Raw genomic sequence first — 43453 nt, forward strand, 5'->3', positions numbered from 1 at the left:
GGGCCGGCATGTACCGTCCTCGCCGTCGGGACGGCACCGCAGCCGGCATGGAAGGACCGAGTGTGATGCGTGCGACCTGGACGAGCTGGCCCTCCCGGGAGGCGCTCTCGGAGGCGAACCGCACCCGTCCGCGGAAGGTGATCACCTGGTCGGTCCGAGGGGTACTGATCGCCGCCATGCTGTGGGGGACGTTCGGCGGCGGGCGGTTCGGCCCCTGGGCGATCGTGGCCGGACTGGTGGGAGTCCTGGGCTGCGTGGTCGTCGCGTGGGCGTTCTTCCGGACCAGCCTGGAACACCGGCTCTGGCCGTCACTCGGTCTGATGACGTTGTTGCTGCTGGCAGCCTTCGGAGCGCGAGAGGCCGACGCCATTCTGCTGGCGACGCTCCTGTGGTGCGGTTGTGCGGTCACCGCGCTGGAGCGGTTGCCTCTCGCGGCGGCTCTTCCCGTGACGGCCCTCACGCTCGGCGTGTACGCCGTCGTCAACACCGACGGCTGGTTCTCCACGGCTACGACCACCGTCGGTCTCTCGCTGGCCGGTTATGTGCTCAGGCTGGACGCCGAGGCCCGCGGCAACGCCCAGAGACTGCTCGTGCAGGAGCGGGCGGCCCGCGCGGCGGAAGCCGAAACGGCGGCACTGGGGGAGCGGGCCAGGATCGCCAGGGAGATCCACGACGTGCTCGCACACAGTCTCTCGGCGCAGCTGGTGCATCTGGAGGCGGCGCGGCTGCTGATCGAGCGGGAACCCGCAGGAGAGTTCCGGGACGGGGTGCTGGAGCGGGTCGTGGCGGCACGTTCCATGGCGCGTGAGGGGCTCGCGGAGACCAGGCAGGCGCTCTCCGCGCTCAGAGGGGAGGTGTCTCCTGTTGAGGACTTCCTGAGACAACTGGTGGCCGCCGATCCCGCGGAGGTCAGTGTGGAGGGGGAGCGACGGGCGCTGACGGCCGAGACGTCGCAGACGGTCCGGAGAGTGGCGCAGGAGGCCCTGACCAATGTGCGCAAGCACGCACCGGGGGCCAGGGTCCTCGTCCGGCTGGAGTACCTCCCGGACGAAGTCGCCCTGGAGGTCAGGGACTCGGGCGGCGTCCCCGGGAGTGAACTCGCGGGCAGTGGATCCGGATACGGTCTGCTGGGAATGAGGGAACGGGCCGAGTTGATGGGCGGGACGCTGGAGGCGGGACCCGCCGAGGAGGGATTCGTGGTGAGTCTGCGGGTGCCCGTGTGAACGCGCGGGTCGTGGTCGCCGACGACCAGTCGGTGGTGCGCGAAGGAATCGTGATGCTGCTGGGGCTGCTGCCCGGCATCGAGGTGGTCGGATCGGCGAAGGACGGCGAGGAGGCTGTCGCACTCGTGGCCGAACTGGCCCCCGACGTGGTCCTGATGGACTTGCGGATGCCCCGGTGCGACGGGGTCGAGGCGACGCGGCGGATCCGCAAGGACCACCCCGGGACCCAGGTGGTGGTGCTCACGACGTTCGCGGACGACGACTCGCTCTTCCCCGCGCTGCGGGCAGGGGCACGCGGCTACCTCACCAAGGACGCCGGGGGCGACGAGATCGTGCGGGCGGTCCAGGCCGTGCTGTCGGGCGAGGCCGGGCTCTCCCCGAGTGTGCAGCGCCGTCTGCTGGAGCGGGTCACCACGAGTCCCCTGCCGCCGGTCCCGCCGCCCGAGCCGGAGCTGCCCGACGGTCTGACGCCGCGTGAGCTGGAGGTGCTGGTCCTGATCGCGGAAGGGTTGTCCAATACGGAGATCGCCCGGCAGCTGCACATTTCGCAGGCCACGGTGAAAAGCCACATCAACAACCTCTTCGCCAAGGCCGGGGTACGAGACCGGGCCCAGGCCGTTCGCTATGCGTACGTTCGGGGCCTCGCACAGCCGCCCGGATCGGTCTTCACCTGAAGAGGTGAAGACCGGCGAATGGCACGCCCGGGGTCTTCCTGATCTGCCCATTCTTGGGTACACGGCCGAAGTGGTCCGTGGACAAGGGGAGTTGTTCCGTGGAGAAGGAAGCAGGGCGTGAGGCCGCAACGGTGCGGCTCGACGACCCGTGGCACGACGAGCCGACCTCCGGGCCGGGTGGGCCGGGCGGCACGGGAGACTTCGTCCCCGCCGGGCGATCCGCGCCCGCGGAGCCGCGACGCGGTTGCAGCGCGGCCGACATCTACCTGGAGGTGCAGCGCAGCGGGGCCTTCCAGGAGGTGCGCCGCAGGTACCGGCGGTTCGTCATTCCCGCCACCCTCGCCTTCCTCGTCTGGTACCTGGTCTATGTCGTCGCGGCGATCACCGCTCCCGGACTGATGGCCAGGCCGGTGGCCGGAGCGGTCAACGTCGCGATGGTCGCGGGAATCGGGCAGTTCCTCACGACCTTCCTGCTCACCGGGGTGTACGCGCGGCACGCGCGCCTGCGCCGGGACCGGGCCGCGCTCGAACTGCGGTGGGAGACCCAGGAGATGACACGGGGAGTCGGGCGTTGAACGGGAACCATCAGACGCTGGCGCTCCTGCTGTTCAGCACCTTCATCGCGGTGACGCTCGCCATCACCGCCTGGGTGAGCCGCAACCGCCACGGCTCGGCCGAGGAGTTCTACGCGGGCGGCAGGCTGTTCTCCCCGATGGAGAACGGGTTCGCCATCGCGGGCGACTACATGTCGGCCGCGTCCTTCCTCGGCATCTCCGGCCTCATCGCCCTCTTCGGCTACGACGGCATGCTCTACTCGGTCGGCTTCCTCGTCGCCTGGCTCGTCGTCCTGTTCCTGGTCGCCGAACTGGTCCGCAACTGCGGCCGGTTCACGCTCGCCGACGTGGTGGCCGCGCGGATGGCGGAACGCCCGGTCCGGATCGCGGCGGGCACCTCCTCCGTCACCGTATCCGTGCTCTACCTCGTGGCGCAGATGGTGGGCGCGGGCAGCCTGGTGGCCCTGCTGCTCGGCGGTACGAGCGGTGCGGCCCGTTCCTGGACCGTCATCGGCGTCGGCGCGCTCATGATCGTCTATGTGTCGCTCGGCGGGATGCGCGCCACCACCTGGATCCAGATCGTCAAGGCCGTGCTGCTGATGGCGGGGGCGGTCGCGCTGACCGTGCTCGTCCTGATCCACTTCCACGGCAACTTCAACGCCCTGCTCAACTCCGCCGCCGACCGGAGCGGGCACGGCAGCAGGTTCCTCCTGCCCGGCCTCAAGTACGGCGGGAGCTGGACCGCGCGCATCGACTTCATCAGCCTGGGCCTGGCCCTGGTGCTCGGCACGGCGGGGCTGCCGCACATCCTGTCGCGGTTCTACACCGTGCCCACCGCCCGTGCGGCCCGCCGTTCCGTCGTCTGGTCGATCGGGCTCATCGGCGGCTTCTACCTGATGACGATCGTGCTCGGATTCGGGGCGGCCGCCCTGGTCGGCTCGGCCGAGGTACGGGCGTCCAACGCCGCGGGCAACACGGCGATCCCGCTGCTGGCCATGGAGCTCGGCGGCGGTGAGGGATCCACCGGGGGCGCGATTCTGTTCGCCGTGGTCGGTGCCGTCGCCTTCGCGACCATCCTCGCGGTCGTCGCGGGCATCACCCTCGCCTCGTCCGCCTCCGTGGCCCACGACCTCTACGCCTCGCTCAGGCGGCCGGGCGCCAAGCAGTACAGCGAGGTCGCCGTCGCCAGGGTGGCGGCGGCCGGGATCGGGGTCGCCGCCATCGGGCTCGGCCTGATCGCCCAGAACCTGAACGTGGCGTTCCTGGTGGGGCTCGCCTTCGCCGTCGCCGCCTCGGCCAACCTCCCCGTGCTCCTGTACTCCCTGTTCTGGCGGAACTTCACCACCCGGGGCGCGGTCTGGTCCGTCTACGGCGGGCTGATTCCCGCCGTGCTGCTCGTACTGCTCTCACCGGTCGTCTCCGGCAGCCCCGCCTCGCTGTTCCCCGGCGTGGACTTCCAGCTCTTCCCGTTGGAGAACCCCGGACTGGTCTCCATCCCGCTGGGCTTCCTGGCCGGCTGGATCGGGACGGTCACGTCCCCCGAGCCGCCCGACGAGGCCAAGCACGCGGAGACCGAGGTCCGCGCGCTGACCGGAGCGGGAGCGGTGTAGGCATGGGACGGGCAGTCGGGCGCACATCGGGGCCGGGACGGTCAGGTCCGTCCGCCGGGGGACCAGGTGTAGCGGTGCTCCGGGCGGCCCGTCTCGCCGTACCGCAGGGTCAGTCGCACCCTGCCGGACTTCTCCAGCAGCTTCAGATAGCGCTGGGCGGTCTGACGGCTCATACCGGCACTCTCCGCGATCTCCTGCGCGGAGAGCGGCCCGTCGGCGCTGCGGAGCGCCTGTCTGACCAGCTCGGCCGTGGTCGGCGAGTGCCCCTTGGGCAGGTCGGTCTCGCCCGCGGCCCACAGCGCGCCGAAGAGCCGATCCACCTCGCCCTGTTCGGCCTCGCCGCCGCGTTCGAGGGTGTGGCGCAGCGCCGCGTAACCCTCCAGCTTGGTGCGCAGTCCCGTGTACGTGAACGGCTTCACCAGGTACTGCAGCGCGCCGTGCCGCATGGCCTCCTGCACGGTGGCGACATCGCGTGCGGCCGTTACCATGATCACGTCGGTGTGGTGACCACGCCTGCGCAGTTCGCGCACCATGGCGAGGCCGTTGCCGCCGGGCATGTAGTGGTCCAGCAGGACCAGGTCCACGCGTCGGCTCTCGATCGCGGCAAGAGCCTCGGCGGCGGAGTGGACCTCATCGACCACCCGGAATCCCGGCACCCTGGAGACATAGGCCGCGTTGACCTTCGCGACGCGGACGTCGTCGTCCACGACCAGGACCTCGATCACTGAGTTTCTCCCACGGTTCCAGTTGTCGGTGCGCCCGTCCCAGGTGAGGTCGTTCCCGGCCCGGGCGTCCCAGAACCGGGCGTCCCAGAACCGGGCGTCCCGGAACCGGGTGCTCCAGAGCAGGTCACCTCAGGTCCGGGCGCCCCTGGGGCGGTTCTGCCCGGTTCCGTCATGTCCGCGTCGGTCAGGGCCTCCGGCAGTACGACGGTGAACTCGGCGCCGCCGTCCACGGCTTCGTCGACGGTCACACCGCCACCCTGCCGTTCCGCCAGCCGTCGCACCAGAGCGAGGCCGAGGCCGCGCTTGCCGTGCGCCGGGACCTCCTTGGTCGACCAGCCCTCCGTGAAGATCGCTTCGCGCTGTACGGGAGGAATGCCGGGGCCGTTGTCACGGACCCGCAGCACCACGGTACGGCCCTCGGTGCGCAACCCCACCTCGACCAGGGCGTCGTCCGTGCCGGTCGTCGCGTCCAGCGCGTTGTCGACGAGGTTGCCGACGACGGTGACCAGCCCGCGCGGGTCCACCAGCCGGTCCGGGAGCAGGGTTCCGGGCGCCATGCGCAGCGCGACGCCGCGCTCCGCCGCGACCGTGGCCTTGCCGACCAGGAGCGCGGCCAGCAAGGGATCGCGCACCTTCTCGGTGACCTGCTCGGCCGTCGCCCGATGGACCCCGACGACCTCGGTGACGTACTCCATGGCGTCCTCGTGCATGTCCAGTTCCAGCAGCCCCAGGAGCGTGTGCATCCGGTTGGCGTGCTCGTGGTCCTGCGCCCGCAGTGCGTCGATCAGGCCACGGGTGGAGTCGAGTTCACGGCCGAGATGTTCCAGCTCGGTGCGGTCGCGGAGGGTGGCGACGGCGCCGCCGTCGTCGGTCGGCATCCGGTTGACCAGCAGGACCCGGTTGCCCCGCACCGTCAGCAGATCGTCGCCCAGCACCCGTCCGGCCAGCACGTCGGCCGTCCGTCCCGCGTCGAGCACGGAGTCCAGCGGGCGGCCGGCGGCATCGGGGCCGAGTCCGAGCAGGCGCTGCGCCTCGTCGTTCAGGAGCCGCACCCGCCCGGCACGGTCCAGCGCGACGACGCCCTCCCTGATGCCGTGCAGCATCGCCTCGCGCTCCGTCAGCAGCGCGGAGATGTCGGAGAACGCGAGGTCGTGGGTCTGCCGCTGGAGCCGCCGGGAGATCAGATACGCGGCCAGCGCCCCCACGGCGAGCGCGCCGCCCGCGTAGGCGATCAGTCCCGGGATCGCCGCGAGCAGCCGGGCGCGGACACTGTCGTACGCGATGCCGACGGAGACAGCGCCCACGACGCGGCCCGATCCGTCGCGGAGCGGTACCTTCCCCCGGGCCGACCGGCCGAGCGTCCCGCTGTCGATCTCCATGACGTCCCGGCCCGCGAGCGCGTCGCTCGGGTCGGTGGAGACGACCTTGCCGATCTTGCCGGTGTCGGGGTGCGACCAGCGCACCCCGCGCCGGTCCATGACGACGACGTACTCGGCGCCGGTGGCCCGCCGTACCCGTTCGGCCGCCGACTGCACGGGCCCGGCGGGGGACGGGGCCGTGGCGAGCAGCGACTCGGTGGTCCGCGGCTGGGCCGCCGTGCTCTGCGCGATGGCCAGGGCGCGGCGCATCGCCTGGTCGTCGAGCTGGGCGCTGAGCGGCGCCAGGAAGAGCCCGGTGGCCAGCGCGGTCACACCGGTGACGATGGCCAGCTGCATCAGCAGGACCTGGGAGAAGACCCGCTGCGGCCAGCCGAAACGGCGTGCTCTTCTGGAAACGGGCGGTGGGGCGCTCATCGTATGAACGGTAAGCGGCGTTATGGCCCTTTCCGAAATACTTCCCGTTTCTTCCCGTGCCGCCGCCCCGAGGCCACCGCGTTCACGGCGCGGACAGCCGTGACGGGGCGTCCGCGGCGGCGGGCAGCGGCTGAGGGGGACGGGGGCCGCAGTACTGGCCGCTGGGGCGCATGCGCAGGGGGCGCTCCCCGTACTCCTCCAGCGCGTGCGCGATCCATCCGGCCGTGCGGGACACCGCGAACACCGTCTCGCCGGCCTCCGCGGCCATGCCGGAGGAGACCGAGAGCACGGCGAGCGCCAGGTCCACATTGGCGGGCAGAGGCGTGTGCCGGGCGGTCGTGGCGACCACGTCGTGCGCCGCAGCGAGCGCCCCGGCGGCCTGCGGAACCTTCGCGAGCAGGGCGAACAGCGCCTGTGCCCGGGGATCCTCGGTCCTGTAGAGCCGGTGGCCGAGCCCCGGAACCCTGCGCCCGGCACGGAGGTGGTCGGCGACCACCGGAACCGCGCTGCCCCGCTCCAGGACCTCGGCCAGCATCCGGTGGGCCAGCCCGCTCGCCGCCCCGTGCAGCGGTCCCTCCAGCACTCCGAGCCCCGCGGAGACCACCGCGTACGGATGGGCGTGGGCGGACGCGGCGACCCGGGCGGCCAATGTCGACGCCGCGAGGTCGTGGTCGATCAGCAGCGCGAGGGCACCGTCCAGCGCGGTGACGAACGGCTCGTCGGCGGGCCGGGCGGTGAGCTTCGACCACAGCTGCCGGGCCAGCCCGGCCTCCCTTTCCTCCGGCCGTTCCCGTGCCCCCTGTCCCTCCGGCTGCTCCCCGGTCCCTCCGGTCGCCTGGGGCAGCGCGCCGACCAGGGTCGGCACGAGGCTGCGCGCACCGGCGAGCACGGCCTCGCGCGAGAGGTCGAAGCGGAACGGATCGGCGCTCGCCGCGGCGATCACCGCGACCCGCAGCCGGTCCGTCGGACTGCTGTGCGCGGGCAGCGCGTCGACCGCCCCGCGCGCCGCGGTCAGCGCCTCGTCGGGCGCCGCGAAGCGGATGCCGGGGCGCAGTTCACCGGTCCAGAGCCACTCGGCGACCTCCTCGTAGGCGTACTCCCGGGCCAGTTCGGTCGCGTCGACGCCGCGGAAGTAGTAGCGGTCGTCCTCGATCAGGGTGACACCGGTGCGGAAGACCAGGTCGCCGGGGGCGGGCGGGGGCTCCCGACGGCCCGTGCGCCGGGCCAGCGCGTCGACCTCCGCCGCGTCGAACGTGCTGCCGCGCCCGCCGGGGGCGCGGGTGCTGCTCAGCTGGCCCCGACTGACGTAGGCGTACACCGTCTCCGGCTTCACCCCGAGACGCTCGGCCGTCTCCCGGGTGCTGAGCCGTCGTTGCGTCGTCGCCCCGGAACCGTCGTCGGGTGCTGCTCGATCCGTCATGTCGCCAACCGTATACACATTGATTCAATCAATATTGACAGAGATTGAGTCAATCTTAGATGGTCGAATCAATATTGATGAGCCCCGGATCCCACGGAGGAAACGATGCCGACCACGACCAGCGGCACCCCGCTCGACGTACCCCGAGGACTGGCGGGCGTCGTCGTCACCGACACGGCCCTCGGCGACGTCCGCGGACGCGAGGGCTTCTACCACTACCGGCAGTACTCGGCGATCGAGCTGGCGCGGACCCGCAGCTTCGAGGACGTCTGGTACCTGATGTTCGAGGGCACGCTGCCCGACGCCGGGGCCCGTGCCGAGTTCGCCGCCCGCACCGCCGCCCTGCGCCGGCTCCCCGCCGAGGTGCGCGAGGCACTGCCCGCCATAGCGCGCGCGGGAGCCGCCTTTGGCCCCCTGGCCGGGCTGCGCACCGCCCTCTCGCTCCTCGGCGCATCGGCCGGATTCCGACCGGTGTACGACATCGACGCCGGCCGGCGCCGCGACGACGCCCTGGCCGCCTGCGCGGCCGTCCCCACCGTGCTCACCGCCCTGCACCGGCTCGGCCGGGGCCTCGAACCGGTCGAGCCGCGCGACGACCTGCCCCACGCCGCCAACTACCTCTACATGCTGACCGGCTCCGTACCGGACGCCGCACGCGTCAGGGCCGTCGAGCAGTACCTGATCTCCACCATCGACCACGGCTTCAACGCCTCGACCTTCACCGGTCGCGTGGTCGCCTCCACCGGCGCCGATGTCGCGGCCTGTCTGGTGGCCGCCGTCGGCGCGCTCTCCGGACCGCTGCACGGCGGGGCGCCCAGCCGCGCGCTCGACACCCTGGACGCCATCGGCACCCCCGACCGCATCGACGGCTGGATCCGCGAGCAGGTGCTCGCGGGCGGGCGGATCATGGGCTTCGGACACCCCGTCTACCGCACCGAGGACCCCCGCTCACGCATGCTGCGAGACATCGCCCGGGGCTTCGGCGGCCCGCTCGTCGACTTCGCCGTCGAGGTGGAACGACAGGTCGAGGCGATCCTCGCCGAACTCAAGCCGGGCCGTGAGCTGCACACCAACGTGGAGTTCTACGCCGGGGTCGTCATGGAGCTGTGCGGACTGCCGCGCGAGATGTTCACGCCGACCTTCTGCGCGGCGAGGGTGGTCGGCTGGAGCGCCAATATCCTGGAGCAGGCGGAGGACTCGAAGATCATCCGTCCGGCGGCCCGCTACGTGGGCACGCCCCCGCCGCAGCCGGTCCCGGCGCCCTGAGGCCATCGAGGAAGGTTTCCGTTGAACCCGTCGTCCCCGCCCCGCAAGCAGCAGATTCCGGTCATCGTCCTCGCGGGGTTCCTGGGATCGGGCAAGACGACACTGCTCAACCACCTCCTCGCCAACCGCGCGGGAAACCGGATCGGCGTGATCGTCAACGATTTCGGCTCCATCGAGATCGACGCCATGACCGTCTCGGGACAGGTCGGCTCCACCGTCTCGCTGGGCAACGGATGCCTGTGCTGCGCGGTCGACGCGAGCGAACTCGACACCTTCCTCGACATGCTGACCCGGCCCTCCGCCCGCCTCGACGTGATCGTCATCGAGGCCAGCGGACTGGCCGAGCCGCAGGAACTCGTACGGATGCTGCTGGCCAGCGACAACCCGGACATCGTCTACGGGGGACTGGTGGAGGTCGTCGACGCCGCCGGGTTCGACGCCACCCGGGAGCGCCACCCGGAGATCGACCGCCACCTCGCCGTCGCCGATCTCGTCGTGCTGAACAAGACCGATCTGGTCGGGAGCGAGGAGCTGGCCCGGGTCGGGAAGGCCGTCGCCGAGGCCGGTGCCCCGGTCTCCGACGGCCGGCCGGCCGGTGGCGGACCCGCGGTCATCCGCGCCACGTACGGACGCATCGATCCGGAACTCCTCTTCGACCCGGCGCTGCGACCGGACGGCGCGGAGAAGGCGCGCCAGCTCACCTTCGAGGACCTGCTCCTGGCGGAGCGGGCCGAGGAGGAGGGCCACGACGGGCACGGGCACCACCTCCACGCCGCCTACGAGAGCGTGTCCTTCACCGCGGACGTGCCCATGAACCCCCGCCGCCTGATGGACTTCCTCGACTCCCGCCCGCGGGGCCTCTACCGGATCAAGGGATTCGTCGACTTCGGCGTGGGCGACCGGGCCAACAGGTACGCCCTGCACACGGTCGGCAGGTTCCTGCGGTTCGACCCGCGGCCGTGGACGCGCGACGAGCCGCGCCTCACCCAGCTGGTGCTGATCGGCTCCGGCATCGACCCGGAGGCCCTGGCCGAGGAGCTGGACGGCTGCCGCGAGAGCGCCGCACCGGGCCCGGACGCGACGCAGGACGCCGCACACGAACGGAGCATGTGGGGCGTCCTGCGGTACGTGCGGCGGCCCGACGACGCGTAGGCCGTGCCCGGCCCCGCGCCGTCGGACCGGTCGGTTACACCGGGCCCGCGACCACCGCGACCGGCTTGACCAGGGGAATCCCCGAACCGTCGCGCCGCGGGTCCGGCTCCGGCAGCTCGGCCGGCGCGCCGTTGGACTGCGCGGCACGGGCGGGCACCGCACCCGCCCAGGCGAACACCAGGACGTCCTCGCCCTTGAGGAACCGCTGACAGCGCACCCCGCCGGTGGCCCGGCCCTTGCGCGGGTACTGGTCGAACGGGGTGAACTTGCACGTCTGCGCCGAGTCGTCCAGCGTGCCGTGCGAGCCCGCGACGGTGAACACCATCGCGTCCGCCGCCGGATCCACCGCGGCGAAGGAGATCACCTCGGCGTCCGCCGCCAGCTTGACCCCCGCCATGCCCCCGGCGGGCCGGCCCTGCGGCCGCACCTGCGCCGCCGGGTAGCGCAGCAGCTGCGCGTCGGAGGTGATGAACACCAGGTCCTCCTCGCCGGTCCGCAGCTCGGCGGCGCCGACGATCCGGTCACCGGACTTGAGGGTGATGACCTCCAGCTCGTCCTTGTTGGCCGGATAGTCCGGCACCACCCGCTTGACGACGCCCTGAAGGGTGCCGATCGCCAGGCCGGGGGACGACTCGTCGAGCGTCGTCAGACAGATGACCGCCTCGTCGTTCTCCAGCGTGAGGAACTCGGAGACCATCGCCCCGCCCGACAGGTTGGGCGCCGCGTGGGTGTCCGGCAGCTGGGGCAGGTCGATCACCGGGAGCCGCAGCAGCCGGCCCGTCGACGTCACCACGCCCACATCGCCCCGTGCCGTCGCGGGCACGGCCGACACGATCACGTCGTGCTTGGCGCGCCTGGCGTCCTCGGCGAGGACGATCGGCTCGTCATTGGCGGTACGGGCCAGCAGACCGGTCGAGGAGAGCAGCACCCGGCACGGGTCGTCCGCGACCTCCAGCGGCACCGCGGCGACCTGCGTACCGGCCGACTCCAGCAGCACCGTGCGCCGGGCGGTGCCGAACTTCTTGGCGACCGCGGCCAGTTCCGTGGAGACGAGCTTGCGCAGCTCGGTGTCCGATTCGAGGATGGCCGTCAGCTTGGCGATCTCGTCGTTGAGCCGGTCCCGCTCGCTCTCCAGCTCGATCCGGTCGAACCGGGTCAGCCGACGCAGCGGGGTGTCCAGGATGTACTGCGTCTGGACCTCGCTCAGCGAGAACCGCTCGATGAGTCGCTCCTTGGCCTGCGCCGAGTTGTCGCTGGAACGGATGAGCCGGATGACCTCGTCGATGTCGACCAGCGCGACGAGCAGGCCCTCGACCAGGTGCAGCCGGTCGCGGCGCTTGCCCCGGCGGAACTCGCTGCGCCGGCGCACCACCTCGAAGCGGTGGTCGAGGTAGACCTCCAGCAGCTCCTTGAGGCCCAGCGTGAGCGGCTGCCCGTCGACCAGCGCCACGTTGTTGATGCCGAAGGAGTCCTCCATCGGCGTCAGCTTGTAGAGCTGCTCCAGCACGGCCTCCGGCACGAAGCCGTTCTTCACCTCGATGACCAGGCGCAGGCCGTGCTCGCGGTCGGTCAGGTCCTTCACGTCCGCGATGCCCTGGAGCTTCTTCGCCGAGACCAGGTCCTTGATCTTGGCGATCACCTTCTCCGGGCCGACGGTGAAGGGGAGTTCCGTGACGACCAGGCCCTTGCGACGGGCCGTCACGTTCTCCACGGAAGCGGTCGCGCGGATCTTGAACGTGCCGCGTCCCCGGGCGTACGCGTCCTTGATGCCGCCCAGGCCCACGATCCGGCCGCCCGTGGGCAGGTCGGGACCGGGCACGAACCGCATCAGGGTCTCCAGGTCCGCGCCCGGGTGCTTGATCAGGTGCCGGGCGGCGGCGACGACCTCGCCCAGATTGTGCGGCGGCATGTTGGTCGCCATGCCGACCGCGATCCCGGACGAGCCGTTGACCAGCAGGTTCGGGTACGCGGCGGGGAGAACGGTCGGCTCCGTCTCCTGACCGTCGTAGTTCGACTGGAACGCGACGGTGTCCTCGTCGATCGACTCCGTCATCAGCGACGTCGCGTCGGCCATCCGGCACTCGGTGTACCGCATGGCGGCCGGCGGGTCGTCGTTCCCGAGCGAGCCGAAGTTTCCGTGGCCGTCGACCAGGGGGAGCCGCATGGAGAACGGCTGCGCCAGACGGACCAGCGCGTCGTAGATCGACGCGTCGCCGTGCGGGTGCAGCTTGCCCATGACCTCGCCGACCACGCGGGCGCACTTCACGAAGCCGCGGTCGGGGCGCAGGCCCATCTCGTTCATCTGGTAGACGATGCGGCGGTGCACCGGCTTCATGCCGTCCCGGGCGTCGGGCAGGGCCCGGGAGTAGATCACCGAGTACGCGTACTCGAGGAAGGAGCCCTGCATTTCGTCGACGACGTCGATGTCGAGGATCTTCTCCTCGAAGTCGTCCGGCGGCGGGGTCTTCGTGCTGCGGCGGGCCATCGCTGCTGCGACTCCTTCACGGATTCTGTTCGGGCAACCTCAGGTTCTGACGCGGACCATTGTGGACCGCCGCACTGACATCCCCGACCTCGACCCGGCCCAAAGGGCGTTCGGGGCGCCCGCCGACGGGGTTTCCCGCCCCCTCGCGCGGGGGTGCGCCCCCCTTTCACGCGAACTTCCGCGGGACGGGAACTTCGCCAGGCGCGTGTGCGCTTGCTTACAGTGGCAGGTCTCGCAGGAAATCCAGTATCGCGATCGAAGGGACGTACATGCCCATGGGTCACACGGCCACAGCTCAGGCCGGCTCCGGCGGCTTGACAGCGACCGAGCACCGCCTGGCCAACGGCCTGCGCGTGGTGCTCTCCGAGGACCATCTGACCCCGGTCGCCGCAGTCTGCCTCTGGTACGACGTCGGCTCGCGCCACGAGGTCAAGGGACGCACCGGCCTGGCTCACCTCTTCGAGCACCTGATGTTCCAGGGCTCCGGCCAGGTCAAGGGGAACGGCCACTTCGAGCTGGTGCAGGGGGCCGGCGGCTCGCTCAACGGGACCACCAGCTTCGAGCGCACCAACTACTTCGAGACCATGCCCGCCCACCAGCTGGAGCTGGCCCTCTGGCTCGAGGCCGACCGCATGGGCTCGCTGCTCGCCGCGCTCGACGAGGAGTCCATGGAGAACCAGCGGGACGTCGTCAAGAACGAGCGCCGCCAGCGCTACGACAACGTCCCCTACGGCACGGCGTTCGAGAGGCTGACCGCCCTGGCCTACCCCGAGGGCCACCCGTACCACCACACGCCGATCGGCTCGATGGCCGATCTGGACGCCGCGACCCTGGAGGACGCGCGCACCTTCTTCCGTACGTACTACGCGCCCAACAACGCGGTGCTCTCGGTCGTCGGCGACATCGACCCCGAGCAGACCCTCGCCTGGATCGAGAAGTACTTCGGCTCCATCCCGTCCCACGACGGCAAGCAGCCGCCGCGCGACGGCACGCTCCCCGAGATCATCGGTGAGCAGCTGCGCGAGGAGGTGCGCGAGGAGGTTCCGGCGCGCGCCCTGATGGCCGCCTACCGGCTGCCGCACGACGGCACCCGGGAGTGCGACGCGGCGGACCTCGCGCTGACCGTGCTCGGCGGCGGCGAGTCGTCGCGGCTGCACAATCGCCTCGTCCGCCGCGACCGCACGGCCGTGGCGGCCGGGTTCGGACTGCTGCGGCTGGCCGGAGCGCCCTCACTCGGCTGGCTGGACGTCAAGATGTCCGGCGGGGTCGAGGTGCCGGAGGTCGAGACCGCGGTCGACGAGGAGCTCGCCCGGTTCGCCGCCGAGGGCCCCACGCCCGAGGAAATGGAGCGGGCGCAGGCCCAGTTGGAGCGCGAGTGGCTGGACCGGCTCGGCACGGTCGCGGGCCGCGCGGACGAACTGTGCCGCTTCGCCGTGCTGTTCGGCGACCCGCAGCTCGCCCTGACCGCCGTGCAGCGGGTGCTCGACGTGACCGCGGAGGAGGTTCGGGCCGCGGCCAGGGCCCAGCTGCGCCCCGACAACCGGGCGGTGCTGGTCTACGAGCCGGTCGAGTCGGCCGAGCCCGCCGACGAGACCGACGCCGACGACACCGACGCGCACGAAGGAGCGGGCAAGTGACCGACGCCGCGACTGGAGTTTCGATGCAGTACCACCCGCAGCCGACCCCCGGCGTGGCCCGGCCCTGGGCCTTTCCCGCCCCGGAGCGGGGTTCCCTGCCCAACGGCCTGACGGTGCTGCGCTGCCACCGCCCCGGCCAGCAGGTCGTTGCGGTGGAGATCTTCCTCGACGCCCCGCTGGACGCCGAGCCCGAGGGCTTCGACGGCGTGGCCACGATCATGTCGCGGGCGCTCTCGGAGGGCACGGACAAGCACACGGCGGAGGAGTTCGCCGCCGAGCTGGAGCGCTGCGGCGCCACTCTCGACACCCACGCCGACCACCCCGGTGTCCGGGTCTCCCTGGAGGTCCCGGCCTCCCGGCTCGCCAAGGCCCTGGCCCTGGTCGCCGAGGCCCTCCGGGCGCCCGCCTTCCCGGACGGCGAGATCGAGCGACTGGTGCGCAACCGGCTCGACGAGATCCCGCACGAGCAGGCCAATCCGGCCAGGCGCGCCGCCAAGCAGCTCTCCAAGGAACTGTTCCCGGCCGCGGCGCGGATGTCGCGCCCGCGTCAGGGCACCGAGGAGACGGTGGAGCGGATCGACTCGGCGGCGGTGCGCGCGTTCTTCGACGCCCACGTCAGGCCGTCCGCCGCGACCGCCGTGGTTGTCGGCGACCTCACCGGCATCGACCTGGACGCCCTGCTCGCCGACACGCTCGGCGACTGGTCGGGCGAGCCCGCCGCGCCCCGGCCCGCCCCGCCGATCACCGCCGACGACACCGGCCGGGTGGTGATCGTCGACCGTCCGGGCGCGGTGCAGACGCAGCTGCTGATCGGCCGGATCGGCGCCGACCGGCACGACAGCGTGTGGCCGGCCCAGATGCTCGGCACGTACTGCCTGGGCGGCACGCTCACCTCCCGGCTGGACCGGGTGCTGCGCGAGGAGAAGGGCTACACCTACGGTGTGCGGGCCTTCGCCCAGGTGCTGCGGTCGTCGGCCCCGGACTCCGAGTCGGGTGCGACCGGTGCCTCGATGATCGCCATCAGCGGGTCGGTGGACACGGAGTCCACCGAGCCGGCCCTCAAGGACCTGTGGACGGTCCTGCGGACCCTGGCGGCGGAGGGCCTGACCGACGAGGAGCGCGAGACGGCCGTGCAGAACCTCGTGGGCGTGGCGCCCCTGAAGTTCGAGACCGCGGCCTCCGTCGCGAGCACTCTCGCCGACCAGGTCGAGCAGCACCTCCCCGACGACTACCAGGCGCAGCTGTACGCCAGGCTCGCGGAGACCGGCACGGTCGAGGCGACCGCGGCGGTCGTCAACGCGTTCCCGGAGGACCGGCTGGTCACGATCCTCGTCGGTGACGCGGCCCGGATCGCGGAGCCGATCCGCGCCCTGGGCATCGGAGAGGTCTCGGTGGTCTCCGGCTGATGAACGGCCCCGCCAAAAGACGGAAGGCCGGGTAGTCGCACAGAGCAGGACAAAGGGAGAGTCGCGGCAAGGGGGATTTTGCTGCAACTCTCCCTTTTGTCCGCTCTTGTGGGGGAGGTTGCCTGTCTGCCCTGTGGGATGCGCTACAAAACGGCCTGTCCGTTTGGCGAACGAAAGCGGCCCCGCTTAGCGTCGGCTCGGCTGTCCGCCACTCGTATGCCGCAACCGCGACGTACCGGGCAGTCATCGCCGAGTCCCCGTCCGGCGCGAGCCAGGGGAGCCGGGGACCCATGAAGTCCCTGGGGTGAATCGGACGCCCGAGCCGCGACGGCCGGGGCGTCCGTAGGAGACCTTCCTGCTCCGAACCCGTCAGCTAACCCGGTAGGCGAGAAGGAAGGAAAGGACCAGCCACTTCATGGCGTTCACCCGTGCCACCGGGAAGCACCGTGCCCCGAGCCGTCTGACGCGCGGGAGCGCGAAGGCCGTCGGCGTCGCGACCCTGGCCACCACCGGAGTCATCGGCGGCCTGGCCTCCCCGGCCCTCGCGGCGGGCTCCGACGCCCCCTCCGTCGGCGGGGCCGGTCTGAACCAGGTCATCGCCATCGACGCGGCCCTCGCCGACCAGATCGAGGCCCAGGCCGACGCGCAGCAGCACCGGGCCGACGTCGTGGCGAAGGCGAAGGCGCAGGCCAAGAAGAAGGCGGAGGCCGAGAAGAAGGCCGAAGCCAGGAAGAAGGCCGAGGCGAAGGCCATGGCCGAGGCGAAGCGCGCGGCCGAGGAGCGTGCCGAGGAGGCACGTGCCGCCCGGTCCGCCGAGCGTGCCCGGCTGGGCGCCTTCCGGCTGCCGGTCGCCGGTTCGTACGTCAGCACCGGCTACAAGTCCGGCGGCTCGCTCTGGTCCTCCGGCAGCCACTCGGGCGTCGACTTCCACGCCGCGTCCGGCAGCTCCGTCGTCGCCGTCGGCGCCGGTACGGTCGTCGAGGCCGGCTGGGGCGGCGCGTACGGCAACAACATCGTGCTCCGGATGACGGACGGGACGTACACGCAGTACGGACACCTCTCCTCGATCGGCGTCTCCGTCGGCCAGAGTGTCGGCGCGGGTCAGCAGATCGGCCTCTCCGGCTCGACCGGCAACTCCACCGGGCCCCACCTCCACTTCGAGGCCCGCACGACCCCGGAGTACGGCTCCGACGTGGACCCCGTCGCGTACCTGCGCGCCCACGGCGTCAACGTCTGACCCCGTGCACCCCGCGGTGCTCCTCCACGCCCTTCGACGGCCCCGGCAGCCCGCCGGGGCCGTCGGCGTATCCACCGAGGGGCGCCCCGCTGAGGGGCCCCGTCCGCCGAACCGCCCCGCGGCCAAAAGATATTCATGAATTTCCGTCCGGCATCGGAAATACGGCCGCATTGCAATAGAGTCACGGGGCAGGTGTCGGCCGGCCGCGGTGTGCGGGGATTGAGGCGGAGGTTCGGACATGCGCATTCCGGCGCATTCGGTATGCACGGCAATTCGTGACGACATCGTCTCGGGCGTCTTCGAGCGGGGCAGCCGGCTCACCGAGGAGTTGCTGGCACGCAGGTACGGAGTTTCCCGGGTGCCGGTGAGGGAGGCGTTGCGGACCCTGGAGTCGGAGGGGTTCGTGGTCACCCGCCGCCACGCGGGTGCCTGCGTCGCCGAGCCCACCGAGCTGGAGGCCGCGGATCTCCTGGAGGTCCGGACGCTGCTGGAGCCGCTGGGTGCCGCGCGCGCCGCCCGGCGCCGCACCGAGGCGCACCTCAAGGTGCTGCGCGGTCTGGTCAGGCTCGGCCGGGACCGGGCCGGGCGGGGCGAGGCGGAGGACCTGCGCCCGCTGGACGGCTGGTTCCACGAGACGCTGGTGCAGGCGTCGGGCAGTCCCGGTCTGACCGCCCTGCTCACTCAGCTCCGGCACAAGATCGCCTGGATGTACACGGTCGAGCCGCCCGCCCGGCCGATGGACTCCTGGGCCGAGCGCGGGGCCATCGTGGACGCGGTGGCGCGCCGTGACGCGGACCGGGCCAGGGCACTGGCCGCCCAGCACGTCGAACGGGCCGCGGCCGCGCACCGGCTGCGCCGGACCGACCGGCCGGGGGATCGCGCGGCCCGTCGGCCCGCCGTCCCGCGCACCGACCGGGTGAGGACCTCGCAACATCCCGTAAACACCACGGGCGCCCTGTATTAACAATCGGGCCGTATACAAAGAGGTGAAGTGCGATTCCGGAGGGAAGCGGGTCCCGCCCGCGATAATTCCACCGGTCTGAATTCCCCTGCCCTGACTCCGTGGGCCGCAATTCCGTGAGCCGGGTCCACTCGGGCCGCCTCGCGCGATTTCGGCAGGAGGAAACAGAGGGAACGCAGGAGGAAGCAGGGGAAACAAAAGAGCCGCGGCTCCGGTTCAGGGTGCCGCGGCTCTCTCGCAGAAAATGTTTCAGACGGTCTCCGGAAGCTCTTCGAGCCCCTCGGCGACCAGCTTCGCCAGACGGTCCAGAGCGACCTCGGCGTTGTCGGCCTCGGACGCGAGCACGATCTCCTCGCCCCCCTGTGCGCCGAGACCGAGCACCGCGAGCATGGAGGCAGCGTTCACCGGGTTGCCCTCGGCCCTGGCGATCGTCACGGGGACGCCGGAGGCCGTGGCTGCACGGACGAAGATGGAAGCGGGGCGGGCGTGCAGGCCCTCGGCCCAACCGACGTTGACGCGGCGCTCAGCCATGGTTCTGCCCTTCATGAATCAACGGTTGTCTAGACCATTCTCTCACGCGGTGCGCGGTGCTCCGACCGAGTCGGAGCGTGCCCGCGACGCCCGCGGCGGCGCCGATCGGCCCTCTCAGCCTGCCCCGGCCCCGAGCCCCACGCGACCGCTGGCGGCGCCGTAGTCTTTGCCCATGCAGCCCGCGCCGGAGCAGAGTCCGCATCACGCCTATCCCGACCACTGGGAAGCCGACGTGGTGCTCCGCGACGGGGGAACCGCACGGATCAGGCCCATCACCACGGACGACGCCGAACGGCTGGTCAGTTTCTACGAGCACGTCTCCGACGAGTCGAAGTACTACCGGTTCTTCGCCCCGTACCCCCGCCTGTCCGACCGGGACGTGCACCGCTTCACCCATCACGACTACGTCGACCGGGTGGGACTCGCCGTCACGGTCGGCGGCGAGTTCATCGCGACCGTCCGCTACGACCGGATCGACGAGCGGGGCAGGCCCGCCTCCGCCCCCGCCGACGAGGCCGAGGTCGCCTTCCTCGTCCAGGACGCGCACCAGGGCCGGGGGGTGGCCTCGGCCCTCCTCGAACACATCGCGGCCGTCGCCCGCGAGCGCGGCATCCGGCGCTTCGCCGCCGAGGTGCTGCCCGCCAACACCAAGATGATCAAGGTGTTCCGGGACGCCGGATACACCCAGCAGCGCAGTTTCGAGGACGGCTCCGTCCACCTCACCCTGGACCTCGAACCGACCGCCGAGTCCCTCGCCGTCCAGCGCGGCCGCGAGCACCGCGCCGAGGCGCGGTCCGTGCAACGCCTGCTGGCCCCGGGATCCGTCGCCGTCATCGGCGTCGGCCGGACCCCCGGCGGGGTCGGCCGCACGGTGCTGCGCAATCTCCTCGGGGCCGGCTTCACCGGCCGCACGTACGCCGTGAACCACGCCTTCGCCGAGGGCCTGGAAACGGTCGACGGCGTCCCGGCCCACCGCTCGATCGGCGAGATCGGGGAACCGGTCGACCTCGCGGTCGTGGCCGTGCCCGCCGACCGGGTCCCCGAAGCCGTCGAGGACTGCGGAGAGCACGGCGTCCAGGGCCTGGTCGTCCTCTCCGCCGGATACGCCGAATGGGGCGCCGAGGGCAGGGAACGGCAGCGGGAACTGGTCCGCCAGGCCCGCTCGTACGGCATGCGGATCATCGGCCCGAACGCCTTCGGCCTCATCAACAACGCCGAAACCGTCCGGCTGAACGCCTCCTTGGCCCCCGAGCCGCCCGCCCCCGGACGCATCGGGCTCTTCACCCAGTCCGGGGCGATCGGCATCGCCCTGCTCTCCGGGCTGTACCGGCGCGGCGCGGGCCTGTCCACCTTCATCTCCGCGGGCAACCGCGCCGACATCTCGGGCAACGACTTCCTGCAGTACTGGTACGAGGACCCGAACACCGACGTCGCCCTGCTGTACCTCGAATCGATCGGCAACCCCCGCAAGTTCACCCGGCTCGCGCGGCGCACCGCGGCCGTGAAGCCGGTGGTCGTGGTCAAGGGCGCCAGGCACAGCGGCTCCACCCCGCCCGGACACGCGGTGCCGGTCAGCCGGATCCCGGACGCCACGGTCTCGGCGCTCATGCGACAGGCGGGCGTGATCCGGGTCGACACCGTGACGGAGATGGTCGACGCCGGGCTCCTCCTCGCCGACCAGCCGCTCCCGGCCGGCCCCCGGGTCGCGATCCTCGGCAACTCGGAGTCGCTCGGCCTCCTCACGTACGACGCCTGCCTCGCGGAGGGGCTGCGCCCGCGCCCGCCCCTCGACCTGACCACCGCGGCCACCCCGCAGGACTTCAGGGACGCCCTGAGCCGGGCACTGGCCGACGAGGGCTGCGACTCGGTGATCGTGACGGCGATCCCGTGGGTGGGCGAGGACGGCGAGGCGGAGGCGGGCGACGGGGAGGTGCTCGCCGCCGCGCTGCACACGGCCGCCGCCGCGGTTCCGGCCAAGCCCGTGGCCGTCGTGCACGTGGAGATCGGCGGACTGGCGGAGGCCCTCGCCGCGGCCACCAGCACCGTCACCCAGCCGGGCACCGCGACCAGGCCCCCCTCGGCCACGCCCCCCGGCCCCGGTACGGCGCCCACCACGGCACCGGCCCCGGACCCCGCCGTCGCAGGCACGGACCGCAAAGACGGCTCCGCCCCCGGCCGGATCCCCGCCTACCCCGCCGCCGAACGGGCCGTGCGGGCCCTGGCCGAAGCGGTGCGGTACGCGCAGTGGCGGCGGCAGGCCGCCCTGCCCGGCAAGGTGCCCGAGTTCCTCGACGACACCATCGACGGGCCGGGCGCGGCCGGCCTCATCGACACCTTCCTCGGCCCCGACCCCGATCCCCGGGGCAGATCGCTCACGCACACCGAGGCGCGCGAGCTCCTGGGCCGCTACGGCATCACCGTACGGCCGACGCTCCCCGCGCCCGACCCGGACGCCGCCGTCGCCGCGGCGGACCGGCTCGGCTACCCCGTGGCACTCAAGACGACCGCGCCCCACCTGCGCCATCGCGCCGACCTCGGCGGCGTCCGGCTGGACCTCGCCAACGAGGCCGCGCTGCGCCGGGCGTACGGGGAGCTGACCGATCTGCTCGGCAAGCCGGTCGAACTCCAGCCCGTCGTCCAGGCCATGGCGCCGCGCGGTGTCGACACCGTGGTGCGGGCCACGATCGACCCGGCGGCGGGCGCCGTCCTCTCCTTCGGCCTCTCGGGCGCGCCCTCCGAACTCCTCGGCGACACCGCCCACCGTCTCGTCCCGGCCACCGACCGCGACGCCGCCGAGCTGATCCGGTCCATCCGGGCGGCCCCGGTGCTCTTCGGCTGGCGGGGTGCGGCACCCGTGGACACCGCGTCGCTGGAGGAGCTGCTGCTGCGGGTCTCCCGGCTGGTCGACGACCACCCCGAGGTGGTCTCCGTCGCCCTGGAACCCGTCGTGGTCGCCACACAGGGGCTGACCGTGCTCGGCGCGAGCGTCCGTCTCTCGCCGCCCCCGGCCCGCACCGACCGGCCCCTCGGTCGGAGCTTCCCCCGGCCCTCGGTCGGGACGGGGCGGGCGCCGGGCGGAGGCCCGTACGCTGCAGGTTCCGGCCCCGCACCCGGTGCAACGTCCCCGGCAGCCATCCGTCCCCCGTAGGATGGTGTCCATGGCTAAGACCGGTACGACGACCCAGGGGCTGCGCGCGGCGATCGAGCGCAGCGGCTACTACCCGGCCCTCGTGGCCGAGGCGGTGGAGGCCGCCGTGGGCGGTGAGCCGGTCGTTTCGTACCTGGTGCACCAGGAGACCACCTTCGACTCCAACGAGGTGCGCCGCCACGTCACGGTCCTGGTCCTGACGGACAACCGTTTCATCGTCAGCCACACCGACGAGCAGAACGCCGACACCAGCTCCCCGACGCCGTACGCCACCACCTCCACCGAGTCGGTCAAGCTCGACCGGATCTCGTCGGTCGTGGTCAGCCGGGTCGTGGCCAACCCCGAGAAGTACGTACCGGGCACCCTGCCCCGCGAGGTCGTCCTCACCATCGGCTGGGGCGCGGTCTCCCGGATCGACCTGGAGCCCGCCGCCTGCGGCGACCCCAACTGCGAGGCCGACCACGGCTACACCGGCAGTTCCACGGCCGACGACCTGAGCCTGCGGGTCAGCGAGGCCGGCGACGGCCCGGACACGGTGCGCCAGACCCTCGCCTTCGCCCAGTCGCTCTCCGAGGCCACGGCCGCGACCGCGGCGACCGGCCGCTGATGGCGCAGCCGGCCTGGCAGGAGCCCGTGCTGCTCCCTGTCGACACCGCCCCCGTCCCGGAGTACGGCAGCGGATCACTCTGCGACCTGCTGCCCACGCTCGTCGCCGGACAGGGTGTGCCCGGCTTCACCGCGGCGATCCCCGAACTCGCCCCCGCCGACCGGAACTGCGTGTTCCTGATCGACGGCCTCGGTTGGGAGCAGATCGGGGCCCACCCCGACGAGGCACCGTTCCTGCACTCCCTGCTCCCCACCTCGCGCGGCGGCACCGGCCGCCCGATCACCGCGGGCTTCCCGGCCACCACCGCGACCTCGCTCGCCTCGGTCGGCACCGGCCTCCCGCCCGGCGAGCACGGCCTGCCCGGCTACACCGTGCGCGACCCCGGGACCGGCGAGCTGATGAACCAGCTCCGCTGGAGGCCCTGGACCCCGCCGAAGGCGTGGCAGCCGTACCCCACCGTCTTCGGGCTCGCCGACGCCGCGGGCGTGCGCACCGCCCAGGTATCCGCCCCGGCCTTCGAGCGGACCCCGCTCACCGAGGTCGCGCTGAGCGGAGGATCGTTCCTGGGCCGGCTGTCCGGCGAGGAGCGGATGGACACGGCGGCCGAACGGCTCGCCGCGGGCGACCGGTCGCTGGTCTACACGTACTACAGCGAGGTCGACGGCATGGGGCACCGCTTCGGCATCGACTCCGACGCCTGGCGCGGCCAGCTGATGTACGTGGACGGCCTCGCCCGGCGCCTGGCCGAACAGCTCCCGGCCCGCTCGGCGCTGTACATCACCGCCGACCACGGCATGATCGACATCCCCTTCGACGAGCAGTCCCGGATCGACTTCGACGAGGACTGGGAGCTGCGCGCGGGCGTGGCCCTGCTCGGCGGCGAGGGCCGGGCCCGGCACGTCTACGCGGTCCCGGGGGCCGAGGCGGACGTCCTGACCGTCTGGCGGGAAGTACTGGGCGAGCAGTTCTGGGTGGCGAGCAGGGACGAGGCGATCGAGGCCGGCTGGTTCGGCCCGAGGATCGACGAGCGGGTCCACGGCAGGATCGGGGACGTCGTCGCGGCGGCCCGCGACGACGTGGTGATCACCGCGTCCGTCAACGAGCCGCACGAGTCCGCGATGGTGGGCATGCACGGCTCGATGACCCCCGTCGAGCAGCTCGTACCCCTCCTCGAAGTACGCTCGTAACCGCGTTTTTCCTCCATCGCCGTCGTCACCGTCGTTCCCACCGTGCTCCGTCCCGCCCGAAAGGTGCTCAGTTCCTCATGCCCGAGCTTGTGTTCTTCTCCGGAACGATGGACTGCGGAAAGAGCACGCTGGCGCTCCAGATCGGCCACAACCGTTCGGCACGCGGCCTGCAGGGCGTGATCTTCACCCGCGACGACCGGGCGGGGGAGGGCAAGCTCTCCTCGCGCCTGGGGCTGGTCACCGAGGCCGTCGAGGCCGACGAGGGCATGAACCTGTTCGCCCATCTCGTCGACCGGATAAGCCGCGGCGGCCGGGCGGACTACGTGATCGTGGACGAGGCGCAGTTCCTGGCGCCCGAGCAGATCGACCAGCTCGCCCGTATCGTCGACGACCTCGACCTGGACGTCTTCGCGTTCGGCATCACCACCGACTTCAGGACCAAGCTGTTCCCCGGCTCCCAGCGGCTGATCGAGCTGGCCGACCGGGTCGAGACGCTCCAGGTCGAAGCGCTCTGCTGGTGCGGCGCACGGGCCACGCACAACGCGCGGACGGTCGGCGGCGAGATGGTCGTCGAAGGCGCCCAGGTGGTCGTGGGGGATGTCAACCAGCAGGCGGGCGAGGTCGGTTACGAGGTGCTGTGCCGACGCCACCACCAGCGCAGGACCACCAGCGCGAGCGCCCGCGCCGCCGCCCTCTCGCCGGACGTACTGCCCGTCACCCCCGCCTGAACCGTCCCCGACGGCGTCCGGCGCGGATGCTTAGGATGACGCCGTGAACAGGGTGAGCGGGAAAGAGGCCGAGTCCGGGCCGGGCCCGTCGGGCAAGGTGCAGCCGAGACAGCTGATCGTGACGGTCTACGGGCTGTACGCACGCGACACCGGGGGCTGGATGTCGGTGGCCTCGCTGATCCGGCTGCTCGCCGACCTCGGCGTCGAGGCACCGACCGTACGCTCCTCCGTCTCCCGGCTGAAGCGCGTCGGACTGCTGGAGGCCCGGACGGTCTCCGGGGCGGCCGGGTACCGGATCTCGCCCGGGACCGAGCGGATGCTGCGCGACGGCGATCCGCGCATCTTCGCGACCCGGCGGGCCACCCCGGCCGAGGGCTGGGTGCTCGTGGTCTTCTCGGTGCCCGAATCCGAACGCGCCCGGCGGCACACCCTGCGCACCCAGCTGACCCGGCTCGGTTTCGGCTCCGTCTCCGCCGGGGTGTGGATCGCGCCGGGCCATGTGCACGACGAGACCGAGGCCGTGCTGGCCAGGCACGGACTGCGCTCGTACGCCGACCTCTTCCGCGCCGACCACCTCCCGGCCGGCGGGGGCGAGGAGCTCGCGGAGAAGGTCGGTTCCTGGTGGGACACCGCCCGGCTGCAGCGGCTGTACGTCGAATTCCTCGACGCGCACCGCCCGTTCGCCCGGCGGATCGCGAACGGCGCGACGGTGACGGACCGCGAGGCGTTCACGACGTACATCAGGGTGCTCACCGACTGGCGCCGGCTCGTCTACCTCGACCCCGGTGTCGCGCGCGAGCTGCTGCCGGCCGAATGGAGCGGAACGGAGGCATCCGAGCTCTTCGGCGAGCTGCACGCCCGGCTGGCCGGTCCCGCCCGACGCCACGTCGAACGGGTCAGGGCCGGCTGAGACCGCGCCCGAAGGCCACCGGACGGGGCCCGCCGCCCGGCGGGCCCTCAGCCCTCGGCGGACCGGACGATCGTGAACGCCGCGCCCTCCGGATCCGCCACGGTCGCCACCCGTCCGCCCAGACGCTCCCGGGGCGGTTGCAGGACGTATCCGCCGAGCTCCACCACGCGCCGGGCGGCCTCGTCGGTGTCGAGGACCTCGAAGTACGTCATCCAGTGCGGACCCCGGTCGCGCGGCAGGGCGTGGCCGACGCCGTGCAGCGAAGCCACCGGGCGGCCCCCCAGGCGCAGGGTCTGGTAGTCGAAGTCGGCCGAGACGACCGCCTCGGCCTCGTAACCGAAGACCGTCTGGTAGAACTTGCAGACCGTCGAGGTCTCGCGGGTCACCAGCTCGTTCCAGACGGGTGTGCCGGGGGCCCCGGCGAGTGCCGTGCCGATGTGCGCGGCCGCCTGCCAGATCCCGAAGACCGCGCCGCCGGGGTCGGAGGCGATGGCCATCCGGCCCGCCTCGCCCGCGTCGAGCGGCCCGACGGCGACCGTGCCGCCGCAGGACCGGATGGTCTCCGCGGTGGCGTCCGCGTCGTCGGTGGCCAGATAGGTCGTCCAGGCGACGGGCAGGTGCCGCTCCGGCGGCAACTGCCCGATTCCCGCCACCACTTTCCCGTCGACCAGCGCACGGACGTACGGACCCAGTTGGTCCGGACCCGGCACGAACTCCCAGCCGAACAGATCGGCGTAGAAGCTCCGGGTCGTGCTCAGCCCGTGCACGATCAGGCTCACCCAGCAGGGCGTTCCGGGCGTACGCGCGGTGGCAGCCTCGGTCATCGTCACTCTCTCCTCGGACCATTGTGTGGCCGTACGGGGGAACGGGGCCCGCGTGCCGTCATGCGGCACGGGATGTGCAGGCCCCGTGGAGATGGTTGCACCACCCGGCGCGCGATGCGTCCGGCCGCGCCGCACTCGCCGGGATTCCGGGAATCCCGGCCCGGGAGGATCGATTCGCCGCGGTACGGCCGCCTCGAAGGTGCTACGGACGGGGCGGCTCCTGAGCGAAAATGGCGCTCATGAAGCCCATCATCACCGCATCCGAATATGCGAGCGAGTTGGCGGGGCCACGTCCGCCGGTGCTCCTGGACGTACGTTGGCAGCTGGGCGGCCCGCACGGCCGGCCGGACTACGAGGCCGGTCACATCCCCGGCGCGGTCTTCGTCGACCTGGACGCGGAACTGGCCGGTCCGGCAGGCGGCGGGGGCCGCCATCCGCTGCCCGACCCGGAGGAATTCGGTGCGGTGATGCGCCGGGCCGGGGTTTTTGGGGACACCCCCGTCGTCGTGTACGACGGCGGCCAGGGCTGGGCGGCGGCGCGGGCCTGGTGGCTGCTGCGCTGGACCGGCCACGACGACGTCCGGGTCCTGGACGGCGGGCTCGCCGCGTGGCCGGGCGAACTCCAGAAGGAGACACCCGCACCGGCCGAGGGCGACTTCCGGCCCGCCCCCGGCGGGCTCCCGCTGCTGGACGCGGACGGGGCGGCGGCGCTGGCCGACTCGGGGCTGCTGCTCGACGCCCGGGCCGCCGAACGCTACCGGGGCGATGTGGAGCCGATCGACCGGGTGGGCGGCCACATCCCGGGCGCCGTATCGGCCCCGACCTCGGAGAACACCGGCGACGACGGCCTTTTCCTGGCCCCGGAGGTGCTCGCCGCCCGGTTCGGGGAGCTCGGCGCCGACCGGGCGAAGGAGATCGGTGTCTACTGCGGTTCCGGTGTGTCCGGCGCCCATGAGGTGCTGGCCCTGGCCGTCGCCGGGATCCCCGCGGCGCTGTACGCGGGCTCCTGGTCCGAGTGGTCCGCTGACGAGTCCCGCCCGGTCGCCACGGGGCCCGAACCCCGGTAACGGAACATGCGCCGACCGGGGCCGCCGGAAGCCCGGCCCCGGGTCCGGTAATCGTGCGGTGCGGAAGGCGCACACGGCACGAGGGCCCGTACGCAGTGGCGTACGGGCCCTCGTCACGCTGTGGTCACCCCGGCTCAGTCCTGCTTCTTCCGGCGGGTGCCGAAGACGATCTCGTCCCAGCTCGGCACGGCGGCACGGCGGCCCGGACGGACCCCGTCCGCCTCGGCCTGGCGGTCCGTCGTCCCGGTCAGCCGGTCGCGGTGACCGGCCACCGCCCGCGGCATCAGCACGTCGGCGTAGGCGGAACCGGCACCCGCTGAGGCCGCGGCGGCCGGCGGCTCGTCGGCCTCCGGCTCCTGCACGGCGGGCTCGATCGCGGGCGGCTCGGGCGGCGCGGGCCGTTCCGGCACCACCATGTCGCCGCGGAAGCTCGGCACCGCCTCCAGCAGGCTGGTCAGCGAATCGCGTTCGCCGGCGGAGATGCCCGCGATGTGCTCCTCGGGCTCGGGCGCCGGCACCGGGGCCGTGGGACGCTCGATCTGGCGGTCCAGGGCACGGTCCAGCGGCCGGTCGCGCGGCAGCCGGGCGATCCGGGGCACGAACGGGAAGCTCGGCTCGGGCGCGGCGACGTCGTCGGTCTCGCCGATCAGCGAACGCGCCTCGTCGTCCACGGCCTGGACCAGACGGCGGGGCGGGTCGTACGTCCAGCTCGCCGAGTGCGGCTCGCCCGCGACCCGGTAGACCAGGAGGACCTCCCAGGTGCCGTCGTCCCGGCGCCAGGAGTCCCACTGGACGGTCTCCTTGTCGGCGCCGCGCAGCAGCAACCGCTCCTGCACCGCCTCGCCGAGCTGGGGGCCGGTGTTCTCGCCGGGACGGCGCACGGGAGTCTTCCGGGCCCGCTCGGCCATGAAAGCGCGCTCCGCGAGCACGGGGCCCTCGAAGCGGCGGACACGATCGACCGGAATACCGGCGAACTGGGCGACCTCCTCGGCGGAGGCGCCGGCTCGTATCCGGGCCTGGATGTCGCGGGGGCGGAGGTGGCTCTCCACCTCGATCTCGATCTGGCCGAGGCGCGCGCGGTCGTTGCGCACGGCGGCGCGCAGCCGCTCGTCGATCGGAAGCGTGTACTCCGTGCTGTCCGCAGCCTTGAGCACCAGTCGTGTGCCGTCGTTGGAGACGGCCACGACACGCAGTTCGGGCATGGGGACCTCCCGGGTGGTGCCTGCCGACGTCACGTGCGTCGCTGCTTCCGCTAGTCGAGTGTGGCCTGCCCGGCTGCAGCCTGCCACAACATTGCCGTGGTACCCGGCGTGTCGGGCGTTAGCCCTTGATCGCCGGTATGACACGGTGACCCATTGTGCAACAGAAAGTGACCATTGGTCACTTCGTGTGGCCAGTCCCCGTGCGATGCCGTGGCGCCGCCGGATCGAGTGCCTCCTTCGGCCCCCTCCCGAAGATCCCGGACACCCGTGAGGGAATCCTGCCCCAGGGCTCGCAACAGTACTCCATTCGGGCCATGAGGGTGGAGCGCCGCGCCGCCCAAGTTCTCGCCGGAGGGGGGAGTTGGGTCACCCTGCCGTGCGCGGGCTGCTCCCCGGGCGTGTCCTCCTTCACACAATCCCCGGAACCGGAACTATCGACTTCGCTCAAATGTCCCTTCTTGTTGCATGGTGGGAGAGATGTCAATCAAGGGCTGGGAATGGTGCAGAAGCCGGAAAGCGACACGGAACCCAAGGAAAGGCGCATAGACCTGAGCGTGCCGCAAGTGGCGGGCAGCGCCGTGGCGGCGGTCGCGGCAGCGGTGGCGGCCTCTCAGCTGGGCGTGTACGGGACGGTTCTCGGCGCCGGTGTGATGAGCGTCGTGGCCACCTGCGGCGGCTCGGTCTTCCAGCACTTCTTCCGTCGTACGGGGGAGCAGATCCGCGAGGTCACCGTCCAGGTGAAGCACCCGGACCGCGAAGTGTCCGTGCACGCGCGCGAGTCGGTCGTCGGGCGGGGTCCGAAGGGGGCGCGCGGGTCGTCGGGCGGGGCCGTGGACGCCACCGCGATGATGCGCGCCGTGGACGCCGCGGCCGGGCCGCGCGAAGCGGACGAGACGATGCTGCTGCGCGGCGCGGACGGCGCGGCGGTCCCGCGCGACACGGACGGCACGATGCTCCTGCGCGGCGTCCCGGGGGACGCGGAGCGCACCCGGATGCTGCCGGCGTACGACGGTTCCGGGGCGCCCGCCACCGGCCGCCCGGTGGCGGACGAGGAGTTCTCCGAGGCCACCACCCACGGCACCCGGGTCCGCGGCTGGAAGCGGTCCGCGCTCGGGGCAGCCGTGGTCTTCGCCCTGACGATGGCCGGGATCACCACCTACGAGCTGATCTCCGGCGGCGACCTGAGCGGGGGCAAGGGCACGACCGTCGGCTCCGTCGTGCGCGGCGGGGAGCGGAGCTCGGGCAAGGACGACCCGGCACCGGCGACGGACACCGGCCCCGGCCGGGAGGGGACGACGGAACCGGGCGACGGCACGGCGACGCCCGGCACGACCCCGCGGGACGGCCGGAGCGGGGCCCCGGAGACCGGCCGGGGCGGTGGCCCGTCCACCGCTCCGACGACCGGTTCCACGCCGTCCGGCGACACCGGCGACCGCACGAGCCCGGCCCCGGTGACCACGCCCTCCCCGGCGGCGTCCGACGACGGCGGGGCAGCCACCGACCCGGCGCCCGAGGGCACGGGCGCGGGCGAGGCCCCGGCGCAGGGCGACCGGGGCGCCACCGGCGCGGAGACCGGTCGGTGACCGGCTCCGGAGGCCGGCCGACGGGCGCTCAGTCGCCCAGGACCCGGCGCAGGTAGTCGTTGCCGAAGAGGCGGTCCGGGTCCAGCCGGTCGCGCACGGCGGTGAACTCGCCGAACCGGGGGTACACCCCGGCCAGGTACTCGGCGTCACGGGTGTTGACCTTGCCCCAGTGCGGACGGCCCTCGTGGGCGGTCATGATCCGCTCGACCGCCGTGAAGTACGCCTGGTAGGGCGTGCCCTTGTAGAGGTGGACGGCGATGTACGCGCTCTCGCGGCCCGAGGCCGTGGAGAGCGCGATGTCGTCCGCGGGGGCGGTGCGGACCTCCACCGGGAAGCTGATCCGCAGCGGCGACCGCTCGATCATCGCCCTGACCTCGCGCAGCGCCTCCACGGCGGCCTCGCGCGGCACCGCGTACTCCATCTCCACGAACCGGACCCGGCGCGGGCTGGTGAAGACCTTGTACGGGATGTCGGTGTACGTACGGGCCGACAGGGCGCGGCTGGAGAGCTTGGCGATCGACGGGATGGTGGCGGGCACCGCCCGGCCGAGCGAACAGGCCACCTGGAAGATCCCGTTGGACAGCAGCTCGTCCTCGATCCAGCCGCTGACCTTTCCGGGCGGGGCTGCGGGGCCCGCGCTGCGGTTGTTGCGCTTGGTGTTGCAGTTGCCGGTGTGCGGGAACCAGTAGAACTCGAAGTGCTCGTTCTCGGCGACCAGCTCGTCGAAGTCGCTCATGACCCGGTCGAAGCCCATCGGCTCCTCGCGGGCGGTCAGCAGGAAGATCGGCTCCACGGCGAAGGTGATCGCCGTGACGACCCCCAGGGCGCCGAGCCCGATCCGGGCGACGGCGAAGACGTCGGCGTTCTCCGTCTCCGAGCAGGTCAGCACGGTGCCGTCGGCCGTGACCAGTTCGAGCGCGCGGATCTGCGCGGATATGGACGCCGAGTCACGACCGGTGCCGTGGGTGCCGGTCGAGGTGGCGCCGGCGACCGTCTGCTCCATGATGTCGCCCATGTTGGTGAGCGAGAGGCCCTCACGGGCCAGGGCGGCGTTGAGCCGCTTCAGCGGGGTGCCGGCCGCGACGGTCACCGTCATCGCCTCGCGGTCGATCTCCCGGATGCCGCCGAGCAGGTCCGGGCGGATCAGCACGCCGTCGGTGGCCGCCGTCGCGGTGAAGGAGTGCCCGGTGCCGACCGGCTTCACCCGCAGCCCGTCCTCGGACGCCCGGCGCAGCACCTCGGCGAGCTCGGGGACGGAGGCGGGGGACACGGCCCGGGACGGCCGGGCACTGACGTTCCCCGCCCAGTTACGCCACGCGCTCGTCGTCGTCCGTGCGTCGTCGGTCTCGATCATGTTCCGCGCGACCTTCCGTGAGGACCGGCCCGCTGAGCCGGCGATACCCCAGGAACGCCACCGCGGCCGCGAGCGCTCCCGACACGACGGGCACCACGTACCCCGCCTCGGCACCCGACGCGTCGACCACCCAGCCGGCGGCCGATGAGCCGAGCGCCACACCGACGGCGAGCCCGGTACTGGTCCAGGTCATGCCCTCGGTCAGTTCGGTGCGCGGTACGTGCTGCTCGACGAGGGCCATGGTGGTGACCATCGTCGGTGCGATGGCGAGGCCCGCGACAAAGAGCGCCACGGCCAGGAGCGGCAGGTTCCCGGCCAGTTGGAGGGGGATCATACTCACGGCCATCGCGCACACGCCCACCAGCCACCTGGTGGACGCCCGCCCTTTCAGCCGGAGCAGCCCGAAGACCGCCCCGGCCAGGCAGGAACCCAGGGCGTACACGGCCAGCACGAGGCTCGCCGCGGCCTTGTGGCCCCGTTCCTCGGCGAAGGCCACCGTGACCACGTCGATCGCCCCGAAGATCGCGCCGGTGGCCACGAACGTGACCACGAGGACCTGGAGGCCCCGGGAGCGCATCGCGGAGCCGCCGGTGTGCGCGGCACGCGGATGCGGGGCCGGTTCGGTGGCGTGCTGGGCGGTCAGCCAGAAGACGCCGACCAGCAGGAACCCGGCGGCCAGGAGCGGCCCGGCCTCCGGGAACCAGGCGGTGGACAGACCGATCGAGATGATCGGCCCGAAGATGAAGCACACCTCGTCGACGATCGACTCCCACGCGTACGCGGTGTGCAGCTGCGACGACCCCCGGTGGATCTCCGCCCAGCGGGCCCGGACCATCGAGCCCACGCTGGGCACGCAGCCCGCGCCCGCCGCGAAGACGAAGAGCGTCCAGTCCGGCATGCGCTGCTGCGCGCAGAACAGGAGCCCGGCCACCGCCGCCAGCGCGACGAGGGTGGCGGGGCGCAGCACGCGCCGCTGGCCGTGCCGGTCGACGAGCCGGGAGATCTGCGGCCCGAGCACCGCCGCGGACATCGCCAGCGTCGCGGAGAGCGCGCCGGCGAGCCCGTAACGGCCGGTGAGCTGGGAAATCATGGTGACCACACCGATGCCCATCATGGACAGCGGCATCCGGCCGAGGAATCCGGCCGCCGAGAACGCCTTGGTGCCGGGGGCGGCGAATATCGTGCGATAGGGACTGGGCAAGGGGGACTCCGGAACAGCGCGGCCGTCCGCGCCCGTCATGCAGGTATGTGGCCGATACAGCCTACGGCTCGCCCGGAGCGGGCGATGGGGCGAGGGGGGCCACCGGAACCTTCGGATCCGGGGCGGGGACGGGCGCCCGGGAGCGATGTCGGTGGGAGCGCCGTCCGGGACGGGTGGCAGGATCGACGCCATGTCCGATCTGCGCGATCCCGCTCCCTACGACGCCCTGCTGCTGCTCTCCTTCGGCGGCCCCGAAGGCCCGGACGACGTGGTCCCGTTCCTGGCGAACGTGACCCGTGGCCGCGGTATCCCCGAGGAGCGGCTGAAGGAAGTCGGCAAGCACTACTTCCTGTTCGGCGGCGTCAGCCCGATCAACGCCCAGAACCGGGCCCTGCTGGACGCCCTGCGCGAGGACTTCGCCGAGCACGGCCTGGACCTGCCGGTGTACTGGGGCAACCGCAACTGGGCGCCGTACCTCACCGACACCCTGCGCGAGATGGTCCGGGACGGGCACCGCCGCGTCGCCGTCCTCGCCACCAGCGCCTACGCCTCCTACTCCGGCTGCCGGCAGTACCGGGAGAACCTCGCGGAGTCACTGGCCGTCCTGGAGGCCGAGGGACTGCCCGTGCCGCGGGTCGACAAGCTCCGGCACTACTTCAACCACCCCGGGTTCGTGACCCCCATGGTGGACGGCGTCCTCGCCGCCCTGGCCGACCTCCCCGAGGACGTACGGGCCGGGGCGCACCTCGCCTTCACCACGCACTCCATCCCCACCTCCGCCGCCGACACCTCCGGCCCCGCGGACGCGCACGGCGACGGCGGCGCCTACGTGGCCGAGCACCTCGACGTCGCCCGGCTGATCGTCGACGCGGTGCGCGAGGAGACCGGCGTCGCGTACCCCTGGAAGCTCGTCTACCAGTCGCGCAGCGGCGCCCCGCACATCCCGTGGCTGGAACCCGACATCTGCGACCACCTGGAGGCGCTGCACGCGGACGGCGTGCCCGCCGCGGTGATGGCCCCCATCGGCTTCGTCTCCGACCACATGGAAGTGCTCTACGACCTCGACACGGAGGCCACCGCGAAGGCGGCCGAGCTGGGCCTGCCGGTGCGCCGGTCCGCGACCGTGGGCGCCGACCCCCGGTTCGCCGCGGCGGTGCGCGACCTGGTGCTGGAACGGGCCGCCACCGAGCGGGGACGGGCACCGGAGCGCTGCGCCCTGGGCGCGCTCGGCCCCGGCCACGACCTGTGCCCGGTCGGCTGCTGCCCGGCCAGGGCACCCAAGCCCGCCGCGGCGGGCGCGGACAGCCCCTACGCGTGAGTCCGGCCGGCGGCGGGGCCCAGGACGCCCCGCCGCCCGCCGCACCGAGAGACCGCCGTACGCCCACGACCCCGGGAGCGCCGTGACCGACCCGAACCCGACCGAACTGCTCGACCTCGCCCTGGAGGCCGCCCGCCGCGCGGGCGCGCTGCTCCGCGACGGCCGCCCGGCCGACCTGGGCGTGGCCGCGACCAAGTCCAGCCCGATCGACGTCGTCACCGAGATGGACATCGCCGCCGAGAAGCTGATCACCGACTTCCTCACCGGGCACCGCCCGCAGGACGGCCTCCTCGGCGAGGAAGGGGGCGGCACGGAGGGCAGCAGCGGGGTCCGCTGGGTCGTCGACCCGCTCGACGGCACCGTGAACTACCTGTACGGACTGCCCACCTGGGCCGTCTCCATCGCCGCCGAACGCGACGGCGAGCGGATCGTGGGCGTGGTGGAGGTCCCGATGCGCCGCGAGACCTACCACGCGGTCCTCGGCGGCGGGGCGTACGTGCGGGGCGACGCGCACGGCGGGGACACCGCGCTGCGCCACCGCCCCGCGCCGCCGCTCGACCAGGCGCTCGTCTCGACCGGGTTCAACTACGTCGGCCGCGTCCGCGCCCACCAGGCGGACGTGGCCCAGAGGCTGATCCCGCGGCTGCGCGACATCCGGCGCGGCGGCTCGGCCGCCGTGGACCTCTGCGACGTGGCGGCGGGCCGGCTCGACGGCTACTACGAGCGCGGCCTGCACCCCTGGGACCTGGCCGCGGGCGACCTCATCGCCCGGGAGGCGGGAGCGCGCACCGGGGGCCGCCCCGGGCTGCCCGCCGACGGCGACCTGGCGATCGCCGCGTCCCCCGGCGTCTTCGAGCCGCTGCAGGCCCTCCTGGAGGAGTACGGGGCCTGGCACGACTGAGGGCCGTCCCGGAAGCCCGGCCCGGCCGGAGACGCCCGGTCCCGCCCTCCGGGCGGGCGACGCCGCTCACGGAGCACGCCCCGGGCCCCGACACGTGAGGAGGGCCCCGACGCCGTCGGGGCCCTCCTCACGCGCTGCTCAGGCGCTCGTGGCGCCGATCTCCACGCCGTGCTCGGCGGCGAGGCGGTGCAGATCGTCCAGCTCGCTCTGCTCGACGTCCGCGAGGAAGTCGTCGCCCGTCTCGCGGGCTCTCGTGAGGTCGGACTCGGTGGTCCTGATGCGTTGCAGCAGACCTGCGGTGAAAGCGTCCATAATGCGCCCCCTCATCGTGGGTCGGTGGCACGGGGGTGTGCCCGGGTTTCCCTCCGCGCGGAGGCGGTAGGGCGGGTGATCACGCGCTCTCCGGGGACGGAGTGGCCTGTGGCACGCCACATTCAAGGCGCGATCGCGGGTGTGAATGCGTCCTCCCCGGGCCAAAGCTCAGGGAAACCTCAACTGGCCCGAAAATCCGGTGAATTCCCCTGGGGCACGGGCCGGCAGGCGTCGCCTTACCGCCGGTTTATGCGCGTTGCGGGCAGGATGGAGCCGCACGGACCCGTGCCGATCACAGTCCATGTCGCGGACCGTGTTCGCTTCGAAACTCACTGAGTTTTTCCTAGGAAGGACAGCGCCGTGCGCGTACTCGTCGTGGAGGACGAGCAGCTGCTCGCCGATGCGGTGGCCACCGGACTGCGCCGGGAGGCCATGGCCGTCGATGTCGTGTACGACGGTGCCGCGGCCCTGGAGCGCATCGAGGTCAACGACTACGACGTCGTGGTGCTGGACCGGGACCTGCCCCTGGTGCACGGCGACGACGTCTGCCGCCGGGTCGTCGAGCTCGGCATCCCCACCCGGGTGCTGATGCTCACGGCCTCCGGGGACGTCAGCGACCGGGTCGAGGGCCTGGAGCTGGGGGCCGACGACTACCTGCCCAAGCCGTTCGCCTTCACCGAGCTCACCGCCCGGGTCCGGGCCCTGGGCAGGCGTACGACGGTGGCGCTGCCGCCGGTCCTGGAGCGCGCCGGCATCAAGCTCGACCCCAACCGGCGCGAGGTCTTCCGCAACGACGTGGAGATCCAGCTCGCGCCGAAGGAGTTCGCCGTGCTGGAGGTCCTGATGCGCAGCGAGGGCGCCGTCGTCTCGGCCGAGCAGCTGCTGGAGAAGGCCTGGGACGAGAACACCGACCCGTTCACCAACGTCGTCCGGGTCACGGTCATGACGCTGCGGCGCAAGCTCGGCGAGCCACCGGTGATCGTCACCGTGCCCGGTTCCGGTTACCGGATCTGATCGGCCGTGCCCCCGGCCGGGGCGGGGGAGGGCCGCCCGCGACGCGGCGGGACGGTCCCGACACGCGGTCCGGGGCGTCAGAATCCTGTCAATTCGGTCCCCGGCCCCACCCCTGTGTCCCCTTCGCCGGGAGTCCTCGGGGTAGCGTCGAAGCGACTGCCGGATCGGACGCAGTCGCTCGCGCAGAAGACAATGGGGCCATGGGACGCGGCAAGCTTCGGATCTACCTGGGTGCGGCACCCGGCGTCGGCAAGACGTACGCGATGCTCTCCGAGGCCCATCGACGGGTGGAACGGGGCACGGACTGCGTCGTCGCCTTCGTGGAGCACCACGACCGGCCGCGCACCGAGGTCATGCTGCACGGCCTGGAGCAGATCCGGCGGCGCGAGATCGAGTACCGCTCCACCGTCTTCACCGAGATGGACGTCGACGCCGTCCTGGAACGCGCCCCGGCCGTCGCCCTGGTGGACGAACTGGCGCACACCAATGTGCCGGGCTCCCGCAACGCCAAACGCTGGCAGGACGTCGAGGAGCTCCTCCAGGCCGGCATCGACGTGATCTCCACGGTCAACATCCAGCACCTGGAGTCGCTCGGCGACGTCGTCGAGTCGATAACCGGCGTACGGCAGCGCGAGACCGTCCCCGACGAGGTCGTCCGCAGGGCCGACCAGCTGGAACTCGTCGACATGTCGCCCCAGGCACTGCGCCGCCGCATGGCCCACGGCAACATCTACAAGCCGGACCGGATCGACGCCTCCCTGTCCAACTACTTCCGCCCCGGCAACCTCACCGCCCTGCGCGAGCTGGCCCTGCTCTGGGTCGCCGACCGGGTCGACGAGTACCTCCAGCAGTACCGCGGCGAGCACAACATCCGCACCACCTGGCAGGCCCGCGAGCGCATAGTCGTCGGCCTGACCGGCGGCCCCGAGGGCCGCACGCTCATCCGCCGCGCCTCCCGGATGGCGGCCAAGGGCTCGGGCAGCGAGATCCTCGCCGTCTACATCGCCCGCAGCGACGGACTGACCTCGGCCTCGCCCAAGGAGCTCACCGTCCAGCGCACCCTCGTGGAGGACCTCGGCGGCAGCTTCCACCACGTCATCGGCGACGACATACCGTCGGCGCTCCTGGAATTCGCGCGCGGGGTGAACGCCACGCAGATCGTCCTGGGCTCCAGTCGCCGCAAGGCGTGGCAGTACGTCTTCGGACCGGGCGTGGGCGCCACCGTGGCCCGCGAGTCCGGACCCGACCTCGACGTCCACATCGTCACCCACGAGGAGGCCGCCAAGGGGCGCGGCCTGCCCATCGCCCGCGGGGCCCGGCTCGGCCGGGCCCGGATCATCTGGGGCTGGCTGGTCGGCGTGGGCGGCCCGGCCCTCCTCACACTGCTCCTGGCCGGTCTGGACAGCGGCCCCGGGCTCGCCAACGACGTCCTGCTCTTCCTCTTCCTGACCGTGGGCGCCGCACTGATCGGCGGACTGCTGCCCGCCCTCGCGTCGGCCGCCGTGGGCTCGATGCTGCTGAACTACTGGTTCACCCCGCCCACCCACACCCTGACCGKCCAGGACCCGGAGAACTTCGTCGCCATCGTGATCTTCTTCGCGGTGGCGGTCGCGGTCGCCTCGGTCGTCGACCTGGCGGCGCGCCGCACGCACCAGGCGGCCCGGCTGCGCGCCGAGTCGGAGATCCTCTCCTTCCTGGCCGGCAGCGTGCTGCGCGGCGAGACGACGCTGGACGCGCTGCTGGAACGGGTCCGCGAGACCTTCGGCATGGAATCCGTCGCCCTGCTGGAACGCACGAGCGACGTCGATCCCTGGACGTGCGCCGGGAGCGTCGGACCGGGTCCGGTGGCCCGGCCGGAGGACGCCGACGCGGACATGCCCGTCGGCGACCACATGGCGCTCGCGCTCTCCGGGCGGGTGCTGCCCGCCGAGGACCGCAGGGTGCTCGGCGCGTTCGCCGCCCAGGCCGCCGTCGTACTGGACCGGCAGCGGCTGGTCGACGAGGCGGAGGAGGCCCGGCGGCTCGCCGAGGGCAACCGGATCAGGACGGCGCTCCTGGCCGCCGTCAGCCACGACCTGCGCACCCCGCTCGCCGCCATCAAGGCCGCCGTCAGTTCCCTGCGCTCCGACGACGTCGCCTGGTCCGACGAGGACGAGGCCGAGCTGTTGGAGGGCATCGAGAACGGCGCCGACCGCCTCGACCACCTGGTCGGCAACCTCCTGGACATGTCCCGGCTCCAGACCGGCACCGTCACCCCGCTGATCCGTGAGATCGACCTCGACGAGGTGGTCCCGATGGCACTCGGCGGCGTACCGGAGGGCAGCGCCGACCTGGACGTGCCCGAGAGCCTGCCCATGGTCGCGGTCGACCCCGGCCTGCTGGAACGGGCCGTCGCCAACATCGTCGAGAACGCCGTCAAGTACAGCCCTCCCGGGCAGCGCGTCACGGTGGCCGCCAGCGCGCTCGGCGAACGCGTCGAACTGCGGGTGGTCGACCGCGGCCCCGGCGTCCCCGACGAGGCCAAGGAACGCATCTTCGAGGCGTTCCAGCGCTACGGCGACGCCCCGCGCGGCGTCGGCGTCGGACTGGGCCTCGCCGTGGCCCGCGGCTTCGTCGAGTCCATGGGCGGCACCCTGGACGCCGAGGACACCCCCGGCGGCGGCCTCACGATGGTGCTGACCCTGAAGGCGGCACCGGGACACGTCCCGGTCGGCTCCGGTCTGCCCGCGCGGGCCGTCCCGTGAGCACCCGGCCCACGCCGTGCCGCGCACCCCGCGCCGCGCCCGTGCATCCCGCCCCATGATTCCCGACCCCATGATTCCCGCGACGAGGTCCCCGGTCCCCACGAGGTCCGGGGAGATCGCCGTACAGCAGAAAGGCAGGGCCCCCATGACCCGGGTGCTCGTGGTCGACGACGAGCCGCAGATCGTACGCGCCCTCGTGATCAACCTGAAGGCGCGCAAGTACGAGGTGGACGCGGCGCCCGACGGTGCGACCGCCCTCCAGCTCGCCGCCACCCGCCACCCCGACGTCGTCGTCCTCGACCTCGGACTGCCCGACATGGACGGCGTCGAGGTGATCAAGGGGCTGCGCGGCTGGACCCGGGTGCCGATCCTGGTGCTCTCCGCCCGCCACACCTCCGACGAGAAGGTGGAGGCCCTGGACGCGGGCGCCGACGACTACGTCACCAAGCCGTTCGGCATGGACGAGCTGCTCGCCCGGCTGCGCGCCTCCGTCCGCCGGGCCGAACCCGTCGGGCAGCACGGCTCCGACGACGTGGTGATCGTCGAGACCGAGGGGTTCACCGTCGACCTCGCGGCGAAGAAGGTCCACCGCGACGGACGCGACGTGCGGCTCACCCCCACCGAGTGGCACCTGCTGGAGGTCCTGGTCCGCAACAGCGGCCGGCTGGTCAGCCAGAAGCAACTGCTCCAGGAGGTCTGGGGACCCTCGTACGGCACCGAGACCAACTACCTGCGGGTCTACATGGCCCAGCTGAGGCGCAAGCTGGAGGCCGACCCCTCGCACCCCCGGCACTTCGTCACCGAGCCGGGCATGGGCTACCGCTTCGAGCGCGGCTGACCTGGGGCCGGGCCCGTTCCGTGTCCGTTCGGTGCTCCTTCCGTGCCCGTTCGGTGCACCCGGGCCTCTCACCCGGCCGGGTGAGACCCGGGACACCCGCTCGGAGCAGCCGGGACCGGTACCCTTCGGGTATGAGTGCTGTTCCCCGATCCGAGAAGCAGGGCAAGGCGGACAAGCCGTCGAGCCGCTTCCGTCGGATGCTCGACCGGTTGTCCAGCTCCCAGGAGGACCTGGAGTCCGAGGAGCTCCAGGAGGACGCGCAGGCCTCGGGCTGCACGCGGATCTCCGAATGCACCGACCGACAGATCGTGAAGGTGACTGGTACCTTGCGGACCGTCACCCTGCGGCCGCGCGCCGGAGTGCCCGCCCTGGAGGCGGAGCTCTTCGACGGCACCGCACCGCTGGACGTCGTCTGGCTGGGTCGGCGCTCCATCGTGGGCATAGAACCGGGCCGCAGGCTCATCGCCTCGGGCCGGATCGCCATGAGCCACGGGCGCCGGGTGCTGTTCAACCCCAAATACGAACTCCGACCGCTCGGCAAGGAGTAGCCGGTGACGTCTTCCGACAAGCCGTCGTCCGACACGGACCCCACCACCCGCCCCGACTCGCAGGACGCCGATACGAAGGCGGTCACGGAGGCCGCGCTCTTCGAGGCGTTCGGCGGCGTCCGGGGCATGGTGGAGACGGTCGTACCCGGACTGCTCTTCGTCAGCATCTTCACGGTCAACAAGGACCTGCACGTCTCGGCCATCGCGGCCCTGGCGGTGTCCCTGGTCCTCGTCGTCGTGCGGCTGATCCGCCGGGACACCGTCAAGCACGCCTTCAGCGGTGTCTTCGGGGTGGCCTTCGGCGTGGTCTTCGCGATGATGACCGGCAACGCCAAGGACTTCTACCTGCCGGGCATGCTCTACACGCTCGGCCTGGCGCTCGCCTACCTGATCACCACGCTCGCCGGGGTGCCGCTGATCGGCCTGATCCTCGGCCCGGTCTTCAAGGAGAACCTCTCCTGGCGCACCCGGAACCCCGGCCGCAAGAAGGCGTACGCCAAGGCCAGCTACGCCTGGGGACTGATCCTGCTCGCCAAGTGCGCGATCCTCTTCCCGCTGTACTGGTGGGCCGACACGACCCAGTTCGGCTGGGTCCTGGTCGCCCTGAAGATCCCGCCGTTCCTCCTCGCGGTCTATCTGACCTGGGTCTTCCTCGCCAAGGCGCCGCCGCCCATCGACGTCTTCGCCGAGATGGAGGCCGAGGAGCGGGCCGAGAAGGAGCGCAAGGCCGAGAGGGAGCGCGAGGCGGCAGCGGCCGCCGCGGCCCGTGAGCAGGAGGCCGCCGCGGTGCGCGAGGGGGAGTACCGGGAGTACTGAGGTACCGGGACGCCGCGCGTGTCGTACGAATGACGGGAGGGCCCGGACCGTGTCACACGGTCCGGGCCCTCCCGTCATTCCCGCGCGGTCAGTCGTCCGAACCGTCGCCCCGGCGCACCGACAGCAGGTCCTCCAGCTGCTCCTCGCGCGCCTGCGCGGCCACGAACAGCAGCTCGTCACCGGCTTCCAGGGTCTCCTCGGTGTTCGGCGTCAGCACGCGCTGCCCGCGGATGATGGTGACCAGCGAGGTGTCCTCGGGCCAGGCCACCTGACCGACCCGGGTGCCGGCCAGCGCCGACTCCGGCGGCAGCGTCAGCTCGACCAGGTTGGCGTCGCCGTGGCTGAAGCGCAGCAGCCGGACCAGGTCGCCGACGCTCACCGCCTCCTCGACCAGCGCCGACATCAGCCGCGGCGTGGAGACCGCCACGTCGACGCCCCACGCCTCGTTGAACAGCCACTCGTTCTTCGGGTTGTTGACCCGGGCCACCACCCTCGGCACGCCGTACTCGGTCTTGGCGAGCAGCGAGACGACCAGGTTCACCTTGTCGTCGCCGGTCGCGGCGATCACGACGTTGCAGCGCTGCAACGCCGCCTCGTCGAGCGAGGTGATCTCGCAGGCGTCGGCCAGCAGCCACTCGGCCATCGGCACCCGCTCCACCGAGATGGCGGTCGGCGCCTTGTCGACGAGCAGCACCTCGTGCCCGTTCTCCAGCAGCTCGCCCGCGATGGAACGGCCCACCGCACCGGCCCCGGCAATCGCGACACGCATCAGTGACCGCCCTCCTCGGGACCCTCGGCGAAGGCCGCCTCGACCTTCGCGATCTCGTCCGTACGCATCATCACGTGGACCAGGTCGCCCTCCTGCAGAACCGTCTGCGAGGTGGGCAGGATGGCCTCGCCCAGCCGGGTGAGGAACGCGACGCGGACGCCCGTCTCCTCCTGGAGCGTGCTGATCTTGTGGCCGATCCAGGAGGGCGTGGTGTGCACCTCCGCGAGCTGCACACCACCGCTCGGGTCCCGCCACAGCGGTTCGGCGCCCGACGGCAGCAGCCTGCGCAGCATCTGGTCGGCGGTCCAGCGCACGGTGGCGACCGTGGGGATGCCCAGCCGCTGGTAGACCTCGGCGCGCCGGGGGTCGTAGATCCGCGCCGCGACGTTCTCGATGCCGAACATCTCGCGGGCCACCCGGGCGGCGATGATGTTCGAGTTGTCGCCGCTGCTCACCGCGGCGAACGCACCGGCCTCCTCGATACCCGCCTCGCGGAGGGTGTCCTGGTCGAAGCCGACACCCGTGACGCGGCGTCCGCCGAACCCGGATCCGAGGCGACGGAAGGCCGTGGGGTCCTGATCGACGACGGCGACCGTGTGCCCCTGCTGTTCCAGGGTCTGCGCGAGAGCGGCTCCCACTCGCCCGCAGCCCATGATGACGATGTGCACCTTGCGCCTACCTCGCACTCCTGGCCGTCCGGCTGACCTGCGAAAACACCCTGCTCACACTTCTTTCTCAGCTTGCCGGGCAAACAACGGGGCAACGGTTCGTCCCGTTGCCCAGGATGAGCTTATGCGGCCCGGAGTGCGAGGCCTCATCCGAGTGCGCTTTCGCCGCGCCGAAGCCGGGTGGGGCGACGGGCTTCCGTACTGGGCGGGGACTCCCGCGCACGACGGGCCTCCACACACGCCGGGGTCTTGAGCGCGACACGCACAGACATCTAACATGTCAGTTCATGGAGACTCTGCGACCCGTCCGACGGACCCTGCTGCGGGACACCGCGTACGAGGCGATCCGCGACGCCATCGTCCGCGGCGACATCCCGCCCGGCGCCCCCGTCCGCGACGCGGACCTCGCCGAACGCCTCGGTCTCTCCCGGGCCCCGGTCCGCGACGCGCTGTCCCGGCTCTCCGGCGAGGGCCTCGTCGAGTCCAAGCCGCAGAGCTACACCCGGGTGACCCGGCTGGTGCCGCGCGACGTCCGGGACGCGGCGGCGGTCGTACGGGCCATGCAGGAACTGGCCGCCAGGACCGCGGTGCCCCGTCTCACGGACGCGGACGTCACCGCGATGCGCGAGGCCAACGACCGCTTCCGGTACGCGGCCGGGCGCGGTGACGTAGCGGAGGCGCTGCGCGCCGACGACCGGCTCCACGACGTCTTGGTCACCGCCTGCGACAACCGCGCCGTGGCCGCCACCGTCGAGCGGTACACGCCCTTGATCCGGCGCCTGGAGTGGCGGCGATTCGGCACGGCGAGCGCCGCGCACGGCTCGGCCGAACTGCACGACCGGCTGATCGAGGCGTGCGCGGAACGGGACGCCGAGGCGGCGGCCCGGATCACGGCCGAGATCTGGCGGGCACTGGAAGAACTCGCCGACGAGCCGACCGGACCCGCCGAACCGACTGAATAGGCCGGACCGGCCGAATCGACCGAACCGACCCGACCGGTCTGCCGGATCGAACCGACCCGACCGGCCGAGTGACCCGAC

General features: G+C 72.3%; 37 protein-coding genes and 1 riboswitch. Of the genes, 25 read left to right on the plus strand and 12 right to left on the minus strand.

The features are described 5' to 3' along the window. The first annotated feature begins 62 nt into the window (after positions 1–62). From EAO76_RS33695 to EAO76_RS33710, 4 genes are all read left to right on the plus strand, one after another. Positions 63–1223 (plus strand): sensor histidine kinase, encoded by a 1161-nt coding sequence (locus EAO76_RS33695; protein WP_399463404.1) that lies wholly within the window; start codon positions 63–65, stop codon positions 1221–1223. Continuing rightward, a complete protein-coding gene (locus EAO76_RS33700; RefSeq protein WP_148839843.1) occupies positions 1220–1897 on the plus strand; it encodes a response regulator transcription factor in 678 nt (225 codons plus the stop codon). The genes EAO76_RS33695 and EAO76_RS33700 overlap by 4 nt, the downstream gene beginning before the upstream one ends. A 131-nt stretch (positions 1898–2028) precedes the next feature. Then, on the plus strand, positions 2029–2472 hold the full coding sequence (locus EAO76_RS33705) for a DUF485 domain-containing protein (protein WP_148840456.1): 444 nt from the start codon (positions 2029–2031) through the stop codon (positions 2470–2472). Continuing rightward, entirely contained in the window at positions 2469–4061 is a 1593-nt protein-coding gene (locus EAO76_RS33710; RefSeq protein WP_148839844.1) for a cation acetate symporter, read from the plus strand. Before EAO76_RS33705 ends, EAO76_RS33710 begins: the two co-directional genes overlap by 4 nt. A 41-nt stretch (positions 4062–4102) precedes the next feature. Here the strand turns inward: EAO76_RS33710 and EAO76_RS33715 are convergent, their stop codons facing one another. From EAO76_RS33715 to EAO76_RS33725, 3 genes are all read right to left on the minus strand, one after another. Further along, positions 4103–4786, minus strand: coding sequence for a response regulator (locus EAO76_RS33715; RefSeq protein WP_148839846.1), 684 nt, complete (start codon positions 4784–4786; stop codon positions 4103–4105). Then, positions 4783–6579, minus strand: coding sequence for a sensor histidine kinase (locus EAO76_RS33720; protein ID WP_148839848.1), 1797 nt, complete (start codon positions 6577–6579; stop codon positions 4783–4785). The genes EAO76_RS33715 and EAO76_RS33720 overlap by 4 nt, the downstream gene beginning before the upstream one ends. An 82-nt stretch (positions 6580–6661) precedes the next feature. Beyond that, the gene (locus EAO76_RS33725) at positions 6662–7999 is read right to left on the minus strand and encodes a citrate/2-methylcitrate synthase (RefSeq protein ID WP_148839850.1); all 1338 of its coding nucleotides are present in this window, start codon (positions 7997–7999) and stop codon (positions 6662–6664) included. A 105-nt stretch (positions 8000–8104) separates the two neighbouring features. Here EAO76_RS33725 and EAO76_RS33730 point away from each other — a divergent pair, with 105 nt between their 5' ends. After that, a complete protein-coding gene (locus tag EAO76_RS33730) occupies positions 8105–9265 on the plus strand; it encodes a citrate synthase/methylcitrate synthase (protein WP_148839852.1) in 1161 nt (386 codons plus the stop codon). A gap of 21 nt (positions 9266–9286) precedes the next feature. Continuing rightward, positions 9287–10417, plus strand: coding sequence for a GTP-binding protein (locus tag EAO76_RS33735; RefSeq protein WP_148839853.1), 1131 nt, complete (start codon positions 9287–9289; stop codon positions 10415–10417). A 34-nt stretch (positions 10418–10451) separates the two neighbouring features. Here EAO76_RS33735 and EAO76_RS33740 read toward each other — a convergent pair whose 3' ends face one another. Beyond that, positions 10452–12902 (minus strand): DNA topoisomerase (ATP-hydrolyzing) subunit A, encoded by a 2451-nt coding sequence (locus EAO76_RS33740; protein ID WP_148839855.1) that lies wholly within the window; start codon positions 12900–12902, stop codon positions 10452–10454. A gap of 269 nt (positions 12903–13171) precedes the next feature. On the opposite strand from EAO76_RS33740, the gene EAO76_RS33745 reads away from it, so the two are divergent. The 4 genes from EAO76_RS33745 (at position 13172) to EAO76_RS33760 (ending at position 18146) form a co-directional block, all read left to right on the plus strand. After that, positions 13172–14539: a pitrilysin family protein gene (locus EAO76_RS33745; protein ID WP_187438870.1), complete on the plus strand. Its 1368-nt coding sequence runs from the start codon at positions 13172–13174 to the stop codon at positions 14537–14539. Between the two features lie 23 nt (positions 14540–14562). After that, on the plus strand, positions 14563–15945 hold the full coding sequence (locus EAO76_RS33750; protein WP_148840458.1) for a pitrilysin family protein: 1383 nt from the start codon (positions 14563–14565) through the stop codon (positions 15943–15945). A 237-nt stretch (positions 15946–16182) separates the two neighbouring features. Next, a riboswitch (cyclic di-AMP (ydaO/yuaA leader) is annotated at positions 16183–16347 on the plus strand. A 13-nt stretch (positions 16348–16360) separates the two neighbouring features. Beyond that, the gene (locus EAO76_RS33755; RefSeq protein WP_148839857.1) at positions 16361–17182 is read left to right on the plus strand and encodes a M23 family metallopeptidase; all 822 of its coding nucleotides are present in this window, start codon (positions 16361–16363) and stop codon (positions 17180–17182) included. 238 nt (positions 17183–17420) lie between these two features. Beyond that, positions 17421–18146, plus strand: a complete 726-nt coding sequence (locus tag EAO76_RS33760; protein WP_148839858.1) for a GntR family transcriptional regulator — start codon at positions 17421–17423, stop codon at positions 18144–18146. 246 nt (positions 18147–18392) lie between these two features. Here EAO76_RS33760 and EAO76_RS33765 read toward each other — a convergent pair whose 3' ends face one another. Beyond that, a complete protein-coding gene (locus EAO76_RS33765; RefSeq protein ID WP_148839860.1) occupies positions 18393–18674 on the minus strand; it encodes an HPr family phosphocarrier protein in 282 nt (93 codons plus the stop codon). Positions 18675–18846: 172 nt separating this feature from the next. On the opposite strand from EAO76_RS33765, the gene EAO76_RS33770 reads away from it, so the two are divergent. The 5 genes from EAO76_RS33770 to EAO76_RS33790 all read left to right on the plus strand — a co-directional run bounded on the left by EAO76_RS33770 (position 18847) and on the right by EAO76_RS33790 (position 25254). Beyond that, positions 18847–21822 carry a bifunctional GNAT family N-acetyltransferase/acetate--CoA ligase family protein gene (locus EAO76_RS33770; protein ID WP_187438871.1) on the plus strand — a complete coding sequence of 992 codons (2976 nt, stop codon included), beginning with the start codon at positions 18847–18849 and terminating at the stop codon, positions 21820–21822. Positions 21823–21832: 10 nt separating this feature from the next. Further along, positions 21833–22429: a DUF5998 family protein gene (locus EAO76_RS33775; protein WP_148839862.1), complete on the plus strand. Its 597-nt coding sequence runs from the start codon at positions 21833–21835 to the stop codon at positions 22427–22429. Then, positions 22429–23616: an alkaline phosphatase family protein gene (locus tag EAO76_RS33780; RefSeq protein ID WP_148839864.1), complete on the plus strand. Its 1188-nt coding sequence runs from the start codon at positions 22429–22431 to the stop codon at positions 23614–23616. Before EAO76_RS33775 ends, EAO76_RS33780 begins: the two co-directional genes overlap by 1 nt. A gap of 77 nt (positions 23617–23693) precedes the next feature. After that, positions 23694–24344 (plus strand): thymidine kinase, encoded by a 651-nt coding sequence (locus tag EAO76_RS33785; protein WP_148839866.1) that lies wholly within the window; start codon positions 23694–23696, stop codon positions 24342–24344. Positions 24345–24387: 43 nt separating this feature from the next. Continuing rightward, positions 24388–25254 (plus strand): PaaX family transcriptional regulator C-terminal domain-containing protein, encoded by an 867-nt coding sequence (locus tag EAO76_RS33790; protein WP_148839868.1) that lies wholly within the window; start codon positions 24388–24390, stop codon positions 25252–25254. Between the two features lie 47 nt (positions 25255–25301). On the opposite strand, the gene EAO76_RS33795 is transcribed toward EAO76_RS33790, so the two are convergent. Further along, positions 25302–26078: a VOC family protein gene (locus tag EAO76_RS33795; protein ID WP_187438872.1), complete on the minus strand. Its 777-nt coding sequence runs from the start codon at positions 26076–26078 to the stop codon at positions 25302–25304. Positions 26079–26317: 239 nt separating this feature from the next. Between EAO76_RS33795 and EAO76_RS33800 the strand changes: the two genes are divergently transcribed. Beyond that, positions 26318–27145 carry a sulfurtransferase gene (locus EAO76_RS33800; RefSeq protein ID WP_148839870.1) on the plus strand — a complete coding sequence of 276 codons (828 nt, stop codon included), beginning with the start codon at positions 26318–26320 and terminating at the stop codon, positions 27143–27145. A gap of 134 nt (positions 27146–27279) precedes the next feature. On the opposite strand, the gene sepH is transcribed toward EAO76_RS33800, so the two are convergent. Further along, positions 27280–28347, minus strand: a complete 1068-nt coding sequence (sepH, locus tag EAO76_RS33805) for a septation protein SepH (RefSeq protein WP_148839872.1) — start codon at positions 28345–28347, stop codon at positions 27280–27282. Between the two features lie 497 nt (positions 28348–28844). On the opposite strand from sepH, the gene EAO76_RS33810 reads away from it, so the two are divergent. Beyond that, positions 28845–29930, plus strand: coding sequence for a hypothetical protein (locus EAO76_RS33810; RefSeq protein WP_148839874.1), 1086 nt, complete (start codon positions 28845–28847; stop codon positions 29928–29930). 28 nt (positions 29931–29958) lie between these two features. Here EAO76_RS33810 and EAO76_RS33815 read toward each other — a convergent pair whose 3' ends face one another. Both EAO76_RS33815 and EAO76_RS33820 read right to left on the minus strand, forming a co-directional pair. Then, positions 29959–31284 carry a D-arabinono-1,4-lactone oxidase gene (locus tag EAO76_RS33815; RefSeq protein ID WP_148839876.1) on the minus strand — a complete coding sequence of 442 codons (1326 nt, stop codon included), beginning with the start codon at positions 31282–31284 and terminating at the stop codon, positions 29959–29961. Continuing rightward, positions 31238–32485 (minus strand): MFS transporter, encoded by a 1248-nt coding sequence (locus EAO76_RS33820; protein ID WP_148839877.1) that lies wholly within the window; start codon positions 32483–32485, stop codon positions 31238–31240. The genes EAO76_RS33815 and EAO76_RS33820 overlap by 47 nt, the downstream gene beginning before the upstream one ends. A 190-nt stretch (positions 32486–32675) precedes the next feature. Between EAO76_RS33820 and EAO76_RS33825 the strand changes: the two genes are divergently transcribed. Further along, the gene (locus EAO76_RS33825; RefSeq protein WP_148839879.1) at positions 32676–33803 is read left to right on the plus strand and encodes a ferrochelatase; all 1128 of its coding nucleotides are present in this window, start codon (positions 32676–32678) and stop codon (positions 33801–33803) included. Positions 33804–33885: 82 nt separating this feature from the next. Beyond that, positions 33886–34704, plus strand: coding sequence for an inositol monophosphatase family protein (locus EAO76_RS33830; RefSeq protein WP_148839881.1), 819 nt, complete (start codon positions 33886–33888; stop codon positions 34702–34704). Between the two features lie 138 nt (positions 34705–34842). Here EAO76_RS33830 and EAO76_RS44925 read toward each other — a convergent pair whose 3' ends face one another. Beyond that, a complete protein-coding gene (locus tag EAO76_RS44925) occupies positions 34843–35016 on the minus strand; it encodes a hypothetical protein (protein WP_187438873.1) in 174 nt (57 codons plus the stop codon). A gap of 360 nt (positions 35017–35376) precedes the next feature. On the opposite strand from EAO76_RS44925, the gene EAO76_RS33835 reads away from it, so the two are divergent. From EAO76_RS33835 to EAO76_RS33855, 5 genes are all read left to right on the plus strand, one after another. Further along, positions 35377–36030, plus strand: coding sequence for a response regulator transcription factor (locus EAO76_RS33835; RefSeq protein WP_148839883.1), 654 nt, complete (start codon positions 35377–35379; stop codon positions 36028–36030). Between the two features lie 200 nt (positions 36031–36230). Next, entirely contained in the window at positions 36231–38774 is a 2544-nt protein-coding gene (locus EAO76_RS33840) for a sensor histidine kinase KdpD (protein WP_148839884.1), read from the plus strand. A gap of 145 nt (positions 38775–38919) precedes the next feature. Next, positions 38920–39612 (plus strand): response regulator, encoded by a 693-nt coding sequence (locus EAO76_RS33845; protein WP_148839886.1) that lies wholly within the window; start codon positions 38920–38922, stop codon positions 39610–39612. A gap of 131 nt (positions 39613–39743) precedes the next feature. Then, on the plus strand, positions 39744–40160 hold the full coding sequence (locus tag EAO76_RS33850; RefSeq protein ID WP_187438874.1) for an OB-fold nucleic acid binding domain-containing protein: 417 nt from the start codon (positions 39744–39746) through the stop codon (positions 40158–40160). 3 nt (positions 40161–40163) lie between these two features. After that, positions 40164–40976 carry a DUF3159 domain-containing protein gene (locus EAO76_RS33855; RefSeq protein ID WP_148839890.1) on the plus strand — a complete coding sequence of 271 codons (813 nt, stop codon included), beginning with the start codon at positions 40164–40166 and terminating at the stop codon, positions 40974–40976. Between the two features lie 88 nt (positions 40977–41064). On the opposite strand, the gene EAO76_RS33860 is transcribed toward EAO76_RS33855, so the two are convergent. Both EAO76_RS33860 and EAO76_RS33865 read right to left on the minus strand, forming a co-directional pair. Next, entirely contained in the window at positions 41065–41745 is a 681-nt protein-coding gene (locus EAO76_RS33860; RefSeq protein WP_148839892.1) for a TrkA family potassium uptake protein, read from the minus strand. After that, complete coding sequence (locus EAO76_RS33865) at positions 41745–42413, minus strand: TrkA family potassium uptake protein (protein ID WP_124721011.1); 669 nt, start codon at positions 42411–42413, stop codon at positions 41745–41747. The genes EAO76_RS33860 and EAO76_RS33865 overlap by 1 nt, the downstream gene beginning before the upstream one ends. Positions 42414–42700: 287 nt before the next feature. Between EAO76_RS33865 and EAO76_RS33870 the strand changes: the two genes are divergently transcribed. Beyond that, positions 42701–43375: a GntR family transcriptional regulator gene (locus EAO76_RS33870; protein WP_148839893.1), complete on the plus strand. Its 675-nt coding sequence runs from the start codon at positions 42701–42703 to the stop codon at positions 43373–43375. The last annotated feature ends 78 nt before the right edge of the window (positions 43376–43453 follow it).

Source organism: Streptomyces sp. sk2.1 (assembly GCF_008120935.1).
Taxonomy (GTDB): Bacteria; Actinomycetota; Actinomycetes; order Streptomycetales; family Streptomycetaceae; genus Streptomyces.

What these genes read in the sequence shown, in the direction of transcription:
- EAO76_RS33870 (WP_148839893.1), top strand. Translation starts at nt 42,701, where the DNA reads ATGGAGACTCTGCGACCCGTCCGACGGACCCTGCTGCGGGACACCGCG.
- EAO76_RS33860 (WP_148839892.1), bottom strand. Translation starts at nt 41,745, where the DNA reads ATGCGTGTCGCGATTGCCGGGGCCGGTGCGGTGGGCCGTTCCATCGCG.
- EAO76_RS33815 (WP_148839876.1), bottom strand. Translation starts at nt 31,284, where the DNA reads ATGATCGAGACCGACGACGCACGGACGACGACGAGCGCGTGGCGTAAC.
- EAO76_RS33730 (WP_148839852.1), top strand. Translation starts at nt 8,105, where the DNA reads ATGCCGACCACGACCAGCGGCACCCCGCTCGACGTACCCCGAGGACTG.
- EAO76_RS33780 (WP_148839864.1), top strand. Translation starts at nt 22,429, where the DNA reads ATGGCGCAGCCGGCCTGGCAGGAGCCCGTGCTGCTCCCTGTCGACACC.
- EAO76_RS33765 (WP_148839860.1), bottom strand. Translation starts at nt 18,674, where the DNA reads ATGGCTGAGCGCCGCGTCAACGTCGGTTGGGCCGAGGGCCTGCACGCC.
- EAO76_RS33775 (WP_148839862.1), top strand. Translation starts at nt 21,833, where the DNA reads ATGGCTAAGACCGGTACGACGACCCAGGGGCTGCGCGCGGCGATCGAG.
- EAO76_RS33745 (WP_187438870.1), top strand. Translation starts at nt 13,172, where the DNA reads ATGCCCATGGGTCACACGGCCACAGCTCAGGCCGGCTCCGGCGGCTTG.
- EAO76_RS44925 (WP_187438873.1), bottom strand. Translation starts at nt 35,016, where the DNA reads ATGGACGCTTTCACCGCAGGTCTGCTGCAACGCATCAGGACCACCGAG.
- EAO76_RS33825 (WP_148839879.1), top strand. Translation starts at nt 32,676, where the DNA reads ATGTCCGATCTGCGCGATCCCGCTCCCTACGACGCCCTGCTGCTGCTC.
- EAO76_RS33800 (WP_148839870.1), top strand. Translation starts at nt 26,318, where the DNA reads ATGAAGCCCATCATCACCGCATCCGAATATGCGAGCGAGTTGGCGGGG.
- EAO76_RS33755 (WP_148839857.1), top strand. Translation starts at nt 16,361, where the DNA reads ATGGCGTTCACCCGTGCCACCGGGAAGCACCGTGCCCCGAGCCGTCTG.
- EAO76_RS33810 (WP_148839874.1), top strand. Translation starts at nt 28,845, where the DNA reads ATGGTGCAGAAGCCGGAAAGCGACACGGAACCCAAGGAAAGGCGCATA.
- EAO76_RS33720 (WP_148839848.1), bottom strand. Translation starts at nt 6,579, where the DNA reads ATGAGCGCCCCACCGCCCGTTTCCAGAAGAGCACGCCGTTTCGGCTGG.
- EAO76_RS33770 (WP_187438871.1), top strand. Translation starts at nt 18,847, where the DNA reads ATGCAGCCCGCGCCGGAGCAGAGTCCGCATCACGCCTATCCCGACCAC.
- EAO76_RS33725 (WP_148839850.1), bottom strand. Translation starts at nt 7,999, where the DNA reads ATGACGGATCGAGCAGCACCCGACGACGGTTCCGGGGCGACGACGCAA.
- EAO76_RS33795 (WP_187438872.1), bottom strand. Translation starts at nt 26,078, where the DNA reads ATGACCGAGGCTGCCACCGCGCGTACGCCCGGAACGCCCTGCTGGGTG.
- EAO76_RS33845 (WP_148839886.1), top strand. Translation starts at nt 38,920, where the DNA reads ATGACCCGGGTGCTCGTGGTCGACGACGAGCCGCAGATCGTACGCGCC.
- EAO76_RS33785 (WP_148839866.1), top strand. Translation starts at nt 23,694, where the DNA reads ATGCCCGAGCTTGTGTTCTTCTCCGGAACGATGGACTGCGGAAAGAGC.
- EAO76_RS33740 (WP_148839855.1), bottom strand. Translation starts at nt 12,902, where the DNA reads ATGGCCCGCCGCAGCACGAAGACCCCGCCGCCGGACGACTTCGAGGAG.
- sepH (WP_148839872.1), bottom strand. Translation starts at nt 28,347, where the DNA reads ATGCCCGAACTGCGTGTCGTGGCCGTCTCCAACGACGGCACACGACTG.
- EAO76_RS33850 (WP_187438874.1), top strand. Translation starts at nt 39,744, where the DNA reads ATGAGTGCTGTTCCCCGATCCGAGAAGCAGGGCAAGGCGGACAAGCCG.
- EAO76_RS33750 (WP_148840458.1), top strand. Translation starts at nt 14,563, where the DNA reads ATGCAGTACCACCCGCAGCCGACCCCCGGCGTGGCCCGGCCCTGGGCC.
- EAO76_RS33760 (WP_148839858.1), top strand. Translation starts at nt 17,421, where the DNA reads ATGCGCATTCCGGCGCATTCGGTATGCACGGCAATTCGTGACGACATC.